Source organism: Ramlibacter aquaticus, from assembly GCF_015159745.1.
GTDB lineage: Bacteria > Pseudomonadota > Gammaproteobacteria > Burkholderiales > Burkholderiaceae_C > Ramlibacter > Ramlibacter aquaticus.
Genome location: NZ_JADDOJ010000013.1, coordinates 1 through 54686 on the forward strand (window position 1 = coordinate 1; position 54686 = coordinate 54686).

The window sequence follows — 54686 nt, forward strand, 5'->3', positions numbered from 1 at the left end:
GGGCCGGCCTGCGCAGTGTCGCGCGCCAGGTTGCGCTCGAGCTGGCGCTTGCCGGCGAGGTACTGCCGCGGCCAGGGCACGTCGCGAAAGCCGATGCGGGCCGCCTCGGCCAGCGTCCAGGCCGGGTTCGCCAGGTGCGGCCTGCCGATCGCGCACAGGTCGGCGCGGCCGGCGGCGATGATGCTGTTGACGTGGTCGGCCTCGGAGATGGCGCCCACGGCCAGGGTGGCGATGCCGGCCTCGTTGCGGATGCGGTCGGCGAAGGGGGTCTGGTACATGCGGCCGTACACCGGCTTCTGGCGCTGGCTGACCTGGCCGGAGGAGCAGTCGATCATGTCCGCGCCCGCGGCCTTGAAGGCCCGCGCCACCGCCACCGCGTCGTCGGGCGTGGTGCCACCGTCCACCCAGTCGTGGGCCGAGATGCGCACCGACATCGGCAGCTGCGGCGGCCAGGCCTCGCGCATGGCGCGGAACACCTCCAGGGGATAACGCAGCCGCATCTCCAGGGAGCCGCCGTAGCCATCCGTGCGCTGGTTGGTGAGCGGCGAGATGAAGGAGGACAGCAGGTAGCCGTGCGCGCAATGCAGCTCCAGCCAGTCGAAGCCGGCCTGCGCCGCCAGCCGCGTGCTGCGCACGAAATCGGCCAGCACCCGGTCCATGTCGTCGCGCGTCATGGCCCGCGCCCGGTCGCTCACGCCCGCCACGTACTGCTGCGGCGAAGCGGCGATCAGCGGCCAGTTGCCCGAGGCCAGCGGCCGGTCCTCGCCGTCCCAGGGCACGCAGGTCGACCCCTTGGGGCCGGCATGCCCCAGCTGCAGGGCGATCCTGGCGCCCGTGTTCGCATGCACGAACGCCACGATGCGCTGCCAGCCGGCCGCCTGCGCCTCGCACCACAGGCCCGGGCACCCGGGGGTGATGCGGGCGTCCGGCGAGGGGCAGGTCATCTCCGCGAAGACCAGCCCCGCTCCGCCCATCGCCCGCGCGCCCAGGTGCGCCAGATGGTAGTCGGCAGGCAGCCCGTCGACGCAGGAATACTGGGCCATGGGCGACACCACCACCCGGTTGGCGAGCGTGACCCCGCGCAGCGTGAAGGGGGTGAACATGGGCGGCACGGGCTGCTGCGAGGGCGAGCGCCGCAGGCCGGCGCGGGCCGCCAGCCAGTCCTCGTAGCGCTCCACGTAGCCGCGGTCGCGCAGGCGCAGGTTCTCGTGGCTGATGCGCTGGCTGCGCGTGAGCAGCGAGTAGGCGAACTGCGGGGCCGGCAGGTGCACGTAGCGAGCCACGTTCTCGAACCACTCGGTGGAATTGCGCGCGGCGTTCTGGATCTTCAGCACCTCCACGCTGCGCACCGCCTCGTAGGCCCGCAGGGCGCCGGCCAGGTCCCCGCCGGCGCGGCCTATGCAGCGGGCCAGCTCGATCGCGTCCTCCAGGGCCAGCTTGGTGCCCGAGCCGATGGAGAAATGCGCGGTGTGGGCCGCGTCGCCCATCAGCACCACGGGCGCGCGGCCGTTGTGGTGCACCCAGCGCCGGCACACCACGCGCGGGAAGCGTATCCACTGGGCCGAGCCGCGCAGGTGGGTGGCGTTGGAGATCAGCGGGTGGCCGTCCAGGTGGCGTGCGAACAGCGTCTCGCAGAACGCGATCGAGGCTTCTTTCTCCATGTCGGCGAGCCCGGCCGCCCGCCACACCGCCTCCGGCGCCTCGACGATGAAGGTCGAGGTGTCGCCGTCGAACTGGTAGGCGTGGGCCTGGAACCAGCCGTGCGGGGTCTCCTCGAACGCGAAGGTGAAGGCGTCGAAGCGCTTGTGCGTGCCCAGCCACACGAAGCGGCAGTCGCGCAGGTCGATGTCCGGCTCGAAGGCGGCCGCGTAGCGCGTGCGCACCCGGCTGTTCAGCCCGTCGCAGGCGATGATGAGGTCGCTGTCGGCGAAGGCCGTGTCGTCCTGCACCTCGGTCTCGAACTGCAGCCTCACGCCCAGCGCCTCGCAACGCGCCTGCAGGATGTTGAGCAGGCGCTTGCGGCCTATGCCGCAGAAGCCGTGTCCGCCCGAGCGGATGCGCTCGCCACGGATGTGCACCTCGATGTCGTCCCAGTGGTTGAAGGCCGAGAGGATGGCCTCGGCCGTGGGCGCGTCCGCCTCGCGCAGGTGGCCCAGGGTCTGGTCGGAGAAGACCACGCCCCAGCCGAAGGTGTCGTACGCCCGGTTGCGCTCGACCACGGTGATCTCGTGCGCCGGGTCCTGCTGCTTCATCAGGAGCGCGAAGTACAGGCCGGCCGGGCCGCCCCCGATGCAGGTGATCTTCATGGCGCACGCCCCCGTTCGCTCAAGCCTGGATATTTTAAGTTTAAAGCAATTGCACGCGGCGGGCCAGCGCGCGCCTCAGGGGCCGGGGGCGAGGGAGGCGGACCGGGACGCGGCGAAACGCCTTCCCGGCCCGGCCGTTCAGGCGGGCTGGACGTCCAGCGCGGGGCCCGCGAGGGCGGCGCGGGCGACGGCCCACACCTCGCGGGCGCTGCGGTCCTTCATGCGGTGGTCGCTCCAGGCCTGGCGCCAGCGCCTCGCCCCCGGCTGGCCATTGCGCAGGCCCAGCATGTGGCGGGCGATGCCATACCAGCCCGTGCCCAGCGCCTGCTGGCGTTCCATGTAGGCCACCATGGCCTCCTCGACCGCATCGCGGTCGGCGGCCGGGCCGGGCTCGCCGAAGAAGGCGGCGTCCCAGGCCGCGATGGACCAGGGGTTGTGGTACGCCTCGCGCCCGACCATCACGCCGTCGACATGGGCCAGCGCCTGGCGCACGGCATCCTCGTGCGTGAAGCCGCCGTTGATCGCGATGGTGAGCTGCGGAAACTCGCGCTTGAGCTGGTAGACCAGCTCGTAGCGCAGCGGCGGCACGTCGCGGTTTTCCTTGGGCGACAGGCCCTGCAGCCAGGCGTTGCGCGCGTGGACGATGAAGACGCGGCACCCGGCCTCGGCCACCGTGCCCACGAAATCACGCACGAACTCGTAGCGCTCGACCCGGTCGATGCCGATGCGGTGCTTGACCGTCACCGGGATGTCCACCGCATCGACCATGGCCTTCACGCAGTCGGCCACCAGCTGCGGCTCGGCCATGAGGCAGGCCCCGAAGGCGCCGCGTTGCACGCGCTCGCTGGGGCAGCCGCAGTTCAGGTTGATCTCGTCGTAGCCCCACTGCCGCCCCAGCCGCGCCGCGTGGGCCAGCTCGGCGGTGTCGCTGCCGCCCAGCTGCAGCGCGACCGGATGCTCGGCCGCGTCGAAGTCCAGGTGCCGCGGCACGTTGCCATGCAGCAGCGCGCCCGTGGTCACCATCTCGGTGTAGAGGCGGGCGTGGCGGCTGAGCAGGCGATGGAAGAACCGGCAGTGCCGGTCCGTCCAGTCCAGCATCGGGGCGATGCTGAGGCGCCAGGGGTTGGTTTCGGTGGTCAAGCGGCGCGGCGGGGAGGTCCAGCCCGGATTCTACGGAAGTGCTGCTGCCTGTTTGATGGGCAGCGCCCGCAAACCCAGTCCTGGCGCGGCTTTGCGGGCTTGTACCCAGGCCTGTCCACAGCCTCGCCCACAGGCGCCGTGGGTAACTCGGCCGCAGGCGTTCAGGCCGCCGGCTGGCCCAGGCCGCGCAGCAGGTCCGGCTGCAGGACCTCGATCCAGTAGCCGTCGGGGTCGCGGATGAAGGCGACGTTCTTCATCTTGCCCTGCTCGGGACGCTTGACGAAGGAGACCTTGTTCTCGTCGAACCAGCGCACGGCGGCGGCGAGGTCCGGGACCGAGAAGCAGATGTGGCCGAAGCCCTGCGGCTGGGCGTTGCCGTCGTGGTACTTGAAGTCGGGCTGGCTCTCGGTGCCCCAGTTGTGGGTGAGTTCCAGGATGCCTTCGCGCCCGAAGGTCCAGGCCATGCGTTCGCCCGCGTCGGCCGGTGCCTCGTCCTCGCGCTCCAGCCGGGCCAGGAAGTAGAGCGAGAACTTCATCTCCGCGAAGTCCAGCTTGCGCAGCACGCGCATGCCCAGCACATGGGTGTAGAAGGCCAGCGACACCGCCGGGTCCTTGACGCGCAGCATGCTGTGGTTGAAGCGGAATCCCCGGGTGGCTTCCGGCGGCTGGGCGGCGACGCCGGGATGCATTTCAGTCATGGCAGGTCCTCTGTCGTTCGGCAAAGGGGGCGATTGTGGCAAAGCCCTGCCCACTTCGCAGGGCGGCCGCCGCTCCGCAGGCCGCCCTTGTCAGCGCCCGAGCCCGAGCGCCTTCAGGCGGCGGTACAGGGTGCGCTCGCTCATCCCCAGCTCGGCCGCGAGCTGCGCCCGGCTGCCGTCGTGCGCCTGGGCCCGTCGCAGCAGCGCCAGGTCATCCGGCGCACGGCCCCGCCCGGCCGTCCCCGGCACCGCGGCAGCCAGCAGTTCTGCAGGCAGCTGCTCCAGCCTCACCGACGCGCCATCGGCCAGCAGCCGCGCCCTTTCCAGCACGTTGCGCAGTTCGCGGATATTGCCCGGCCAGTCGTAGGCCCGCAGGCGGTCCATGGCCGCGGGCTCGATGCGCAAGGGGGTGCCGCTGCGTCCCAGGATGGATTCCACCAGCATCGGCAGGTCATCCCGGCGCTCGCGCAGGGCCGGCAGGTGGATCGGAAACGCGCTGATACGGTAGTACAGGTCCTGGCGGAAGCTGCCATCGCGCAGCATCTCGCGCAGCGGCTTGTGGGTCGCGGCCACCAGCCTGAAATCGCTTCGCCGCGTCTCCAGCCCGCCGACTCGGCGGAAGCTGCCGCTCTCGATCAGCCGCAGCAGCTTGACCTGCATGGCCAGCGGCACATCACCGATCTCGTCGAGGAACAAGGTGCCCCCGGCCGCCGTTTCCACCAGGCCGGGCTTGCGCTGCTGGGCGCCCGTGAAGGCACCTTTCTCGTAGCCGAACAGCTCGCTCTCGAACAGGGATTCGGGCAGTCCCGAGCAATCCACGACCACGAAGGGGCCGCCAGCACGGCCGCTCCCCTCGTGCACGGCACGCGCGAACAGTTCCTTGCCGGTGCCCGACTCGCCCTGCAGCAGGACCGGCAGGTCCGACGGCGCCACCCGTTGCACCGCGGCCAGCGCGGCCACGAAAGCTGGGGACCGCCCGACCAGGCCGGAGGCGCTTGCCTGCGCAGAGGCGCTGCGGACCGTGGACAGGCGCTCCACGAATGCGACCACGTCGCTGCCTTCCAGCACAGGACGCAACTCCACGTCCACATGCTCCGGACCGCGGGGCGTGTGGTGGATGTGCAGCACGCGGTCGGGGCCCTTGAGCTCCTGCGCGCGGCGCATCGGGCAGTGCTCGCCCGACAGGTCGCAAGGCTGGTCGTAGCCGTGCGAGACCTGGTAGCACTTGCGGCCCAGCGCCGAGCCGGCCAGGGCCCCGAACTGCCGCCGGTAGGCGGTGTTCGCGCCCAGGATGGTGTAGCCGGTGTCCATGACGATCACCGGTTGCGTCTCCTGTTCCAGGTACGACAGCAGGGCGGCCAGCCGGCCTTCGGCCAGGGGGTGGGGATCGGACATGGCGCATTGTGCCGCCGGGCGCAGGTTCTGCCAATGTCTGCCAAGAAACTGCCATATGCGGCAGTCGAGCGCCCGAATCGCATCCAGCCGGGCCTGAAAAACATGATGAAAATCAAGCGGTTGCGTGATTCGACCCCGTGGGCACGGGACTTGATAGACCCTGCTGCACCGGCCTGCGTCCAGGGCCGCAAGGAGAACCGCATGAGCCCCACGTCCCGCCTGCAGGTCGAGGCCTTCTTCGATGAGGCCACGTCGACCTTGAGCTACATCGTCCTCGACCGCGAGAGCCTGCGCGCCGCCATCGTCGACAGCGTGCTCGACTACGACCCAAAGTCCGGCCGCACGGGAACGCAGGGCGCGAGCCGCCTGCTGGCGCGCGTGCGCGAACTCGGTGCCACGGTCGACTGGATCCTGGAGACCCACGTCCACGCCGACCACCTTTCCGCCGCGCCCTGGCTGAAGGAGCGCCTGGGCGGCCGCGTGGCCATCGGGGCCGGCATCACGACGGTGCAGGACGTGTTCGGCGACCTGTTCGACGCTGAGCCCGGCTTCGCGCGGGACGGCAGCCAGTTCGACCACCTGTTCGCCGACAACGAGGAATTCAGCATCGGTGGCCTGCAGTGCAAGGCCCTGCACACGCCGGGCCACACACCCGCCTGCATGGCCTACGTGGTGGCGGACGGCGAGGACATCGCCTGCTTCGTGGGCGACACGCTCTTCATGCCCGATTACGGCACGGCTCGCTGCGACTTCCCCGGCGGCGATGCCCGCACGCTCTACCGTTCCATCAATCGACTGCTGGCCCTGCCGCCGCAGGCCAGGCTCTACATGTGCCACGACTACCGCCCCGCCGGGCGCGCGCTGCGCTACGTGAGCACCGTGGCCGAGGAGCGTGAATCGAACATCCACGTGCGCGACGGCATCAGCGAGGAGCAGTTCGTGGCCTTGCGCGAGGCCCGCGACAAGTCGCTGGAGATGCCGGTGCTGATCTTGCCCTCGGTGCAGGTGAATATGCGCGCCGGTCACCTTCCCCCGCCGTCACCGAATGGCCGGCGCTACCTGAAGATCCCGCTGGACGTGCTGTAGCACTGCAGGGCCCGGAACCCAGACACAGCAGCAAGGAGACAGGCATGGACATCCGTCGCATCGACGAGCAACTTTCGATAGGACCGCAACTGAAGCCCGCGGACGTGGCCGAACTGGCCCGCCTGGGCTTCCGTGCGCTCATCTGCAACCGGCCCGATGGCGAAGGCGCCGACCAGGCGGGCCATGCCGAAATTGAAGAGGCCGCACGGGCGCTGGGCCTGGCGACGCGCTTCCTGCCGGCAGAGTCGGGCAAGGTGACCGACGCGCAGGGAACGCAGTTCGGCGCTCTCATGGCCGAACTGCCGAAGCCGGTGTTCGCGTACTGCCGCACCGGCATGCGTTCGATCACGATGTGGGCCTTGTGGCAGTCGGCCACGCTGCCGGTTCCGCAGGTGCTGGAACGCGCGGCGCAGGCGGGCTTCGACCTGCGCGGGCTGGCGCGGCGCATCGCCAATGGCGGCCGCACGCCGCTGGACGTGGCCGAAGCCAGCCACGAGGTCGTGATCATCGGGGGCGGCGCGGCCGGCATCTCGGTCGCCGCCAGCCTGCTGGCGCGCGAGCGGGACCTGGACGTCGCCATCATCGACCCCGCCGACATTCACTACTACCAGCCCGGCTGGACCCTGGTGGGCGCCGGCGTGTTCGAGCCGTCCGCCACGGCGCGCACCATGGCCTCCATCCTGCCCCGCGGTGTGAAGTGGATCAAATCGGCGGTGGCGGCCTTCGAACCCGAAAGCAACAGCGTGATCTTGGACGGCTGCCGGGTCGTGCGCTACCGGCAGCTGGTCGTCTGCCCCGGGCTGAAGCTGGACTGGCAGGCCGTGCAGGGCCTCCCGGAAACCCTGGGGCGCCACGGCGTCACGTCCAACTACCGCTATGACCTGGCGCCCTACACCTGGCAACTGGTCGAATCCCTGCGCGGCGGACGCGCCGTGTTCACCCAGCCGCCCATGCCCATCAAGTGCGCGGGCGCGCCGCAGAAAGCCATGTACCTCGCCGCCGACCATTGGCGGCGCGCGGGGCACTTGCAGTCGGTGGACATCCAGTTCTGCAACGCTGGCGCTGCGCTGTTCGGCGTGGCGGACTATGTGCCCGCCCTGATGGAGTACGTGAAGGCCTACGGGATCCACCTGCAGTTCGGCCAGAACCTGGTCGCGGTGGACGGGCCCGCCCGCACGGCCACCTTCAGCGTCGGCAGCGCCGACGGGTCGACTTCGCTGGTGAAGCGCGAATTCGACATGCTGCACGTGGTGCCGCCGCAAAAGGCGCCTGACTTCGTCCGCGTCAGCCCGCTGGCCGATGCGGCCGGCTGGGTCGACCTGGACCCGGTGACGCTGCGGCACCGCAAGTATGAGAACGTGTTCGGCCTAGGGGATGCGGGCAGCACCCCCAATGCCAAGACCGCGGCGGCCGCGCGCAAGCAGGCGCCCGTGGTGGCGCACAACCTGCTCGCCCAGCGCGGCCAGGCCAGCGGCGAAGCGCGCTACGACGGCTACGGCTCCTGCCCGCTCACGGTGGAGCGCGGGAAGATCGTGCTCGCCGAGTTCCTGTACGGTGGCAAGGTCGCCCCCACGTTCCCGCAATGGCTCATCGACGGCCGGCGCCCATCCCGCCTGGCGTGGTACCTGAAGGAGCGGCTGATGCCGCCCCTGTACTGGCAGGGCATGCTCAAGGGTCGGGAATGGCTGGTCCAGCCCGAGATGGCCGGCTGACCCGACCGCGTATCAAACCCCAAGGACATCCATGCATCCCCTCCCCCACCGCTACAGCGTCAGCGCCCGTTGCACCGACCAGGGCCTGGTGCCCGTCCGTTCGGAAGGCCTGCCCGAACTGCAGACCTCGGCCCCGCCCGAGTTCGACGGGCCGCCCGGCCACTGGTCGCCTGAAACCCTGCTGTCGGCCGCCGTGGCCGACTGCTTCGCCCTCACCTTCCGTGCGGTCGCCCGGGCCTCCAGGCTCGCCTGGCGCGACCTCGAGGTGGACGTGCAGGCCACGCTGGACCGGACCGACGGCGTGACGCGCTTCACGCACTTCGAGATCAGCGCCGCGCTCGAGGTCGAGGATGCGGCCTCGCAGGCCCTGGCCGAGGCCTCGCTGGCCAAGAGCAAGCGGGCCTGCCTGGTGACCCAGTCGCTGCTCGCGCCCTGCGAGCTGGAGGCCGTGGTGCGGGTGGCGCCGCCCGCCTGACGCCCAGGCCGCGGCTCAGCCCACCGCAAGCTGCTCGCGCAGCATCAGCACCAGGTCGGTCTTGGCCACGTGGCCCTGCAGCCGGCCGCGCCCGTCGACCACGGGCAGGCGCTCGCCCGGGTGGCGGGTGAAGGCGTCCAGCACCTCCCACAGGGGCATGTCCTCGCGCAGGCGGGGGAAGTCGGCGATCAGCAAGACGGCCGGCCAGGGCGCGGCGGCATCGTGCGGCGCCTTCAGGAAGGAGGTGAAGTCGTGCAGGGCGACCGCGCCCAGGAAGCGTCCCTGCGCGTCCAGCACGTAGGTGTGGCGCCAGCGGCCGGCCAGGAAGCGCGACTCCAGCTCGGCCACCGGCTGGCCCGGCTGGATGGTCATGCTCTCGCGGCGCATCAGGGCGCCCGCGGTGGCCAGGCGCGGCACCACCGCCGCCTCGCGCGCACGCGAAGTGGCATAGATGGACGCCGGGCGCAGCAGGCGCGACACCGAGAACGCCAGCACGCAGGCCAGCATCAGGGGCACGACCACGGCGTAGTCGGCCGTCATCTCGAAGATCATCAGCACCGACATCAGCGGCGCGTGCGTGCTGGCCGCCAGCAGGGCCCCCATGCCGATGGCGATCGCCGCCGGCAGCGGCAGCAGGCCCGGCGCCACGGCCTGCATGGCCAGGCCGAACAGCGCGCCGGCGACGGCCCCCATGAACAGCGTGGGCGTGAAGATGCCGCCCACCGCGCCGGAGCCCGTGGTCGCCGCCACGGCCAGCAGCTTGAACACGAGCACGGCCAGCAGCGCCTGCCAGGTCCAGGGGCTGACCAGCATGCTGCTGACGACCGAGAAACCGTTGCCCCAGACCTGCGGTGCGCGGATGGACAGCGCCCCCACCACCAGGCCGCCCGCCGCGAGCTGCAGGGGCAGGGGCGCGTGCCAGCGGGCGAACAGCGCCTTGGCCGCGTCCAGCAGCCCCAGGTAGACGGGTGCCGCCAGCCCCGCCAGCAGCCCCAGGACTGCGCAGGCCAGCGTGGCGCTCGCGCCCACGGTTGGCACGTCCCGCACCAGGTACAGCGGGGTGGCATGGCCGGCCACCGCCAGCGTCACTTCGGCCATCACCGCGGCGACCAGCAGGGGCGCCAGCGTGTCCGTGGCCAGCGACTGCAGCACGATCTCGGCGATGAACAGCGCGCCGGCGACCGGCGCGTTGTAGGCCGTGGTCAGGCCCGCAGCCGCGCCGCAGGCCACCAGCAGCCTGCGCCGCGGCAGGGGCAGGTCGCGCCAATGGCCGGCCCAGGAGCCGGCCAGCGCCGCCAGCTGCACCATGGGCCCCTCGCGGCCTATGGCGCCGCCGCTGACCACCGAGCAGGCCGAGGACAGCGCCCGCAGCAGCGAGTGCCGCGTGCCCAGGCGACCCCGCCCCAGCACCACCGCTTCCATGTAGTCGCCGTCGCGGCCCTCGCCCTGCGGCAGGCGCTGGGCCAGCAGGAGCACCCCACCGGCCAGCAGGCCACCGACGGCGGGCACCAGCAGGCGCTGCCACCAGACCAGGCCGATGGCCGCCTGCACCAGGCCCTCGCGGGTGCCGTACAGCCATCCCTCCAGGGCCACCAGGCCCTCCCGGAAGGCCAGGGTCGCCAGCGCCCCGCCCACGCCCACCAGCGCCGCCCACAGCAGCATGCGCTGGCCATCGCTGGGGCGGGTCCATTCCAGGGCCTGGGTCAGGATGTCGCGCAAGCGGGGCATGGGGGCCGAGTCTAGCCGCCCGCCCCCCCTGCCCGCGCTCAATGGCGGAACGGGTCGGCGAAGCGCGGGTCGGCCGAGAGCACCGGGTCCGACAGGGTCTTCAGGAAGGCCACCAGGGCGGCCTTGTCGTCGGGCGTGATGGTGCGCACCCGCGGCTTGCCGTCCGGCCCCTTCAGGCGGGGGTCCAGCGCGGGCCCGTCCTGCACGCCGCTGGCGTAGTGGTCCACCACCTCCTCCAGCGTGGTGAAGCGGCCGTCGTGCATGAAGTTGGTGGAGCGGCCCACGTTCTTCAGCGAGGGGGCCTTGAACACGGTGGTCTCGCCGGCGTCCAGGCCGTTGCCCAGCGAGTTGGCGGCGAGCGCGAAGGTCGGCGGCACGTGGCACACCGCGCAGGCCAGGCCACCGGCGCTGGGCAGGGCCATGAACAGGTGGCGGCCGCGGTCTTCCTGCGCGGTGAGCGTGGGCACGGGCTTGTCCAGGCCCTTGTCCGGCAGGCTGGGGTCGAAGGTCTGCGCGTAGCCATCGTCCCAGCGGCTGCCGGTGGAGACCATGGCGCGCATGTACTGCGCCAGCGCTTTCTGCACCCGGGCCTCGGTGATCTGCGGATCGCCAAACGCGAAGCTGAACAGCTCCGGGTAGTAGGGCTGGCGGGTCATCTTGTCGAGCACGATGGGCATGCCGCCGTGGGCGACGTCGAAACCCATCTCGACCGGGTTCTGCACCGGCAGGGTGGACTGGGCCTCCAGGGTGGGGGCGCGGCGGTCCCAGAACATGTTGCCGGGCTTCCAGTAGCGCAGGTTGGCCAGGCGGGGGGCATGGCGGGTGCCCACCGACCCGTCGAAGCCGACCGAGAAGCGCTTGCTGTCGGCGAAGTCGTTGGCCGCCTGGTGGCAGGTCGCGCAGGCCACGTTGTCCCCCACGCTGAGGCGGACGTCATGGAAGATGACCCGGCCCAGCGTGGCCACTTTGTTGTCCAGGGCGTTGTCGGCGGGCGTGTTGTCCAGGGCCGCGACGCCGGCATCGTAGAAGGGTGGCAGGTGCGGTGCATAGTCCAGCACCTGGGCGATGTCGAGGTTCAGGAACTGCGAGGCCGAGGAGGACAGTGCCACCTGCGGCGTCGCGGCCGCAGCGCCGGCACCGCCGGGAGCGGCAGCGCTCGGCGTGCCGTCGCCGCCCCCGCCGCCACAGGCGGCAAGGAAGACGGCAGCGGCACAGGCGGCGAATGACGCGCGGCGGCGGCGAAGGAATGGCTCGGCCATGGGCAGTGATCTCCAATGTGCGAAAGCCGCGCATTGTGGAAACCGACTGTGGAGGAATCGTGGAGGAAATCGGTAGGCGCATTCCCACCTGGGCGTGGGACGGCGGGCCGCCTCAGGACGCGTCCTGGGCCGACTGCGGATCGAAGCGGTAGCCCAGGCCGTACACCGACACGATGGCGCTGCCCTGCGGCCGCACCTGGGCGATCTTGCGGCGCAGGTTCTTCACATGGCTGTCCACCACCCGGTCGCCGGCCTGTCCTTCCTCGCTCTCGTTGAGGTCGGCGCGGCGGAACACCTGGCCCGGGCGCGAGATCAGCTTGCGCAGCAGCCGGTACTCGGCCGGGGTGAGCGGCAGCCAGCTGTCCTCCCAGGCGATGCGCTGCGCCGCCTCGTCGATGCGGAAGCCGTGCGTCGCGGTGGGCGTTCCCAGCCGCCCCTCGACGCGGCGCAGCAGCGCCTTGATGCGGGCCAGCAGTTCGCGCGGGCTGTAGGGTTTGGCGACGAAGTCGTCGGCGCCCATCTCCAGCGCGAGCAGGCGGTCGATCTCCTCGGTGCGCGCGCTGAGCACGATGATGGGCACGGAGGAGAAACGCCGCAGCTGCTGGCAGACCTCGATGCCGTCCATGCCGGGCATCAGCAGGTCCAGCAGGACCAGCGCGGGCTCGGCACGCCGCACCTCGGGCTCGACCTGCAGGCCGTTGCCCACGATGTCGGCGGTGAAGCCGTGTTCGCAGAGGAATCGGGAGAGCAGCGTGGCGAGGCGCGTGTCATCCTCGACGATGAGGATGTGGCGCGGCGCCGCGGCGGCGGGTTCTGCCATGGAAAGCGCATTGTTCCGGCAGCCTCCTCCGAGTTCGCGTCCGGATGTCAGTGGCGTTCCCGGCCTTCACATTCAGGGGCCGCAGGCACCCTCTTGTTGCGGGTGTTGCGGCTCGAAATGCTGGGGATGAGCTTGCAAGCGCGACGGTTGGGGCCGCCGGCTCAGCGGCAGGGCCAGGGTGCTGCTGCCTCGGCCCCAAACACGAAGGCCGGCCCCGGGGGGCCGGCCTTCGCCGTGGGTCGAGCGCATCGGGGGCCGGCCCGCCGGCTGGGCTGGCAGGGCCGAGCGTCGGTGCCCTGGGCCCTGCCGAAGCGGGGCCTCAGGGCGCCGTCTCAGCCCATGTGCAGCCCGCCGTTCACCGAGAAATCGGCGCCGGTGGAGTAGCCGCTCTCGTCCGAGGCGATCCAGGCGATGATGGAAGCGATCTCCGAGGGCTCGCCCAGGCGCTTGACCGGGATGGTGCCGACGATCTTGTCCAGCACGTCCTGGCGGATGGCCTTGACCATGTCCGTGCCGATGTAGCCCGGGCTCACGGTGTTCACGGTCACGCCCTTGTTGGCGAGTTCCTGGGCCAGCGCCATGGTGAAGCCGTGCATGCCGGCCTTGGCGGCCGAGTAGTTGGTCTGGCCGGCCTGGCCTTTCTCGCCGTTCACCGAGCTGATGTTGATGATGCGGCCCCAGCCCCGGTCCACCATGTCGCCCACCACCTGCTTGGTGACGTTGAACATGGAGTTGAGGTTGGTCTCGATCACCGCGTCCCAGTCTTCGCGCGTCATCTTGAGGAACATGCGGTCGCGCGTGATGCCGGCGTTGTTCACCAGCACGTCGATCGGCCCATGCTCGGCCTTGGCCTTGCCGAAGGCTTCCACCGTCGACTCCCAGTTGCCCACGTTGCCGACCGAGGCGTAGAAGGTGTAGCCCAGCGCCTTCTGCTCGTCCAGCCACTTGGTGAAGTCACGCGTGGGGCCGCAGCCCGCGATGACGGTGAAGCCTTCCTTGTGCAGGCGCTGGCAGATCGCGGTGCCTATGCCCCCCATGCCGCCGGTCACGTACGCTACTTTGGCCATGTTGTTCTCTCCTTGGTGTTCGGGTGTCTTCTTTGTAGCGCTTTCAGGCGCGTTCCACGGCAAGGGAAACCCCCATGCCGCCGCCGATACACAGGGCTGCGACACCCTTGCGGGCGCCGCTGCGCTTCATTTCGTGCAGCAAGGTGACGAGAATGCGGCAGCCCGAGGCGCCGATCGGGTGGCCGATGGCGATGGCGCCGCCGTTGACGTTGACCTTGGCCGGGTCGATGTCCAGCGCCTTGTTCACGGCGCAGGCCTGGGCGGCGAAGGCTTCGTTCAGCTCGAACAGGTCCACGTCGGAGGCCTTCCAGCCGGCGCGCTGCAGGGCCTTGCGGGTGGCGGGCACCGGGCCCATGCCCATGGTGGCCGGGTCCAGCCCGCTGGTGCCGAAGGACACGATGCGCGCCAGCGGCGCCAGCCCGAGGGCGGCGGCCTTCTTCGCGCTCATGACGACCACGGCGGCGGCGCCGTCGTTGATGCCCGAGGCATTGCCGGCGGTGACGGTGCCGTTCTTGTCGAAGGCGGGGCGCAGGCCGCCCAGCGCGTCCGCGTTCGTCTTGCGGTTGATGAACTCGTCCGCGTCGAACACGACCGGGTCGCCCTTCCTCTGCGGAATCGAGACGCCAACGATCTCGTCCTTGAACTTGCCGGCGTCCTGGGCCGCGGCGGCCTTCTGCTGGCTGGCCAGCGCGAGCGCGTCCTGGGCCGCGCGGTCGATCTGGTTCTCACGCGCGACGTTCTCCGCCGTGATGCCCATGTGGTACTGGTTGTAGACGTCCCACAGGCCGTCGACGATCATGGAATCGATCATCTTCCAGTCGCCCATGCGCTGGCCGTCGCGCGAACCCATCAGCACGTGCGGGGCGGCGCTCATGTTCTCCTGGCCGCCGGCGACCACGATCTCGGAGTCGCCCCAGGCCACGGCCTGGGCGGCCAGCATCACGGCCTTCAGGCCGGAGCCGCACACGGCATTGATCGTCAGGCCCGGGACTTCCTTGGGCAGGCCGGCCTTGAGCAGCGCCTGGCGCGCCGGGTTCTGGCCGCTGCCGGCCGCGAGCACCTGGCCCATGATGACCTCGCCGACCTGGTCCGGCGAAACGCCGGCGCGGGCCAGGGCCTCCCGGATCACGACGGCGCCCAGTTCAGGCGCCGGCACCTTGGCCAGGCTGCCGCCGAACTTGCCCACGGCGGTGCGCGCCGCCGATACGATGACGATCTCTTCCATGTCTCTGCTCCTTGGGTGATGGGGCCCCGGCCTGTGGCGCCGGGGCATTGTTCAGGTCATCCGCGTCAGGCCTTGGCCTTGACGTAGCGGCCCGGGGCGGGCTCGATGGCCTTGTACTTGCGGCTGCCGTACGACTTGGGCGCGGCCACCAGCTTGCCGCCGTGCGGCTTGAGCCAGGCCGACCAGTCGGTCCACCAGCTGCCAGGGTGCTCCTTCGCGCCCTGCAGCCACTCGGCGTGGGTCTTGGGCAGCTTGTCGTTGGTCCAGTAGGAGCGCTTGTTCTTCGCCGGCGGGTTGATCACGCCGGCGATGTGGCCGGAAGCGCCCATGACGAAGCGCTTCTTGCCCGTCAGCACCTGGGTGCTGCCGTAGGCACCGGCGATGGGCACGATGTGGTCCTCGCGCGAGCCGTAGATGTAGGCCGGCATGTCGAGCTTGCGCAGGTCCAGCTTCTCGCCGCAGACCGTGCACTTGCCGGGCTTGGCCAGGTTGTTCTCGAGGTAGGTGTTGCGCAGGTACCAGGCGTACATGGGGCCCGGCAGGTTGGTGGAATCGCTGTTCCAGTAGAGCAGGTCGAAGGGCGGCGGCGTCTCGCCCTTGAGGTAGTTGCCCACCACGTAGTTCCAGACCAGGTCGTTGGGCCGCAGGAAGCTGAAGGTGGACGCCAGGTCCTGGCCCTTGAGCATGCCGCGCTGGCCCATCTGCATCTCACGGAACTTGACGAAGGCCTCGTCGATGAACACGTCCAGAACGCCGGTGTCGGTGAAGTCGAGGAAGGTCGTGAGGAAGGTGGCCGAGGCGACGGGCTTCTCGCCGCGCGCCGCCAGCACCGCCAGCGACGTGCCCAGCAGGGTGCCGCCCACGCAGAAGCCGAGCGCGTTCACCTGCTGCGCCCCCGTGATCTCCTGCACCACGTCGATGGCGCGGATCGGGCCCTCGGCGATGTAGTCGTCCCAGGTCTTGTCCTCCAGGGTCGCGTCCGGGTTGCGCCAGCTGACCACGAAGGTGCGGTGGCCCTGGTCGACCAGGTACTTCACCAGGGAGTTCTCGGGCTGCAGGTCCAGGATGTAGAACTTGTTGATGCAGGGCGGCACCACCAGGTAGGGCCGCTCATAGACCTTGGCGGTGCTGGGCTTGTATTCGATCAGCTGGAACAGCTCGTTCTCGAACACCACGGCGCCCTCGGTGGTGGCGACGTTGCGGCCGACCTCGAACACGCTCTCGTCCGTCATCGAGACATGGCCCTGCTGCAGGTCCGCCAGCAGGTTCTGCACACCCTTGGCGATGCTTTCACCGCGCGTTTCGATGGCCTTGCGCTGGGCCTCCGCGTTCAGCGCCAGGAAGTTGCTGGGCGCCGAGGCGGCGAGCCACTGTTCGATGCCGAAGCGCAGGCGGGCCTTGGTCTTCTCGTCGGTCTCCGCGGCCTCGGCCAGCCCGAGCAGCGTGCGGGCGTTCAGCAGGTAGACGGCGGCGGTGAAGGCGGACACCGGGTTGGTGGCCCAGGCCTCGGCGGCGAAGCGCTTGTCCGGCAGCGGCGCCTTGGCGGTCAGGCCCTGGTTCCAGAGCTGGGAGGCTTCCTCCACATAGGCCTTCTGCAGCGCCTCCAGCCGGGCGGGATCGAAGGCCAGTTGCGGCAGGGCCTGGCCGGTGTTGCCGGCCAGGCCACCGAAGGATTGCAGGGCCTGTGCCCACCCTTGCGTGATGTTTTGCTGGAACTGCTGGGCGCCCTGCCCCCACTGCGGTACAGAATTCATCGTCTTGTCTCCTGGGCCCGGTTTGTTAAGAGTTCCGGGTTAACCCTGATTCTTCCATATCGAATGTTGCAGTGCAACATCCAACTGCGTGACGTCCATCGCATGTACATCCTGATCATCGCCTGGGCCTATGTCGCCCTGATGATGGCAGTTGCCGAAGCCACCAACCCCAGCGGAACCGTGCTCGGCGCCATCGTCACCTTTGTACTCTATGGCGTGCTGCCTGTGTCGATCGCCGCGTACCTGATGGCGACGCCGGCACGCAAGCGGCGCCGGCGCGAACGCGAAGAGGCCGAGCGCGCGGCCCATGCGGACTCAGCGCAGCCAGGTGCTGGCGGCGAAGCGGCCGCTGCGCCGGTCGCGCCGGTGCGAGAAGAAACGTGAGGCGTCGGAGACAGTGCACCAGCGCACGGTGCCATCGTTTCCCGACACCCGGCTGACACCGAGGGCGGCCAGGCGGCGCCGGGCCAGCGCCGGAAGGTCGGCCAGGAACTTGCCGTCGCCATGCGGCACGAAGGCGTGCCCGGCGCCGGGATCGGCGGCAAGAAAGGCCTCGCGCACCTCGGGGCCGACCTCGAACGCGGCCGGGCCTATGCAGGGGCCCAGCCAGGCCCGCAGCGCTCCCGGCGGCACGCCCGCCTCGCGCCCCAGGGTGTGCACCAGGGACTCGAGCACGCCCTGTCCCCCCTGCCCGGCCAGCCCGCGCCAGCCGGCATGGGCCGCGCCCACCGCCTCGCCGCCCTCGGCGCTGAACAGCACGGGCAGGCAATCGGCCACCATGATGGTGCAGGCCACGCCGCGCGCGGTGGTGAAGCAGGCGTCGGCCACGGTGCCGTCCGGGGTGCCGGCCTCCAGGCGCACCACGCCGGTGGCATGCACCTGCTGCAGGAACACCGGGCGCGCGCCCAGGGCTTGCGCGTAGCGGGCGCGGTTGCGCGCCACGGCGCCCGGGTCGTCGCCCACGTGATCGCCCAGGTTCAGGCTGTCCCAGGGCGGGGCCGAGTCGCCCCCCGTGCGCACGCTGCAGGCCGCGCCCACCGTGGCCGGCGCATCCCATTGCGGCAGCAGCCAGCCTGCGGGCAGCACGTCAGGCCTCGGCGTCGGGACAGGCCGAAGGCTGGGCCTTCTGGAAGGCGGCGAGCTTCATGCAGGCCTCGAAGGCGCCCATGGTGCGCGGCAGGCCGCTGAAGTCGACGTTGAAGCGCTGGCCGTTGAAGATCTGCGGCACCAGGACGCAGTCGGCCAGCGTGGGCGTGTCACCCCAGCAGTACGCACCGCCCGGCCCGCGCGCCAGCTCGCGCTCCAGCAGTTCCAGCCCGTCGCGCACCCAGTGGCGGTACCAGGTGTTCTTGGCCTCTTCGTCCACCTTCAGTTGCCGCGTGAGGTAGCGCAGCACGCGCAGGTTGTTGAGCGGGTGGATCTCGCACGCGATGAGCTGGGCCAGCGCCCGCACCCGCGCCCGGGCCAGCGCGTCGGCAGGCAGCAGGCGCGGCTCGGGATGGGTCTCGTCCAGGTATTCGATGATCGCCATGGACTGGCCCAGCGACTCGCCGTCGTCCAGCACCAGCGAGGGCACCAGGCGGCTGGCCGAGACCGCGCCGTAGCCCTCCTGCTGGTGCTCGTTCTTGACCAGGTGCACCGGCACGTAGTCGTAGGAAAGCCCCTTGAGCTCCAGCGCGATGCGCACGCGGAAGGACGCGGACGAGCGGTAGTAGTTGTAAAGCTTCATGCATCAAGCATAACGCCGGGCACGCGCCGCACCGCCACTGCGGGTCCCGCCCGATGGGCACGGGCGCGGGCCTCGCGCACACTGGGGCGAGGGTCACGCTGGAGGTCATCCGTGAAGGCAGAACAGAACGAGCTCATCACCCGCATCGGCCCCGGCACGGCCTGCGGCGCGCTCATGCGGCGCTACTGGCAGCCCGTGGCGCTGGTGGACGAATTCGACCCCGTGCTGGACCCGCGCATGGGCCCGCGCCCGCTCAAGGCCGTGCGCGTACTCGGCCAGGACCTGGTGCTGTTCCGCGACGAGGGCGGGCGCTGGGGCCTGCTGGACCGGGACTGCCCGCACCGGGGCGCCGACCTCGCCTTCGGCCGGCTCGAAGAGGGCGGGCTGCGCTGCCCCTTCCACGGCTGGAAGTTCGACGCCGCGGGGCGCTGCCTGGAAACGCCGGCCGAGCCGGCCGGCAGCCGCCTGTGCGAGCGCGTGCGCCAGCGCAGCTACCCGGTGCAGGCGCGCAGCGGCATCCTGTTCGCCTGGCTGGGCGACGAGGGGCTGGCGCCGCCGCCCCTGCCCGGCTTCGACTGCTTCACGGCGCCGGGCACGCACACCTTCGCCTTCAAGGGCTTGTGGCAGTGCAACTGGCTGCAGGCCTTCGAGGTCGGCATCGACCCCGCCCACCCGAGCTTCCTGCACCGCTTCCTGCAGGACGCGCCGCTGGAGGAGATCGGCGACAACCCGGCCGGCAAGCAGTTCCGCAGCGCCAGCGTGGGCGAATGGGACGGCCAGCGCTGGCCCATGACGCGCATCATGCGGGAGTTCTGCCAGCCCGAGATCAGCGCCGAGCCCACGCCCTGGGGCCTGCGCCTCACGGCCCTGCGGCCCATGACCGAGGCGCTGACGCACGTGCGCATCACCCAGGCGATCTTCCCGCACACCTTCGTCATCCCGCTGTCGGAGACCCTGACCATCACGCAGGTCCATGTGCCGGTGGATGACACCCACACCTACTGGTACAGCCTCTTCACCAGCTTCGCCGGGCCGGTGGACAAGGCGGCCATGCGCGAGCAGCGGCTGCAGTTCATCAGCCTGCCCGACTACATCCCCAAGGCCGGGCGGCACAACGGCTGGGGCTTCCGGCCCGAGGAGCAGCGCACCCGCACCTACCTCGGCATGGGCGAGGAGGACATCAACGTGCACGACCAGTGGGCGGTGGAGAGCATGGGCCCCATCCAGGACCGCACCCGCGAGCACCTGGGCACCAGCGACAAGGTCATCATGGCCAACCGCCGCATGCTGCTGCAGGCGATCGAGGCGGTGCAGCAGGGAGGCCCCGCGCCCGGGGTGGCCGACGCGGGCCTGGCGGCGCAGATGCAGGGCCCCGACACCGTGGACGGCATCGCGCCCGCCGGCGAATGGGCTGGCTGGTGGCGGGCGCAGGTGCAGGCCAAGCGCGAGGGTGCGCCCTGGACCGCCCGCCCGGGCGCCACGCAAGCCCTGGCCCCATGACGGGCTTCGCCGCGCGCTGCGGCGTGCACGACGACGCACGCGAGGCCTCGGCCGCGCGCGTGCTGCGGCTGGCCGAAGCGGGCGCGCTGGAACAGGTGCGCATCGTCTGGTGCGACCTGCACGGCGTCACGCGCGGCAAGGCCGTGACGCGCCGCGCCCTCGCCTCGGCGCTGCGCGAGGGCATCGGCATGGTCAGCACGCTGATGCTCAAGGACAGCGCCGACCGCACCGCCTTCCGCGTCTTCGAGCCCGGCGGCACCGCCGCCCTGCCCGGCTTCGGCTTCGCCAACAACCTGGTGCTGGTGCCCGACCCGGAGAGCTTCCGCCAGCTGCCCTGGTGCGAACGCACCGGCTGGATGCAGGCGCAGCCCTGGTTCCAGGACGCCACGCCGGTGCCGCTGGACACGCGCCGCGTGCTGCAGGCCGCACTGGCCCGACTGGCGGCGCACGGGCTGCGCATGCAGTGCGGGCTGGAGGTGGAGTTCCACATCTACCGCGTCCGCGAGCCCGGCCCGCAGTTGGACCCGGCCCAAGCCGCCTGGCCCGGCCAGCCGCCCGAGCTGGCGCTGGTGCACCCGGGCTACAACCTGCTGGCCGAGGGCTGGCAGGACATGGCCGACGAACCGCTGCGCATCGTGCAGCGCACCTGCGAGGCGCTGGGGCTGCCCCTGACCTCGCTGGAGATCGAGCTCGGCCCCAGCCAGGTGGAGGCCGTGTTCGCCGCCACCGATGCGCTCACCGCGGCCGACACCATGGTGCTGTTCCGCAGCGCCGTGCGGCAGGCACTGCAACGCGCGGGCTTCCACGCCAGCTTCACCTGCCGGCCGCCCTTCCCCAACATCATGTCCAGCGGCTGGCACCTGCACCAGTCCCTGCTGCACGAGGATGGGCGGCCCGCCTTCATGCGCGAGGCGCCCGCGCCGGGCAGCACGGCCGGGGACGCGCAGCACACCCTGAGCGAACTGGGCGCGCAGTTCCTGGCCGGGCTGCTGGCCCACGCCCGGGGCATGGCCGTGTTCTGCACGCCCACGGCCAACGGCTTCGGCCGCTTCCGGCCCAACGCGCTGGCGCCGCAGGCGGTGCTCTGGGGCCGGGACAACCGGGGCGCCATGCTGCGCGTGATCGGCGGCTGCAGCGACCCGGCGACACGCATCGAGAACCGCATCGGCGAGCCCGCGGCCAACCCATACCTCTACTTCGCCGCCCAGGTGCACGCCGGGCTGGACGGCGTGGCACGCGGCCTGGTGCCGCCCCACGCGACCGACGCGCCCTACGGCGCCGGCGCCCCCATGCTGCCCACCAGCCTGGGCGAGGCGCTGCAGGCCCTGGCCGGGGACGACGCGCTGGTGCAGGCCTTCGGCGGCCCGTTCTGCGACTACTTCAGCCGCATCAAGCAGGCCGAGCACCTGCGCTTCGAGGAGGCGCAGGACAAGGACGATTTCATGCGGCGCGAGTACTTCAGCCGCATCTAGGACAATCCGCCCATGGTCCGCGTCACCCTCCACCCCGCCGGCAGCGATGCCGCCATCCCGCTCGAGGCCCGGCCCGGGCGCAGCCTGATGCAGGCCGCCGTGGACGCCGGCGTGGAAGGCATCGCCGCCGACTGCGGCGGCTCGCTCACCTGCGCCACCTGCCACGTGCGGGTGCGCGAGCCCTTCGCCTCGCGCCTGCCCGCGCCCTCGGCCGACGAACTCGCCATGCTCGAATTCACCGCCGTGCCGCGCGGGCCCGGCAGCCGCCTGTCCTGCCAGCTGGTGCTGGACGACAGCCTGGACGGCCTGGTGGCCGACCTGCCCGAGCGCCAGTACTGAACCCCAACCCGGAAGAAACCATGATCCTCGAACTCGCCGACATCCGCGTCACCGCAGGCCAGGAGGCCGCCTTCGAACAAGCCTTCAACCACGCGGCCAGCACGGTGGTGGCCCAGGCCAAGGGCATGCGCGGCTACAAGCTGAACCGCTGCATCGAGACGCCGCAGCGCTATGTGCTGCAGATCTTCTGGGACACGCTGGAAGACCACACGGTGGGCTTCCGCCAGGGTCCGCTGTTCGCGCAGTGGCGCGGCATCGTGGGCCCGTTCTTCGCCCAGCCGCCCCACGTGGAGCATTTCGAGCTGGCGCTCAAGTCGCCGGACTGACCAGCTTGGCCAGCAGCGCGAGGAACTGCTCGCGCTCGCCGGCCTCCAGCGGCTCCAGGATGCGCTGCTGCGTGCGCGTGACGGCGCGCCGCATGGCCTGGGCCGCGGCCTCCCCCTCGGGGGTGACCCACAGCCGCTTGCGTCGCCGGTCGGCCGCGTCCGCCTCCCGCCGCACCCATCCGCGGGCTTCCAGCCGGCCGATCACCGAGCCGAAGGTGGCGGCGTCGAAGGCCACCTTGGCCGCCAGCGTGACCTGGTCCTCGCCGGGCCCGTCGATCAACGCGTTCAGGATGGCGTACTGCACCGGCGTCACGCCGAAGCCGGCGGTTTCCTCCATGAACAGCGCCACCGACACCTGGTGGGCGCGCCGGATCAGGTGGCCGGGCGCGTGCTGGAAATCGAAGCTCTTCGGCATGGGCGGAGTGTAGGTGCGCTTGCGCACGGCGGCCATCATAAGTATTCTTATCAATCGCCGCCCACGGGCCGGCTCCCGCAGTCAAGGAGACGAAATGAACGCCCCCCACCCGCTGCCCGCCGCGCGCCGGCAGCTCTACGACGAGATGGCCCCGCTGCACCTCACGCCGCTGTGGGAGGTGCTGCATGCGCTGGTGCCGCCCGCGCCCCGCAGCCCCTGCGTGCCCGTGCACTGGCAGTACGACGCGGTCCGCCCCTTCCTGATGCGTTCGGGCGAGCTGATCTCCGCCGAGGAAGCAGTGCGTCGGGTGCTGATCCTGGAGAACCCGGCCCTGCGCGGGCAGTCGGCGGCGACGCAGTCGCTCTATGCCGGCCTGCAGCTGATCCTGCCCGGCGAAGTCGCGCCGGCGCACCGCCACACGCAGAGCGCGCTGCGCTTCATCGTCGAGGGCTCCGGGGCCTACACCGCGGTCGATGGCGAGCGCACCACCATGCGGCCGGGCGACTTCATCATCACCCCGAGCTGGGCCTGGCACGACCACGGCAGCGATGCCGACGGCCCGGTGGTCTGGCTGGACGGGCTGGACATCCCCATGATCCGCTTCTTCGATGCCGGCTTCGCGGAGAACGGGGCCAGCCGCAGCCAGGCGGTGACGCAGCCGGAGGGCACCAGCTTCGCGCGCTACGGCCACAACATGGCGCCGGTGCGCCATGAGGCGCCCTTCGGCGCCACCTCGCCGATCTTCAGCTACCCCTACGACCGCAGCCGCGAGGCCCTGGACACGCTGGAGCGCAGCGCGCCCATCGACGCGTGGGACGGCGTGAAGCTGCGCTACGTCAATCCACAGACCGGCGGCTCGCCCATGCCGACCATGGCCACCTTCATGCAGCGCATCCCGCCCGGCTTCGCCGGCAAGCCCTGGCGCCAGACCGATGGCGCGGTCTACAGCGTGGTCGAAGGCACGGGAACGGCGGTGGTCGAAGGCCCCTCGGGCTCGCACAGTTTCACGCTCTCGCCCAGGGATCATTTCGTGGTGCCCTCGTGGCACACTGCGCGCTTCGCTTCCGAGGGCGGCTGCGTCCTCTTCAGCTATTCCGACCGCCCGGTGCAGCAGGCACTGGGCATCCACCGAGAAGAAAGGTTGTCATGAGCTACGTCTTCAACCCGGCGCCCGTCGTCTCCCTGCCGGTCGCCGGCCGGGCAGAGCGCTTTCCCGTGCACCGGGTCTACTGCGTGGGCCGCAACTACGAAGAGCACGCCAAGGAGATGGGCTTCACCGGCCGCGAGCCGCCCTTCTTCTTCCTCAAGCCGGCTGACGCCGTGGTCGCCGTGCCCCAGGGCGAGACCGGCAGCATCCCCTACCCCAGCCTGACCAAGAATTTCCACCACGAGATCGAACTCGTGGTGGCCATAGGCACGGGTGGGCGCAACATCCGGGCCGCCGACGCGAAGAAGCACATCTTCGGCTACGGCGTGGGCCTGGACATGACGCGCCGCGACCTGCAGGGCGAGATGAAAAAGCAGGGCCGTCCCTGGTCCATCGGCAAGGGCTTTGACCACTCGGCCCCGGCCGGCCCCATCACGCCCGCCGCGCAGGCCGGCGACGTGGAGAACGCCGAGATCTGGCTGCAGGTGAACGGCCAGGACCGCCAGCGCAGCACCATCGCCAAGCTGATCTGGAACATCGCCGAGACGATCGAGCACCTGTCCGCGGCCTGGGAGCTGCAGCCCGGCGACCTGATCTTCACCGGCACGCCCGAGGGCGTGAACGCGGTGGTGTCCGGCGACACGATGGTGGGCGGCGTCGCCGGCCTGGGCGAGCTGCGCGTGCGCGTCGCCTGAGAGCGGCGTTTTCCCCAAGCGGCAAGCCAGCCGTTTGCCCTAGCATCACCCAGGCCCGGCCCCTGCGCCGGGCCTTGTCGCATTCGCAGAAAGACAGCCACCGATGCTAGAACGCCTGGCCAAGCTGTGCGCCCTCCTCGCCGGGGCGCTGGTTTCCTTCATGGTGCTGCTCACGGTGGGCAGCATCCTGGGCCGCGAGACCGTGGGTCGCACCATCACCGGCGACTTCGAGCTGGTGGGCCTGGCCACGGGGGCGGCGGTCGGGCTGTTCATGCCCCTGTGCCAGCTGCACCGGGGCAACATCGTGGTCGACTTCTTCACCGCCAAGGCACCGCCCCGCTTCAACGCCGGCCTGGACCGCGTCGGCGCCCTGCTGCTGGCGCTCACCTGCGCGCTGCTGGCCTGGCGCGCCGCGCTGGGCGGCTGGAGCTCCTTCCAGTCCAGCTCCAGCACCATGCTGCTGGGCGTGCCCGAGTGGTGGGCCTACGCCCCCATGGTGCCGGGCTTCGCGCTCACGGCCGTGATCGGCTTCAGGCAGGCGCTGTTCGGCTTCGACAGGCCGGCGCACCACGGCGGGGAGCCCGCATGACGCTCAGCCTGGTGATGATCCTCGTCATGTTCGCGCTGATGGCGCTGCGCACGCCCATCGCCGTGTCCATGTTCATCTCTGGCTCCCTGGGCTACGTGCTGCAGGCGGGCTGGAGCCCGTACGCCAACTTCATGAACAGCATGGCCTTCGCGCGCTTCGCGAGCTATGACCTGTCGGTGATCCCGCTGTTCATCCTCATGGGCCAGTTCGCGACCCAGGGCGGGATCAGCAAGTCGCTGTTCGAGTTCACCGCCGCGGTGGTGGGGCGGCTGCGCGGCGGCCTGGCCATGGCCGCGGTGATGGCCAGCGCGGCCTTCGGCGCGATCTGCGGCAGCTCGGTGGCCACGGCGGCCACCATCACCGGCGTGGCCCTGCCCGAGATGAAGCGCCACGGCTACTCCGGCCGCCTGGCCACCGGCACGCTGGCCACGGCCGGCACGCTGGGCATCCTGATCCCGCCTTCGGTACCGCTGGTGATCTACGCCATCCTGACCGAGCAGAACATCGCCAAGCTGTTCCTGGCCGCCACCGTCCCGGGCGTGCTGGCCATGGTCGGCTACATGATCGTCATCGCGATCTACGTGCGCCTGGTGCCCGGCCACGCCCCCGAACTGGACGACGACCCGCCGCCCTTCGCCTGGGGCACGGTGCTGGGCCTGCTGCCCATCGCGCTGGTGTTCCTGGTGGTGTTCGGCGGCATCTACGGCGGCTTCTTCTCGCCCACCGAGGGCGCCGGCGTGGGCGCGGGCGCGGCACTGCTGGCCGCGCTCCTCAAGCGCGAGATGACCTGGGCGAAGTTCCTGCACAGCTTCTACGCGACGGCCGAGAGCACGGCCATGATCTTCCTGATCTTCATCGGCGCGGACGTGCTGAATTCGGCCATCGCCCTCACCCAGGTGCAGGCCCAGCTCGTGACCGTGGTGCAGGGCTGGCAGGTCTCGCCGATCTGGGTCATGGTGGGCATCGTCGTCCTGCACCTGCTGCTCGGCACGGTGACCGAGGAGCTCTCCATCATCCTGCTGACGATCCCGATCTTCTTCCCATTGGTCATGAGCCTGGACTTCGGCATGGCCAAGGAGCCGCTCGCGATCTGGTTCGGCATCCTGATCCTGATGGTCGTCTCCTTCGGGATGCTGGTGCCGCCCATGGGCCTGAACGTTTACGTGGTGAACGGCATGGCGCGCGGCGTGCCGCTCACGGAGACCTTCCGCGGCGTGCTGCCCTTCCTGGTCAGCGATTTCATCCGCATCGGCCTGATCCTCGCCTTCCCCGGCATCGCCCTCTGGCTGGTACGGTTCATGTCCTGACGGCAGAGGTGCCGGCTTGGGGATGACACGGAGGCGAGCCCGGGCCGATGGGGCTATGGTCCCTGCATTACCATTCCACCGGGACTCGCCATGATCCAACGCCGCACCCTGCTCAAGACCGCCGCCGCCGGCGCCGCCCTCGGCGCTCCGCTGGCCGCACTCGCCCAGCAGGCGGTGACCCTGAAGTTCCACACCTTCATGGCGCCGCAATCCAACGTCTGGCTGAACATGCACAAGGCGTGGATGAACAAGGTCGAGAAGGAGTCCAACGGCCGCATCAAGTTCGAGGGCTACCCGGCCATGCAGCTGGGTGGCACGCCGGTGCAGCTGTACGACCAGGCCCGCGACGGCGTGGTCGACGTGATCTGGACGCTGCCCGGCAACACCGCCGGCCGCTTCCCGCGGGTGGAGGTGTTCGAGCTGCCCTTCATGATGACGAATGCCGAGGCCACCTCGAAGGCGTACTGGGAGTACGTGCAGACCATGGCGCCGGACGAATTCAAGGAAACGCAGGTGCTGGCGCTGCAGGTGCACGGCCCGGGCGTGATCCACACCGCCGAAAAGCCGGTGAAGTCCATCAACGACCTGCGCGGCCTGAAGATGCGCGCCCCTACCCGCCAGGTCACCAAGCTGCTGGGCTCCCTGGGCGCCACGCCGGTGGGCATGCCGCTGCCGCAGATTCCCGACGCCTTGTCCAAGGGCACCATCCAGGGCTGCGTGATCCCCTGGGAGGTGGTGCCCTCGGTCAAGGTCCACGAGCTGACCAAGTACCACGCCGAGTTCGACCCGGCGGGCGGATCGCTCTACACCACCACCTTCGTGATGGCGATGAACAAGGCGAAGTACAACAGCCTGCCGCCCGACCTGAAGAAGGTGATCGACGCCAACTCCGGCCTGGCCACCTCGGGCTGGCTGGGCAAGACCCAGCAGGCCGGCGACGCCGCCGGCCGCAAGGCCGCGGTGGACCACGGCAACACCATCTTCACCGTGCCGGCCGCCGAGGCGCAGGAATTCCGCCGCCGCTCGCGCCAGATCGAGGTGGAATGGGTGGAGGACATGAACAAGCGCGGCTTCGACGGCCGCAAGCTGCTGGAGACGGCGCGCGCGCTGATCGACAAGCACACCAAGACGACGAAGGCCTGAAACTGCAGCTCCCGATCAAACACTGCCGCAACTGCGGCGCCGCGGTGGTCCTGCGGGTGCCGGACGACGGGGACACACGCCAGCGCGCGGTGTGCCCGGTCTGCAACACCATCCACTACCAGAACCCGCTGAACGTGGTGGGCACCGTGCCCTACCTCGGGGACCGCGTGCTGCTGTGCAAGCGCAACATCGAGCCGCGCTGGGGCAAGTGGACGCTGCCGGCCGGCTTCATGGAGCTGGGCGAGAGCACGGCCCAGGGCGCCGCGCGAGAGACCGACGAGGAGGCCGGCGCCCAGATCGTCATGGAAGGCCTGCAGTCCATGCTCAGCGTGCCCCGCGTGGGCCAGGTCCACATCTACTACCGCGCGCGCCTGCTCTCGGAGACCTTCAACCCCGGCCACGAAACGCTGGAGACGCGCATGTTCACGGAGGACGAGGTCCCCTGGGACGAGCTCGCCTTCCGCACGGTGCGCGAGACGCTGCGCTGCTACTTCGAGGACAGGCGCCGGGGCAGCTTCAGCGTGCACGAACTCGTCATCGACTGAAGCCCGGCCGCGCCGGGCTCAGTGGTCGACGCGCCGGCTGGCTTCCCGCACGCGAACTTCCTCGCGGTGCTGCACGCACAGCGGATGGGCCTGCGTGCCGGGCTTGCCACAGGCATCCACCAGGCACAGCTCACGCATCAGGAACACACGGTCGCGGCAGGCATCCACGGCGCTCCAGTTCGCCGGACGGGCCGCCTCGCGCGCAGGCTGCGACGGCGCCGCGGCCACGTTGGCCACGGGCGCCGGGGCCGTGCCGCTGGCCTGGGGCTGGGGCAACGGCTCGGACCGGGACGCGACCGCAGTCTCGCGCGTCTTGTGCGTGGCGGGCCGCGAGGCGTTGTGGGAGGGGGACGCGGCGGACGGCGCCGCCCCGGCATGCGACGCGCCACCGCCCGCCACGGCCACCGCGGGTGCCGACGAGGCGGCCACGGCACCGGCCGGTGAACGGCTTTCCGCCGTCAGCTCCTTCGTCACAGGCGGCTGCGAGGCGGCGCTGTGAGCGGCCGGTGCCGCAGCATCGGCCGAAGCGGAGGGCGCTGGCGACAGCGGCGCGCGCCACACCCACGCGGCAGTCCCCACCGCCAGCAGCAGGCCTGCGAGCGCGAGCACAGGCCCCCTGCGGCGCGCGGGCCGGGCTGCTGCGCCGGAGGCCGACGCGGCAGCCTGGGGCTGGGACGGGTCCGCGGCGGAGGTCGCCCCGGGCAGACCTTGTGCCGCCCGGGCGGAGGCAGGGGCGTCATCGCCCGGCCGCCCGGTGAGGGGCGCGCCAGCCGGCCACGTGTCCTGGGCCGGGTTGCCCGGCGCCACGGCGCCGCCCTCGGCGGCAGCGGCGAGCCCGCCGGCCGCCGAGCCTGGAGCATCCGCTGAACGCGGCGAACCCGCCACCGGCTCTTCGCCCGCCGACGCACCGGCGCCGGCGCCAGCCATGCCGGTCAGGATCGTCGTGTCGGTCCCGCTGGAGGCGTCGCGCAGCCGCGCGATCCGCTTGCGCGCCAGGTCGGCGTAGATGCCTTGAGGGAAACGGACCAGGAAGGACTCCAGTTCCTCGGGGTCCGCCGATTCGCGCACGTCCTTCCAGTAGACCAGCTCCAGCTCCTGGGTGATGCTGGAGCGCAGCCCCGGCGAGGACATCGGTGCCGACGCCGGCGTCGAGGGACTGCTGTCCTCCTCCCGCTGCGCGCCTTCGGCAGGAGTCCGGCGCTCGGGCGGGGGCGGCCGAAGTGCCCGGTCCGTCTGCGCCTGCATCGCATCCCGCAGGGCCTGGGCGAATTCATCGGCGGACTGGAAGCGCTGGTCGCGGTCCTTGGCGAGCGCGCGCGCCACCACCGCGTCCATCGCCTCGCCCAGCCCCGTGTTCAGCTGGCTGGGCCGCGGCGGCTCGCTGCTGATGATCTGCTGGATGATGGAGAAATCGTTGTCGGCATCGAAGGGCCGGCGGTTGGTGAGCAATTGGTAGAGCACCACCCCGGCCGAGAACAGGTCCGCGCGCGCGTCCACCTTCAGGCCCTGCACCTGCTCGGGGGCCATGTACTTCAGGGTGCCAATCATGCTGCCCTGCGTGCGCGTGAGGTCGCCGCTGTCCTGGATGCGCGCGACGCCGAAATCGGTCAGCTTGACCCGGCCGCTGGCATCCACCAGCAGGTTCGCGGGCTTCACGTCGCGGTGCACGACGCCGCGCTCGTGCGCATAGGCCAGCGCCGACAGCAGGTCCTCGATCACGGCCGTGGCGCTGCCCAGGTCCAGGCCGGGGCCCCGGTCCAGGTCGTGCTTGAGGTCGTGCCCCTGCACGAATTCCATGACCAGGAAGGCGATGTTGCCGTCCCGGTCCCAGTCGTGCACGGTGACGATGTGGGGGTGCGCGAGCCGTGCGGCGGAGCGCGCCTCGGTGCGGAAGCGGGCCTCGTAGTCGGCGGCCTCGCCCGCGGGCATTTCCTGCACCTTCACGGTCTTGATGGCGACGCGGCGATCCAGGTTGGGATCACGGCCCTCGTAGACGATGCCCATGGCGCCACGGCCCAGGACGCGGATCAGCTCATACCTGCCAAGCTTCTTTGAACTCACGTCGGGGGTGCGTCCTGTAAGGTTCGGGCCATTCTAGGCCCAAGAGCGTCCACCGCTTCAGGCGTGGACGACAAAGCGCACGGTCGGTGGGGCTTCGGCGCCGCGTTCGCAGCCCAGCGTGATGGTGCCCTGCCCGACCAGGTAGCACTCGGTGCGTCGCAGCACCAGCGGCTCCGCCTGGCTGCCCAGGTACACCCAGGTGCCGAAGCTCGAGGCATCCGTCAGCACGAAGTGGCCGCCCCGCCACTCCACCGTGGCATGCATGCGCGAGACCCGCCCGTCGTTCAGGGCCAGCGAGGAGGTGGGCGCGCGACCCAGGGTGATCGTCTCGCCGCGCGGTTCCAGCCGCAGCGAGCGGCCATTCGCATAGAGCTCGAGCGACGCCTCGTGCGCCGGCTCGCCCATGGTGATGCCCATGACGGTGGCCTCGGTGTCCAGGCCGATCTGCCAGTGCACGCGGAACACCTGCGTGGCCTTGCTCCTGCCGCGCAGGAACATGGGCCCCAGGGCGCGCAGCAGCTTGCGGTGTTCCTCGGGCAGCGCCTCGCGCACGCGCGCCGTGGTGAGGATCTGGTCGGCACCGGCCAGGTCGGCCAGGCGCGCCGCACTGTTCACGGCGTCGCCATAGCAGTCCCCGGCGATCTCCACCACGTCGCCCGACTCGATGCCGATCTGCATCTGCACCGGCCGGCCGCTGCCGCCGGCAAAGACCGGGCGCTCCTGCAGGCGCTTCTGGATGGCGATGCACGCGTTGATCGCGTCATGCTCGTGGGCGAACACCGCGAACACGCCGTCGCCCAGCAGCTTGACCACGCGGCCGTGGTGGTGCTCGAAGCTGTGCGCGAGAGAGGTGGTGAACTGCGTGACGAAGCGCCCGGCGGTCTGGTCGCCGAGCCGCTCGAAGATGCCGGTGCTGCCGACAAGGTCCGCGAATACGACGGTGGTCACGCTGCTCCTGGGGCTGGCGGGCATGGGCCCGCAGCCCAGCCATTCTATGCGTGCGGTCCGCAATGAAAACGGGCCGCAGCGTTGGCTGCGGCCCGTCTGGAAGAATGGTCGGCGTGGCGGGATTCGAACTCGCGACCCCTTGCACCCCATGCAAGTGCGCTACCAGGCTGCGCTACACGCCGACAAGCCTCAGATTATAGCCTGCCTTGGCGGGCTTTTCGGCCGGGCTTGAAAATCAATGTGCGGACGAGAGCAGGTCACGGATCTCGAACAGCTCGCGCCGCACCAGCAGGATCTGCTGCGAGTAGGCATCCGGCTCGGCAGCGACGCTGCCACCGGCTTCTTCGAACGCGGCTTCGTCCTCGACCTCGATGACCTCGACCCCCTCGAGCATCACCTCGCCGGCGCGCCGGCGGTCGCGCTCGACCTGCACGATCTCCTGCAGCTTGTTGCGCGCGCCGCTGATGGTGAAGCCCTGGTCGTAGAGCAGGTCACGGATGCGGCGGATCATCAGCACCTCGTGGTGCTGGTAGTACCGGCGGTTGCCGCGGCGCTTCATGGGACGCAGCTGCGTGAACTCCTGCTCCCAGTACCGCAGCACGTGCGGCTTGACGCCACACAGCTCGCTGACCTCACCGATGGTGAAGTAGCGCTTGGCGGGAATGGCCGGGAGGGCTTTCTCCATTGAAATCAATGCGGTACGGCGGAAAGCTTCGAGGTTACTCTAAGCCACACCGGGTGCAAAGGGGCAGCGCGCAAAAGATCGTGCAGCGGCGCGAAACCTTGTGGTGGAAATCACGGCGCGGCCAGCATCCTGCCGCGCCGTGTCACGTTCTGCCCCGCGATGCGCAGCGGCGTGCGACCGCTCAGGCCTTGTCGCCGGCCTGGATCTGTTCCTTGAGCTTGTGGCTCGCGTGGAAGGTGACGACGCGCCGCGCCTCGATCGGGATCGCCTCGCCCGTGCGCGGGTTGCGGCCCGGCCGCGGCGCCTTGGTGCGGATCTGGAAATTGCCGAAGCCCGAGATCTTCACGTCCTGGCCTTCGACCAGGCTGGCCGAGATCAGGTCGAAGAAGGCGTCGATCATGTCCTTGGACTCGCGCTTGTTCAGGCCGATCTGCTCGAACAGCAGCTCGGCGAGCTGGGCCTTCGTCAGCGCAGGCGTTTCCAGGCTCTCGACCGCAAATTCCATGATGTCCTGCGCCTTGTTGGCGTTGGTCAGCGAATCCAAGCTCATCCCCTCAGGCGGCCACCGAGGGCGGTGGCGATGCGCGCGACGACGGCGGCCACGGCCGCGTCGATCTGCTGGTCGGTCAGTGTCGCGTCCGCACTCGCCAGCGTCAAGCGCACGGCCAGGCTTTTTTCGCCCAGCGCGAGGCCCGCGCTGGCCTGCTTGGGCTTGTACACGTCGAACAGCTGCGCGTCGCGCAGCAGGCCGCCCGTCGGGGCGGAGCGGATCGCGCCCAGCACCGCATCGTGCGAGACCGCATCGGCCACGATCACGGCGATGTCACGCTGCACCGGCTGGAAGCGCGGCACCGGCTCGAAGGCGGGCACCTCGCGCTGCATCACGGCATCGAGATCGAGTTCGAACAGCACGGGGGCGTGGGCGAACTCCCAGGACTGGCGCCAGCGCGGGTGCAGTTCGCCCACCACGCCGACCTCGCGGCCGTCCAGCCACACCGAGGCGCAACGCCCCGGGTGCATGGCCGGATGCGCGGCGGCGCGGAATTCGGGCTTGCGCGGCGCGAGCAGTGCCTCGACGTCGCCCTTGGCGTCGTAGAAATCCACGGGCGTGGCCTTGCGGCCCCACTGCAGGCCGTCGGCGTCCCCGTAGGCCAGGCCGGCCACGCGCATCGGCTGGTGCACGCCGCGCACCGTGGTGTCGGTGGTCTGCACGCTGTCGTCGCGCAGGAAGACGCGGCCCAGTTCGAACACGCGCACGCGTTCGGCGCGGCGGTCCAGGTTGAAGCGCAGCACGCCCAGCAGCGAGCCGAGCAGCGTGGAGCGCATCACCGACATCGGGCTGGCAATCGGGTTGAGCAGGCGCACCGGCTTGGCATTGCCCGCCAGCTCCTGCTCCCAGCGCTCCTCGACGAAGCTGAAGTTGATGGTTTCCTGGTAGCCCAGGCCCGCCAGCAGGCGGCGCACGGCGAAGCGGCTGCGACGCGATTCGGGCGCGACGCGGGCCGTGGTCGGCGCGAGCGGCGGGGTCGTCGGCAGCTCGTTGTAGCCGATGATGCGCACCACCTCCTCGATCAGGTCTTCCTCGATGGCCAGGTCGAAGCGCCAGCTCGGCGGCGTGACGCGCAGCACGCCGCCCTCGCCTTCCACCGGGAACCCCAGGCGCGTGAGCGCCTCGCGGCAGCGGGCCTCGGTCAGCGGCATGCCGATCACCTGCGCAGCCCGCGCCACGCGCAGGGTCACCGGCTTGCGCTCGGGCAGCTGCAGCACCTGGTCGTCCATGGGGCCGGCCTCGCCGCCGCAGATCTCGAGGATCAGGCGGGTGATGTGCTCGATGTGCTCCACGGTCTGCGCCGGGTCCACGCCGCGCTCGAAGCGATGGCCGGCGTCGGTGGAGAAGTTGTAGCGGCGCGAGCGCCCCTGGATCGCCTCGGGCCACCAGAATGCGGCCTCGACGTAGACGTTGCGCGTGTCGTCGGACACGGCGGTCGCGTCGCCGCCCATGATGCCGGCCAGCGACTCCACGGCCTGGTCGTCGGCGATCACGCCGACCTTGCCGTCCACCGTCACCGTGTTGCCGTTGAGCAGCTTGAGGGCTTCACCCTCGCTGCCCCAGCGCACGTGCAGGCCGCCGTGGATCTTGTCCAGGTCGAAGATGTGCGAGGGCCGGCCGAACTCGAACATCACGTAGTTGGAGATGTCCACCAGCGCCGTCACGCTGCGCTGGCCGCAACGGGCCAGGCGGTCCACCATCCAGGCCGGCGTCTGCGCCTTCGTGTCGACGTTGCGGACCACGCGGCCGGAGAAGCGTCCGCACAGGTCGGGCGCAGAAACCTTCACCGGCAGGCGCGCATCGTTCGCGGGCGCCACCGGCGGAAACGACGGCGCCTTCAGAGGCGCCCCGGTGAGTGCGGACAGCTCGCGCGCCACGCCGTACACCGACAGCGCATGCGCCAGGTTGGGCGTGAGCTTGAGGGTGAAGATGTGGTCGTCGAGCTTCAGGACTTCGCGGATGTCCTGGCCCACCGGTGCGTCGGCGGCCAGCTCCAGCAGGCCGCCATGGTCTTCCGACAGCTGCAGTTCGCGCGCCGAGCACAGCATGCCCTGGCTCTCCACGCCGCGCAGCTTGCCCAGCTTGATCTGGAAGGGCTTGCCGTCTTCGCCGGGCGGCAGTTCGGCCCCCACCAGCGCGCAGGGCACGCGGATGCCAACGCGCGCGTTGGGCGCGCCGCACACGATGTTCAGCAGGCTGCCCTGCCCCACGTCCACCTGGCACACGCGCAGGCGGTCGGCGTTGGGATGCTGCACGGCGTCCTTGATCTCACCGACCACCACCTTGCTGAAAGGCGGCGCCGCAGGACGCAGTTCCTCCACCTCCAGCCCGCCCATGGTGAGCGTGTCGGCGATCTCTTGCGTGGTCAGCGGCGGGTTGCAGAACTCGCGCAGCCAGGACTCGGGAAATTGCATGATCTTTTTATCGGTTAAGTTGCGGCGCCCGTTCAAGGGCGCCGCGGAACCGGCTCCGCCGGGCCGCTGGTGCCGCCCCCTGGGGGGAGGCGCCGAAGGCGCATCGGGGGGTCATCTAAATTGCTTCAGGAAGCGGACATCGCCCTCGAAGAACAGGCGCAGGTCGTTGACGCCATAGCGCAGCATCGTCAAGCGGTCCGGGCCCATGCCGAAAGCAAAGCCGATGTAGCGCTCCGGGTCCAGCCCCATGTTGCGCACCACCGTCGGGTGCACCTGGCCGGAGCCGGCCACCTCCAGCCAGCGGCCGGCCAGCGGGCCGCTCTGGAACTGGATGTCGATCTCGGCGCTGGGCTCGGTGAACGGGAAGAAGCTGGGCCGGAAGCGCAGCGCCAGGTCGTCGCTCTCGAAGAAGGTGCGGCAGAAGTCGGTGAAGACGACCTTCAGGTCCTTGAAGCTCACGTTCTCGCCCAGCCACAGGCCTTCGCACTGGTGGAACATGGGCGAGTGGGTCGCATCGCTGTCCACGCGGTAGGTGCGGCCCGGCGCGATCACACGGATCTCGGGCATCGTGGCCTTGCCCGCGTGCTTCTTGATGTGCTGGTGGGCGTAGCGCACCTGCATCGGGCTGGTGTGCGGCCGCAGGTTGTACGGGATGCCATCGTCGCCCTGCAGGTCCACGTAGAAGGTGTCCTGCATGGAGCGCGCGGGGTGGTTGGGCGGGTTGTTCAGCGAGGTGAAGCTGTGCCAGTCGCTCTCGACTTCGGGGCCGTCGGCGACGTCGAAGCCCATGCTGGCGAAGATCTGCTCGATGCGCTCCAGCGTCAGGCTGACCGGGTGCAGGCCGCCGGGCTCGCGCAGGCGGCCGGGCAGCGAGACGTCCAGCGCCTCGGCCTGCAACTGGGCCTCCAGTTCGGCATCGGCCAGGGCCTGGCGGCGTGCGCCCAGGGCGGCCTCGATCGCCTGCTTGGCCGCGTTGATGGCGGCGCCACGCGTCTTCTTGTCTTCCACGCTGAGGGCGCCCATGCCCTTCATCAGCTCGGTGATGCGGCCGGACTTCCCGGTGAATTGCGCCTTGGCATTTTCCAGGTCCGCGGGCGTGCCGGCGCGGGCGAAGGCCTCGTGGGCGGCGGCGACGATGGAATCCAGCTCGTTCATGTCAAATTCCGGGCAGAGAAAAAGAAAGGGGCCAGCGCGCATGGCGGCCTGGCCCCTGTCCTGATGCGAGCGGCGCGCGAGGCGCCGCCGTGACTCAAGCGGCCAGCTTGGCCTTGACCTGCTCCACGATGCCGGCGAAAGCCGCCTTGTCGTGCACCGCGATGTCGGCGAGAACCTTGCGGTCGATCTCGATGCCGGCCTTGCGGATGCCGTTGGCGAACTGGCTGTACGTCATGCCGAGTTCACGGGCCGCCGCGTTGATACGGGCGATCCAGAGCTGGCGGAAGACGCGCTTCTTGGTGCGGCGGTCACGGTAGGCGTACTGGCCCGCCTTCATCACCGCCTGCTTGGCGATGCGGAAGACGTTGCCGCGGCGACCGCGGAAGCCCTTGGCGAGGGCGAGAACCTTCTTGTGGCGGGCGCGAGCCGTGACACCACGTTTGACGCGAGGCATGTGTTTTCTCCTTGTCCGTCAGTGATCAGAGGCCCGCGAACGGGAGCATCTGCGCCATGTGGCCCATGTTCGTCTCATGGACGTTCACGGCGCCGCGCAGGTGACGCTTGTTCTTGGTGGACTTCTTGGTCAGGATGTGGCGCTTGAACGCCTGGCCCCGCTTGACGGTGCCACCCGGACGGACGCGGAAACGCTTCTTCGCGCCGCTCTTGGTCTTCATCTTGGGCATGTAAATGCTCCACTTTCTCTACGTTGTGCTCGTGAGGCGTCGCGGGAGCGATCCCGCGCCTTGATGGCCCCGAGCCACTTGTCGGCGGTTGTTAGTGGAGCCGCCGCTCCGTTTCCAGTTTCAGGCCGACGCGGGTTGCGCGGATTCGGCCTGCGGCTTGGTCGCCTTCTGTTGCTGCTGCTTGCGGCTCGGCGCGATCATCATGATCATCTGCCGGCCTTCCAGCTTGGGGAACTGCTCGACCTGGATCAGGTCGGCCAGCTCGTCCCGGATACGGTTGAGCAGGGCCATGCCCAGCTCCTGGTGCGTGATCTCGCGGCCCCGGAAGCGCAGCGTGATCTTGCACTTGTCACCCTCCGCGAGGAAGCGGCGGATGTTGCGCATCTTGATGTTGTAGTCGCCTTCGTCGGTACCCGGACGGAACTTGACTTCCTTGATCTCGATGACCGTCTGCTTGGACTTCGCCTCGGCCGCCTTCTTCTGCTCCTGGTACTTGAACTTGCCGTAGTCCATGAGCCGGCAGACAGGGGGATTGGCGGTGGCGGCGATCTCGACGAGGTCGACGTCCAGCTCGCCCGCCATGCGCAGCGCCTCCTGAAGGCTCACGATGCCCAAGGGCTCGTTCTCGGGTCCGCTCAGGCGGACTTCGGGAGCCATGATCTCCCGGTTCAGGCGGTGCTTGCGTTCTTCGCGTTGGCGGCGGTCGCGGAAATCAGTAGCGATGGTCTCAGTTCCTGTTCAAAGGGCTGCCACACGGCAGCGAAACCGCCGCCGTGCGCGCTGGCAATAGCCTCGAACCCTCAGGGATTCAGCTTTTGTCCCGGATGTCCGCGGCGATGCGTTCGGAGAACGCCGCCAGGGGCATCACGCCGAGGTCCTGGTTGCCCCGGGCGCGCACTGCGACGGCACCAGCCGCCCGCTCCTTGTCGCCCACGACAAGGATGTAGGGCAGCTTTTGCATCGAGTGCTCCCGTATTTTATACGTAATTTTCTCGTTGCGCAGGTCAAGCTCAACCCTAAGCCCTTGATTTTGCAGCGAATTGGCCACGTCCCGGGCGTAATCCGCCTGGGAATCGGTGATGTTGAGCACCGCCACCTGCACCGGCGCGAGCCAGGCGGGCAGCGCGCCGGCGTGGTGTTCCACCAGCATGCCGATGAAGCGCTCCAGGCTGCCCACGATGGCGCGGTGGAGCATCACGGGATGGGCGCGGCCACTGGTCTCCGTGACGTATTCCGCCCCCAGGCGCTCGGCCGTGTTGAAGTCGACCTGCATGGTGCCGCATTGCCACTGGCGGCCGATCGCGTCCTTCAGCGTGTACTCGATCTTGGGGCCGTAGAAGGCGCCGTCGCCGGGCGAGATGACGAAGTCCACGCCCGAGCGGCGCAGCGCCTCCATGACGGCGTGCTCGGCCTTGTCCCAGAGCTCGTCCGAGCCCACGCGGTTCTCGGGCCGCGTCGCGACCTTGTAGAGGATGTCGGTGAAGCCGAAGTCCTTGTAGACCTGCTGCAGCTTGGTGGTGTAGGCCACGCATTCGTCCAGGATCTGGTCCTCGGTGACGAAGGCATGCCCGTCGTCCTGGGTGAAGCCGCGCACGCGCATGATGCCGTGCAGCGCGCCGGAGGGCTCGTTGCGGTGGCACTGGCCGAATTCACCGTAGCGCAACGGCAGGTCGCGGTAGCTGCGCAGGGACGACTTGAAGATCAGCACGTGGCCGGGGCAGTTCATCGGCTTGAGCGCGTAGTCCCGCTTCTCGCTCTCCGTCGTGAACATGTTCTCGCGGTAGTTCTGCCAGTGGCCGGTCTTCTCCCACAGGCTCTTGTCCAGGATCTGCGGGCCCTTGACCTCCTGGTAGCCGGTGTCCTTGTAGACCTGGCGCATGTACTGCTCCACCTGCTGCCAGATGGCCCAGCCCTTGGGGTGCCAGAACACCACGCCCGGCGCCACGTCGTCGATGTGGTACAGGTCCAGCTCGCGGCCGAGCTTGCGGTGGTCGCGCTTCTCGGCCTCCTCCAGCATCACCAGGTACTGCTGCAGCTCTTCCTTGCTGGCCCAGGCCGTGCCGTAGACCCGCTGCAGCATCTCGTTGCGGTGGTCGCCACGCCAGTAGGCGCCGGCCACCTTCATCAGCTTGAAGTGGCGCAGCTTGCCGGTGCTGGGCACGTGGGGGCCGCGGCACAGGTCCTCGAAGCCGCCCTCGCGGTACAGCGAGACGTCCTCGCCCTGCGGGATGCTGGCGATGATCTCGGCCTTGTACTGCTCGCCGATGGACTTGAAGTGGGCCACGGCCTCGTCGCGCGGCAGCACGCGGCGGGTCACGGGCTCGTCCTTCGCGGCCAGTTCGGCCATGCGCTTCTCGATGGCCTGCAGGTCCTCGGGCGTGAACGGGCGCTTGTAGGCGAAGTCGTAGTAGAAGCCGTTCTCGATCACCGGGCCGATGGTGACCTGGGCTTCGGGGAACAGTTCCTTGACCGCATAGGCCAGCAGGTGGGCCGTGGAGTGGCGGATCACCTCCAGGCCTTCCGGGTCCTTGGCGGTGACGATCGCGAGCTGCGCATCGCGCTCCATGCGGTAGGCGGTGTCCACCACCTTGCCGTCCACCTTGCCGGCGAGGGCGGCCTTGGCCAGGCCCGGGCCGATGGAGGCGGCCACCTCGGCGACGCTGACCGGGCCGGGGTACTGGCGCTGCGAGCCGTCGGGAAGCGTGACGTTGATCATGCGGGGAAATCCTGTGTCGGTGTTCTGGAAAAGAAAAAGCGCGGACCGCGGCCGCGCTTTCGTTCCAGGAAACCCTCGGGGATTCAGTGCACGCGCGACCGCCCGGCCCTTCAGGGGGCCGTCAACCCTTTGCTGGAAGTTCGCGGTGTCATAACCAACGTGCCTTTCTCGCCCTTGTTGATCGCCTGGGAAAGATCGATTCTAACCTTGGGCACCCAAGAAAAAAGGGCCGGGGATCGCCCGGCCCTTTCCCTGCATCGGCTGCTCCAGGGGCTGGGCCCCCGGGACAGCTTCAAGCCGCCTTCTTCTCGTCGAAGAACTGCGCATCTTCCGTGGAGCCCTTGAGCGCCGCGGTGGAGGCATTCGCCTCGATGGTCGTCGTCACGGCGTCGAAGTATCCGGTACCCACTTCGCGCTGGTGCTTGACCGCCGTAAAACCCTTGTCGGCAGCGGCGAATTCGGCCTGCTGCAGTTCAACGAAGGCGCTCATCTGGTTGCGTGCGTAGCCGTAGGCCAGGTTGAACATGGAGTAGTTCAGGCTGTGGAAGCCGGCCAGCGTGATGAACTGGAACTTGTAGCCCATGGCGCCCAGTTCCTTCTGGAACTTCGCGATGGTGGCGTCGTCCAGGTTCTTCTTCCAGTTGAACGAGGGCGAGCAGTTGTAGGCCAGCAGCTTGCCGGGGAACTTGGCATGGATCGCGTCGGCGAAGTCCTTGGCGAACTTCAGGTCGGGCGTGCCGGTCTCGCACCAGATCAGGTCGGCGTATTCGGCGTAGGCCAGGCCGCGGCTGATGGCCTGCTCGATGCCGTTGCGGCTGCGGTAGAAGCCCTCGACCGTGCGCTCGCCGGTGAAGAAGGCCTTGTCGTTCTCGTCCACGTCGGTGGTCACCAGGTCGGCGGCTTCCGCGTCGGTGCGGGCCAGCAGCACGGTGGGGGTGCCCATCACGTCGGCGGCCAGGCGGGCAGCCACGAGCTTGGACACGGCCTCACGGGTGGGCACCAGCACCTTGCCGCCCATGTGGCCGCACTTCTTGGCAGCCGCCAGCTGGTCTTCGAAGTGCACGCCCGCGGCGCCCGCTTCGATCATGGCCTTCATCAGCTCGAAGGCGTTCAGCACGCCGCCGAAGCCGGCTTCCGCGTCCGCCACGATGGGGGCGAAGTAGTCCACGTAGCCTTCGTCACCAGGGCCCTTGCCTTCGCTCCACTGGATCTGGTCGGCACGGGCGAACGTGCTGTTGATCTTCTTCACCACCTTCGGCACGGAGTCCACCGAGTACAGCGACTGGTCGGGGTACATCTCGCCGTTGCTGTTGGCATCGCCGGCCACCTGCCAGCCGGACAGGTAGATGGCCTTCAGGCCGGCCTTGACCTGCTGCATGGCCTGGTTGCCCGTCAGCGCGCCCAGGGAGTTGACGAAGGGCTCGGTGTTGATCAGGTTCCACAGCTTCTCGGCACCGCGCTTGGCCAGCGTGTGGTCGATGTGCAGCGAACCACGCAGGCGCACCACGTCGGCGGCGCTGTAGCCGCGCTTGATGCCCTTCCAGCGCGGGTTCTCCGCCCAGTCCTTCTCGAGTTGGGCGATCTGCTGTTCGCGGGTCAGGTGGGTCCAGTTGCTCATGGCGTTCACTCCGTTGAAGTTGGCAAGGGGGCGGAACCGGGTTTCAGGGCCGATGCCGATGGAATGAACTTTAAGTCTTCTACAAGAGTTGTGGAAGCTCTTATGTCTTATACAAGACAAAAAATATTTCGTTTTAAATCAATGATCTTCAGCCGTCTTTCCTCAATGTGGAATTTAATTTCTTGTATTGAGAAATTTTGGCGCGCCGCACCATTGTCGTGTTCCGTATAGTGAAAAGCATTTTTACAGCTGCGCACAGCGCATCCAGTCGCCATGCGCCACGGGCGCCCGCCCCTGCACGCGTGCCGCGTTGATCTCGTAGACCAGGCAGGTGAGGCTGCGGCCCTGCACCTGCACGAGAACCTCGCGCTTGAAGTACTCGCTGTGCTCGCCCTCCTCGATGCCCTCGATGCGGTCCAGCACCGCCTCCAGGGCGGGCGTGATCGCATAGACCTCACCCAGCACCGCCTGGGGCGCATCGCCGCCCAGCCGAAGCCCCGGGTAGGCGCCCAGGGTGTAGAGCGTGCCTTGCACCTGCGCCATGCCCACCGGCTGCGGCGCGGGCTGCAGCCGGTTGATGTCGTTGCTGCCGCCGCGGCGCAGCGTGCCGTAGACGAAGACGTGGCGGGCCTGGGGCATGATCTCGGCGTGCTGTTCCATGCCTCCCATTGTCGATGAGCCCCCGCCTGGCGCGCCCCCTGGCCTACGCTTGCCTGGCCTTGAGCATGTCCCTGGTGGGCAGCTACGTGGCCCTGTCCAAGCCGCTGGCCGCGGCCTTCCCCGTCTTCGTGCTGGCCTGGCTGCGCTTCGGCATCGGCGGACTCGCGATGCTGCACTGGCTGCGCAAGCCCTTCGGGGAAGCGCCCATGACGCCGCAGACCCGGCGCCTGCTGTTCCTCGAGTCCTTTCTCGGCAACTTCCTGTTCTCGCTGTGCATGCTGTTCGGCGTGAGCCTGACCAGCGCGGTCGCGGCGGGCGTGATCATGGCCGCCATCCCTGGCGCCGTCGCCGTGCTCAGCTGGGCCTTCCTGCGCGAGCGCGTGGCGCCCCGCACCTGGGTCGCCGTGGCCTGCGCGATCGGCGGCATCTCGCTGCTGGGTCTGGCGCGCGGCGGGCCCGGGCCCGCGCAGGGACATGCCTGGCTGGGCAACCTGCTGCTGGTCGGCGCCGTGCTCTGCGAGGCGTCCTACGCGGTCATCGGCAAGAAGCTCACGGGGGTGCTCTCGCCCCGACGCATCACGGCGCTCATCAACCTGTGGGGCTTCGCCCTGGTCACGCCCCTGGGCGTCTGGGGCGCGCTGCGCTTCGACTTCACGAGCGTGCGGCCGGGCCTGTGGCTGCTGCTCGTGTTCTACGCGCTGGCCGCCAGCGTGTGGACCGTGTGGTTGTGGATGACCGGGCTGAAGACGGTGCCGGCGTCCCAGGGCGGTGTGTTCACCGTGATGCTGCCGGTCTCGGCCGCGCTGGTCGGGGTGTTCGTGCTGGGCGAGCCGGTGGGCCCCCTGCAGCTGGCCGCCTTCGGCCTCGCACTGGCGAGCGTGCTGCTCGCCACGCTTCCCCTCAGGCGAGCTTCGCAGCGCTGAGCACGACGCCGTCCTCGTCGGCGTAGAGCCAGTCGCCGGTGCGCACCACCACGCCCTGGATCTCCACCGGTTCGCCGGCCTGGCCCTCGCCGCGCTTGGCGGTGCGCATGGGAACCAGGGCCATGGCCTTCACCGGGATGCCGGCGGCGCGCAGCTCGGCCAGGTCGCGCACGGCGCCGTGCACCACCAGCCCGGCCCAGCCGTTCTTCGCCGCCAGGCTGGCCAGGTTGCCGCCCACCAGGGCCCGGCGCAGCGAGCCGCCACCGTCCACCACCAGCACGCGGCCCAGGCCCGGCTGCGCCACGGCCTCGCGCACGCGGGAGTTGTCCTCGGGGCAGCGCAGGGTCAGCACCTCGCCGCAGAAGCGGGCCGAGCTGCCGAAATCGCTGAACACGGGCGGCAGCACGCGGAAGCTGCCGGAGCGGTCGTCCTCGTGCGAATCGCAGAGGTCGCAGGTGCTGAACTGGGTCATGGGATGGGCGTTTCTCGAGGGGAAATCGTGCTCGCGAGCATAGCGGGAAAGCCATTCGCGACAGCCGCTTGCGAGGCCCTGCTCGGGTGCCACCTGAGCTGCGCGGGTCACCGCGCGGCCCGCGCACCGGCCCTCGCCGCGCGTCTTCCCTGGGGCAGCCGCAGCGTCCGCACCCTGCTTCCCAGAGGGAAAAGCGCTCTTCTCCAGAGGGAAAAAAACGACATCCCCCAATGAAAAAGCGCTTCTTCCGCTTGGAAACGCGTTTTTTCTCCAGTAGCATCCGCCTTGCCAGAGGGGTGATCTCCCAATGGTGGTCAATCAACTTCTAGAAGAGGAAATCAATCATGGCAACTGCAAAGAAGGCTGCGAAGAAGGCCGCTCCCGCGAAGAAGGCCCCCGCCAAGAAGGCCGCCGCCCCGGCGAAGAAGGCCGCCGCGAAGAAGGCCCCGGCCAAGAAGGCCGCGCCGGCGAAGAAGGCCGCCGCCCCCGCGAAGAAGGCTGTCGCGAAGAAGGCAGCGCCGGCCAAGAAGGCCGCCGCGAAGAAGGCGCCCGCCAAGAAGCGCACCCCGAACGCCGCGTTCATGAAGGCGCTCACGCCCAGCGCGCAACTGGCGGCCGTGGTCGGCAACGCGCCCCTGCCCCGCACCGAAGTGGTCAGCAAGCTGTGGGCCTACATCAAGAAGAACAAGCTGCAGGACAGCGTCAACAAGCGCATGGTCAACGCCGACGCCAAGCTGAAGGAAATCTTCGGCAAGGCCCAGGTCTCCATGTTCGAGATGGCCGGCCTGATCGGCAAGCACGTCAAGTGATGCCGCGCGGCTCGCGCCGCGTTGCACAGGGAAGCCGGCGCAAGCCGGCTTTTTTCATGGTGGCGCTGCGATCCCGCCGGGGCCGGCTGCGCCTTCGTCAGCCGGTGCGGCCCTGCCCGAGCAGCGCGTCGCGCAGGCCGGGCTCGGAGGTGGCCGGGCCCAGCCAGATGCCAAAGAAGCGGCGGGCGAACTCGGCGTCGTCGATCTCGCCCACGCTGCGCCCGTTGACGAGGAAGCGCGCGCCCTTGCCCGGCAGGTACACCCCGGCGACGCGGTCGCCCGGCGCCACATCCGGCAGCAGCGTGCGCAGCTGGCCCTCCCAGCGTTCGGCCTGGGCCGGCGGCAGTTCCCCGGCGCGCTCGATCTCCTGCAGCGAGCGCCGCGCGATGTCGCCGGCACGGAAGGCACGCTGGTATTCCAGCTCGAGCGCGAAGGGCTGCTGGCTCCAGTCCTGCGCCGACAGCTTGCGCGACGACCACAGCCGGGCGTCGTAGATCAGCAGGCCGAACCAGCGCAGCTGGCCCTGCCCCACCAGCGAGGAGGGACCCAGCACGCTCGCGAGCGATGCAGGGGGCCGCAGCTGCTGCGCAGCGGCAGCGCAGGCCAGACAGAGCACGAGGGCGCCCAGGGCGCGTTGCAGGCCGTTGCGGTTCATCGGCCGGATTGTGGGCATGGCCCCGGTGCTGCGGCGCCGCACGGGCCGCAAGGCCCGCTACGCGCAGGGGTCAAGCCGCGCTGCCGGCCTTCTGCAGGGCGGCGTCGCGGATCGCACCCAGGGTGCCGCGGGTGCTGATGACCTCGGGGTCCAGCACGATCTCGATCAGGCTGCCGGTCTCGCAGCCCAGCGCCGCCAGCAGGGCGGCCTCGAAGTCCGCGATACGGCGCACCCGGCTGCCGACCCAGCCATAGGCCGCGGCCAGCGCGACGAAATCGGGGTTCTGCAGGCGCGTGCCGCTCACATGCTGCGGGTACTCGCGCTCCTGGTGCATGCGGATGGTGCCGTACATGCCGTTGTTCAGCAGCACCACGATGCTGCGCCCGCCGTGCTGCGCCGCGGTGGCCAACTCCTGCCCGTTCATCAGGAAGTCGCCATCGCCGGCCATGGTGAGCACGGTGCGGCCGGTCAAGAGGTTGGCCGCGATGCCCGCCGGCACGCCGTAGCCCATCGCGCCCCCGGTGGGCGCGAGCTGCGTCTTGTGGCCCTTGGCGAGACCGTGGTGGCGGAAGTAGCGGTGCGTCCAGCTGGCGAAGTTGCCGGCGCCGTTGGTCAGCACCGCGTCGGCCGGCAGGTGCTTCTGCAGGAGCGCCACCACCGCCGGCATGTCGACCAGGCCGCGCTCGCCATCGCCGGTGAGCCCCGGCAGCGCCTGCGGCTGCACGTTGGCCTCGTAGTCGGCGTGGGCGGCCTCGGTCCAGGCCGCCCAGAGCAGCTCGGGCGGGGCGGTCAGCACTTCCAGGGAGCGCGCCGCCGCGTTCATGGTGGCGCAGATCGCGAGGTCGGCCCGGTAGACGCGGTTCAGCTCCTCCGCGCTGGCGTGGATGTGCACCAGCTTCTGCACCGGCCGGGGCGGCGTGAGCAGGGTGTAGCCGCCGGTGGTCATCTCGCCCAGGCGCGGACCGATCGCCAGCACCAGGTCGCTCTCGCGGATGCGGGCGGCCAGCTTCGGGTTGATGCCGATGCCCACGTCGCCCGCGTACAGCGGGTGGTGGTTGTCGAAGGTGTCCTGGAAGCGGAAGGCGTTGCCCACGGGCAGCTTCCAGTTCTCGGCGAAGCGCTGCAGCGCCTGGGCGGCCTGGGGCGTCCAGCCGCCGCCACCCGCGATGACGAAGGGCTTGCGGGCGGCCAGCAGCATCTCGCGCAGTTCACGCAGCGCCCCCGGATCGCTCCAGGCCTGCACGGCCTCCACGCGCGGCAGGGGCCGGGCGCTGGTGGGCTTGACCAGCATGTCCTCGGGCAGCACCAGCACCACGGGGCCGGGGCGGCCGTTCATCGCCGTGGCAAACGCCCGCTGCACGTACTCGGGGATGCGGTCCGCGTCGTCGATGCGCTCCACGCGCTTGGCCATGCCCTTGGTGCTGGGGCCGAAGAAACTGCCGTAGTCGACCTCCTGGAAGGCCTCGCGGTCGCGCTGGTCGCTGGCGACGTCGCCGACGAACAGCACCATGGGCGTGGAGTCCTGGAAGGCCGTGTGCACGCCGATGGACGCGTTGGTGGCGCCGGGCCCGCGCGTGACGAAGCACACGCCGGGGCGGCCCGTGAGCTTGCCCGCGGCCTCGGCCATGAACGCGGCGCCGCCCTCCTGGCGGTTCACCACGAAGGCGATGCGGTCACGAAAGGCATGGAAGCCGTCGAGGACGGCCAGGTAGCTCTCGCCAGGGACCCCGAAGGCGTGGGTCACGCCCTGGGCGGCGAGGCATTCGACGATGAGGTGGCCGGCGGGCTGGGCGTGGTTCTGCGACATGGGCCGCATCTTAGCCAGCGCCACCACCCCACGGGGGGCGGTGCGCCGGGGCTCAGGCGCCGTTGGCGACGCGCAGGCCTGCGGCGCTGGTGCCGGCGGCGCGGGACGCGCTGATGCCGGCCTCGATGTCGCCGGAGAGCTGGCCGCCCTCCTCGATCACGATCTTGCCGTAGCGGACCTGGCCCGTCACCTTGCCGGTGGAGAAGATGGTCAGCTTCTGGCGCACGGTGAGGTTGCCGTCGAACACGCCATGGATCTCGGCGATGTCGATCTCGGCCGAGCCCTTGAAGGCGCCGCGCTCGGAAATCTGGATGACGCGGGAATCCATGGTGGCCTCGACCGAGCCCTCCACCACCAGCGTGTCGCAATCGGTGATTTCGACGCCCTTGAGCTTGATGTTCGGACCCACGGTCAGCTTGCTCTCACCTTCCTTGGCGGCGGATGCGGCCGTGGCGGCGGTGTTGGCGGCCGGGGCGACCGGCGCGGCCGTCGCGGCATAGCTCGTGGAGCCCGTGGACCCGGTGGCGCCGGGCGCGGCGCCGCGCTGCGGCGGGGTGTCTTCGCGCTTGTTGAAGAAGGGAGATTGCAGTGCCATGTGAACTTCCTGGATCGGGCGTTGTGGGAGCCACGGATGCTAAGGATGACCTTGCTCCACACCTAGTCCGCAAGCGAAAGATCGGTAACCGAATTCGTTGCCGCGTACCGACGGCGCGCCACGCGCGTGCGACAAATTTCTCGACTTGCGTAATGGCCTGTTGCCCCTTGTGCCGCGCGCGCGGACGATGCAGGGCAAAGGGGACTCGACATGCACATTCGCGCCAACCGCCGCCACGCCCTGGCCTGCCTGCTCGCGATGGGCGCCTCGTGCGCCGCACGGGCCGCGGGGGTGCACGCCAACGAGGCCGGCGCCCTGCTCGCGGTGCTGCGCGAGGCCGAGGGCCAGGACAAGCCCGACGAGGAGCTGCAGCCCTGGGGCTGGTTCGACGCCGTGCTGGCCGACGGCCGGCGCGTGCAGATCGCGCCCAGCTGGTACCGGTACCTGGGCGACATGCAGCTGCGGCTGGTGTTCGACGCGGGCGCGCAGTTGGAGAGCGCCGACCCCGCCGACCTGGAGCGCCTGCGCCTCACGCCCGAGGACGCGCTGGCCGTGGCCGTGGCCAACCTCAGGCGCCGCTACGGCGCGCCCGAAGTCACGGACTGGGGTGACGGGCTGCTGCAGGTGGAGGGCCAGGCGCCCGAGCTCGTGAGCAGCTATTTCCTGGACCGTGCGTTCTGGTCCGCGCTCGAGGCCAGCCACCCGCACGGCCTGGTCGCCGCGGTGCCGCGGCGCGCCGGGCTGGTGTTCGCCGATGCGGGCGATGCGCGCGCCCTGGCGAGCCTGCGCTTTGCCGCCGCGGCGCTGCACGCGGGTTCGGGCGGCACCCGGATCTCCTCGGCGCTCTACCTGTTCCGGGGCGGCCACTGGTCGGTCTGGCAGGCCCCCAGCCGCATCGCGGCCGTGCTTCAGTAGGCGACGGTGTAGCGGCCGCCGCGGAATTCCAGCACGGCGGTGCGGGGCTGGATCTGCACCAGGCGCACGCCGGCTGCGATCTCGCTGCCCTCGTTGAACACCTGGCCGTTGGCGATCAGCATGCGCTGCGAGGGGTCGGCGGAGTAGACGCCGCCGGACACCACCACGCGGGGCGCATCGGCCGGGAGAGGCACGGCCTGGGGCTGGGCCTGGGCTTGGGCCTGGGGCTGGCCCGCCGGCTGCGGCGAGGGCTGCGCCTGCGCCGTGCCCCGGGAAGGGCCGCGCGCGGGCCCAGGCTGCGCCATCACCGGCCCAGGGCTACCCTGCCCGCCCGCGGTTGCGGCGGACGCGGGAGCGGGCGCTGCGCCACGCTGTACGGGCGCCACGGCCGGTCGCGGCAGGGCGGGAATGGGCGGCACCGAGGCCGGCGCCTCGCCCGTCGGTGGGACGCGTGCGCCGGGCTGGGCCTGCACAGCGGGCGGCACCGCCTGCGCCACCGGGGGCGCCTGGACCGGTGCCTGCACCTGGGCGGCCGGGGGCGTGGGCGTGCTGGGCTGCGGCGGCTGCGCAGGCGCCTGGGCCACGGCGACGGTGCCCGCCGGGACGGGACGCGCACCCCGCGACGCCACCCACCACCCACCGGCCGCCAGCCCGAGGACCACCAGGCCGGCCACGGCCCAGACCCAGCGGCCTCCTGCGGGCGGGCGGCCACCTTCGCCCACCGCGGCCACTGCCTGGGCGTGGATGCCGCGCGCGGGGTCGCGCTCGCGCTGGGCGTCAGCCTTTCGCAGCGCATCGAGGATGTACGACATGGGCGGGTCTCAGGGTTGCACGCGCAGCGCGGGCTCGGCGACGCCCGTGGCACGGTTCAGTTGCATGTAGGTGAGCGGCCCGGGCTGGCCGTCGCCGGGCAGGCCGTGGGCCAGCTGGAAGGCACGCAGGCGCGTGCGCAGGGGCACGGCGTCATCCTCGGGCTCGGCATGGGCCTGCGCCAGCCGCTGCGCCACCCAGGCGTCCAGCGCCGCGGGGGTGCGCCCCTCGTAGCCGGCCGGGCTGCGCCACAGCGTCGCGAAGTCGCCGTGCCAACGCGCCGCGAAGGCGGCCAGCGGCACGGCATGCAGGGACCCCTGCACCTCCAACAGCGCCTCGCGCGGCGACAGCCCGGCCAGGATGGCATGGCCCGCACCGCCCGGGCCGTCGTCCAGCGTGACGATGCCGGGCCGGCCCAGCGACTGCAGTTGCGGCAAGGTCATGGGCTTCTGGAAACACTGCAGCGCCTGGCGCGCCAGCGCGGGGCACGCCGCTTCCCCTGCCGTCGGTTCGGCCTGCCAGGCCGTCGCCAGCTCGCGCCAGGCCGCGTCCATGCTGGCCTGCAGGTGGACGGGCCAGCCGCGGGCCACGGCGCCGCCGGGCGCGCCGAAGGACGCAGCGGAGGCCGCCGGGGCCGGGGCCGGGCCGGCGGCCGTGGCCGAGGCGGGCGAAGAGGCCCCGCTGGCGGCACGCGCTGCCGGGGCTGGCGCGCGCTGCGCGACGCTGGACGCCGCCACCCGGCCGTCCCGCACGTGGCTCACCGCCGCGTACAGGCCTGCCGCGGCCGCCAGCCCGACGGCGCCCAGGCCCAGGGCCACCCGGCCCGGCATGCGCTCACGCCGGGGCCGGCCGAAAACTTCCTGCGCGGCCTGGTCGACCGTGGCCGCGTCCACCCGATCGCGCGTGTGGGCGTAGGCGCCGAGCAGGGCCCGGTCGCACAGCAGGTTGATGCGTCGCGGGATGCCGCGCGAATGGGCGTGGATGCGGCGCACCGCGCGGCGGTCGAAGGGCAGCGCGCGCTGCAGTCCCGCCACCTCCAGCCGGTGCTGCACGTACTGCGCGGTCTCGGGCGCCGACAGCGGGCCCAGGTGGTAGCGCGCGATCACGCGCTGGGCCAGCTGCTCCAGCCCGTGCCCGGCCAGCATGTCCCGCAGCTCGGGCTGGCCCACCAGCACGATCTGCAGCAGCTTGCGCTCGGTGGTTTCCAGGTTGGTCAGCAGGCGCAGCTGCTCCAGCACCTCGGGCGACAGGTTCTGCGCTTCGTCGATCACCAGCACGCTGCTCTCGCCGGCGGCGTGCGCCTGCAGCAGGAACGCGTTCAGCGCATCGACGCGGTCCTTGACGGTGGCGTCGCGCCCGCTCGCGGCGGCGATGCCGAATTCCTCGCACACCGTCTGCAGCAGCTCGGCCACCGTCAGCTTGGGGTTGAAGATGTAGGCCACGTGACAACTGCGCGGCACCTGCTCGAGGAAGAGCCGGGTCAAGGTGGTCTTGCCGGTGCCGATCTCGCCCGTGAGCAGCACGAAACCGCCGCCGCCGCCCAGGCCGTACAGCAGGTGGGCCAGGGCTTCGCGGTGGCGCTCGCTCATGAAGAGGTAGCGCGGGTCCGGCGCGATCGAGAACGGCTCGCGTTCCAGGCCGAAGAAGGCTGCGTACATGGGCCGAGGATAGCGCGAGGGCCCGCCCGGCGGCGCGTCCGGCCTCAGGCCACGGCTGGGCTGGCGGTGCGGCGCACGCGGCGCACGTTGAAGGCGCTGGTGATGAGCACGGCCTGGGTGAGCACCAGGCCCAGCCACACGCCCTGGTACTGGCGGTGGTCCATGAGGGCGCCGAACACCAGCGGCGCGATGGCCTGGCCGATGTCCAGGCCCGAGTACACGACCCCGAACACGCGGCCGGTGGCGTTCTCCGGCGTGGACCGCTTGACGAGCAGGTCGCGCGAGGGGCCGGCGATGCCGGCGCAGAAGCCCATGGCGCCGAACAGCGCCGGCACCGCCAGCGCCGGCACCGGCGCGAGCCCGACCACCAGCGCGACCGTGGCCGCCATGCCCATCCCGGCGCCCACGATGCGCTCGCAGCGCTGCGGGTCCGACGCGAGGAAGCCGCCCAGCACCATGCCCCCCGCGCTGCACACCATGTACACCGTGAGGCAGGCCGCGGTGAGCGCCACCGGCACGTCGTGCAGCTGGCGTGCCGCTTCGGGCGCGAAGGCCTGCACCACGCTGAGCACGACGGCGTAGAGGAAGAAGAACCAGAAGCACATCCACACCGCCGGGATGCGCAGGAAGCCGAAGCTGCTGCCGGCCGCCTGCACGGACGCGCCCGGACGGTGCGAGGGCGCCAGCGCCAGCCGGCCGCGGTTGAACCACACCAGCACGAAGACGGCCAGGGCCAGCGTCCCGGCGGCCGCCAGCGCGTGCCGCCACGAGAAAGCCATGGCGACGGGCACCACCAGCGCGGGCGCGAGGGCCCAGCCCAGGTTGCCGGTGATGCCGTGCACGCTGTAGGCGTGGCCCAGGCGCGGCGCGCTGACCTTGCGGTTGAGCAGGGTGTAGTCCACCGGATGGAAGACACCGTTGCCCACCCCGGCCACCACGGCCCACAGCGCCATCACCTCGTAGCTGGGGCTGGTGGCGAAGCCGAAGGCGGCGGTGGCGATCAGCCCCAGGCCGCCCAGCAGGATGGGCCGCGGACCCCAGCGGTCGACCAGGAAGCCGGAGGATGCCTGCACCGCGCAGGAGACCACGAAGAAGACCGACATCAGCGCGCCCAGCTGGGTGTAGCCCACGTGGAAGGCGTCCTTCAGCCAGGGGAACAGCGGCGCCAGCAGCAGCTGGCTGAAGTGGCTCACCATGTGCGCGACGCCCACCAGGCCGATGACCTGTGCGTCCTCGCGCAGCGGGACGGGCGTGGCGAAACTCTGTGCGGTGCGGGTGCTCATGGCTGGAATTGTCGGGGCGCGCCCCATTTCCGAAAAGCGACAAAACGACAGCTTTCTGCGAAAATCGGCCAATGCGTGAACGTGCCTCCAAGAACACGCCCCTGGGCGACGCGGACGCCTTCCGTCCCAGCCGCGCCCGTCCGGTGCGCATCCGCGCCCGCAACATGCCGGCCGACACGCACCTCGAGCCGCACCGCCACGCCTGGTCGCAACTCGCCTACTGCGCCACCGGCATCGTGCAGGTCAGCACCGAACGGCAGGCCGAGGGCGGCGAGCAGGTGAGCTACATCGTGCCGCCCTCGCGCGCCGTCTGGATCGCGCCGGGGGCCCGGCATGCCATTCACGTGCTGGAGGACGCGCAGCTTCGCACCCTCTACATCCATCCCGACGCGACGCCCAGCGGCTGGCACGGCTGCCGCATGCTGGTGGTCTCGGCGCTGCTGCGCGAGCTGGTGCAGGCGCTGGACGCGCCCGGCCTGCCGCGGGTGCGCGAGCAGCACCTGTCGGCGCTGGTGCTGGACGAGGTCGCCCAGGCGGACGTGCAGGCCCTGGGCGTGCCCCTGCCCCATGCCGAGGCCAGCGACAAGCGCCTGCGCGCGCTGTGCGAGGCCGTGCTGCGCGATCCCTCGGTGCGTGGCACGCTGGCCAGCGCGGCCGCCGCCGCCGGGGCCAGCGAGCGCACCATGGCGCGCCTCTTCCGCGAGCAGCTGGGCACCAGCTACCAGCGCTGGCGCCAGCAGGCGGCACTGGCGCACGCGTTGCCGCTGCTGGCGCGCGGCCTGCCGGTCAGCGAGGTGGCTGCTGCCAGCGGCTATGCCAGCGACAGCGCCTTCACCGCCATGTTCAAGTCGGCCATGGGCCAGCCGCCCAGCCATTTCCAGGGCCAGGCCAGCCCATGAAGTCCAGCGCGGGCCTGCTCATGTTCCGGCGCGCCGCGGCGGGCCTGGAGGTGCTGCTCGCCCACCCCGGCGGCCCCTTCTGGCAGCGCAAGGACAGCGGCGCCTGGACCTTGCCCAAGGGGGAGATCGAAACCGGCGAGGACCCCTTGCAGGCGGCCCTGCGCGAGTGGCGCGAAGAGACGGGCTTCGCGGCGGGCGGCCCCTTCGCCGCGCTCGGCGAGGTGCGCCTGCGCAGTGGCAAGCGCGTGCTCGCCTGGGCCTTCGAGGGCGATGCCGACCCGCTGGCCCTGCGGAGCAACGGCTTCGAGATCGAGTGGCCGCCGCGCTCGGGGCGCATGCAATCCTTTCCCGAGATCGACCGCGTGGCCTGGTTCGACCTGGCCCAGGCCCGCGAGCGCATCGCGCCGGCCCAAACCCCCTTCCTGGACCGCCTGGCCCTGGCGCAGGGCCCCGGCTGAGCCTGCCCGGCTGTCGGGCGGGCGCCACACTCGGCGGGCCTGGACAGGCTGCAAGCCGCGCCGGACACGGGGCCGTCACTATACTTTCCGCAGCATGACCACCGGGGCCACGATCACCCACTACGAGCTGCTGCGCGTCTCGCGCCGCGAGCGGCCCGAAGGCGTGCGCGCGGCCTACCGCCGGCTGGCCCAGCAGTTCCACCCGGACAAGCAGCGCGGCAATGCCGACGCCGAGCGCGTGATGGCCGCCATCAACCAGGCCTACGCGGTGCTGTCCGATCCCGCCCAGCGCGCCGACTACGACCGTGCCCTGGATTCCGGCTTCAGCCACAGCCGGCCGGCCAGCCTGGACGAGGTGCGGGCCCACGACCGCGCCTGGCCCTGGTGGCTGCTGTTCGGCACCATCGCCTTCAGCGCGGCGGCGATAGGCACCGTGGTCTACAAGAGCTACATGCCGGGCGTTCGCGCCGCCGGCCAGGTGCTCACCAGCGCCACCCCCGCGCGCTGACCTGTCGCCTGCGTGGCTGGCCCGGCGGCCGGCGGCGTCGCATACTGCGGCGTCAAGGAGACAGCACACCATGGACATTCGAGGCAAGGTCGCCGTCGTCACCGGCGGCGCCAGCGGCATAGGCGCTGCACTGGCCCAAAAATTCGCGGCCGAGGGCGCGCAAGGCATCGTGGTCGCCGACCTGAACCTGGAGCGCGCGCAGGGCGTCGCGGCGGCGATCGGGCCGCAGGCCGTCGCCATCGCCTGCGACGTGAGCCGCGAGGCGGACATCCAGGCCCTGGCCGCGGCGGCACGGCAGCGCTTCGGCCGCATCGACATCTTCATGTCCAACGCGGGCATCCTGGGCCGCCCGGGCGGGCTGGAGCTGGACGACGCGCTCTGGCAGAAGATGTGGGAGGTGCACGGCATGGCCCACATCTGGGCCGCACGCGCCGTCCTGCCCGAGATGCTGGAGCGTGGCGAGGGCTACTTCGTGGTCACGGCGTCGGCGGCCGGCCTGCTCAACATCGTGGAATCGGCGCCCTATGGCGTCACCAAGCACGCGGCCGTGGCCGCGGCCGAATGGCTGCGCATCGCCTACGGCCGCCGCGGCATCCGCGTCTCCTGCCTGTGCCCGCAGTCGGTGCAGACCGACATGACGGCCGGCGGCGCCGGCTCGGCCGGCATCAACGGCGTGCTCTCGGCCGAGCAGGTTGCCCAGGACGTGGTGGACACCATGCGCGAGGAGCGCTTCCTGGTGCTGCCCCACCCCGTGGTGGCGCAGTACGCGCTGGCCAAGGCGACCGACTACGACCGCTGGCTGGGCGGCATGCAGAAGCTGTACGCCAGCTACGCCGGCAAGCTCAAGGGCTGATTCAGCGGCCGAACAGGCCGACCGCGCCGATCACGATCAGGTAGATCGCGACGATGTAGTTGAGCAGCCGCGGGATCAGGAGGATGAGCACGCCCGCCACGAGCGCGGCCACCGGGCCGATGTGGGGAAGGTCGAGGTTCATGGCGCGCCTTTCGTGGGGTGACGATCAGGCGCATCCTGGCCCAGCCGCGCGGGCCGGGCCGTAGTCGGCGGGCGACGCCGGGCGTCAGACGCCGGTGCGCACCACGATGCGGCCGCGCACCTGCCCGGCCATGAGGCGCTGGGCCGCGGCGATGGCGTCCGCGAGCGCCACTTCGCTGGTGATGGCCTCCAGCAGCGTGGGGTCCAGGTCGCGGGCCAGGCGGGTCCAGGCTTCCTCGCGGCGCGCCAGCGGGGCCATCACGCTGTCCACGCCCAGCAGGGCCACGCCGCGCAGGATGAAGGGCATCACCGTGGCCGGCAGGTCGAAGCCCTGCGCCAGCCCGCAGGCCGCCACCGCGCCGCCGTAGCGCACCTGGGCGCAGGCATTGGCCAGCGTGTGGCTGCCCACCGCGTCCACCACCGCGGCCCAGCGCTCCTTCTGCAGCGGCTTGCCCGGGGCCGCGAGCTCGGCGCGGTCGATCACCGCGGTCGCGCCCAGGGACTTGAGGTAGGCCTCCTCGCTCGCCTTGCCGGTCGC

The 54686-nt window shown here is 70.5% G+C and carries 55 protein-coding genes and 1 tRNA gene (1 of these 56 running past the window's edge); 21 read left to right on the forward strand and 35 right to left on the reverse strand.

Annotation, left to right across the window (positions count from 1 at the left end; all coding sequences use genetic code 11):
- The 4 genes from IM725_RS04890 to IM725_RS04905 all read right to left on the reverse strand — a co-directional run.
- The coding region (locus IM725_RS04890; protein ID WP_193779457.1) for a bifunctional salicylyl-CoA 5-hydroxylase/oxidoreductase at positions 1-2306 on the reverse strand (2306 nt) is incomplete at its 3' end.
- 138 nt (positions 2307-2444) lie between these two features.
- Entirely contained in the window at positions 2445-3446 is a 1002-nt protein-coding gene (dusA, locus tag IM725_RS04895) for a tRNA dihydrouridine(20/20a) synthase DusA (protein ID WP_227753592.1), read from the reverse strand.
- 161 nt (positions 3447-3607) lie between these two features.
- Positions 3608-4144 (reverse strand): lactoylglutathione lyase, encoded by a 537-nt coding sequence (gene gloA / locus IM725_RS04900; protein WP_193779458.1) that lies wholly within the window; start codon positions 4142-4144, stop codon positions 3608-3610.
- Positions 4145-4234: 90 nt separating this feature from the next.
- A complete protein-coding gene (locus tag IM725_RS04905) occupies positions 4235-5539 on the reverse strand; it encodes a sigma-54 interaction domain-containing protein (RefSeq protein ID WP_193779459.1) in 1305 nt (434 codons plus the stop codon).
- A 201-nt stretch (positions 5540-5740) separates the two neighbouring features.
- On the opposite strand from IM725_RS04905, the gene IM725_RS04910 reads away from it, so the two are divergent.
- From IM725_RS04910 to IM725_RS04920, 3 genes are read left to right on the forward strand one after another with little or no spacing between them, the layout of a single operon-like run.
- A complete protein-coding gene (locus tag IM725_RS04910; protein WP_193779460.1) occupies positions 5741-6625 on the forward strand; it encodes an MBL fold metallo-hydrolase in 885 nt (294 codons plus the stop codon).
- A gap of 44 nt (positions 6626-6669) precedes the next feature.
- The gene (locus IM725_RS04915) at positions 6670-8337 is read left to right on the forward strand and encodes a bifunctional protein tyrosine phosphatase family protein/NAD(P)/FAD-dependent oxidoreductase (RefSeq protein ID WP_193779461.1); all 1668 of its coding nucleotides are present in this window, start codon (positions 6670-6672) and stop codon (positions 8335-8337) included.
- 31 nt (positions 8338-8368) lie between these two features.
- Complete coding sequence (locus IM725_RS04920; protein ID WP_193779462.1) at positions 8369-8812, forward strand: OsmC family protein; 444 nt, start codon at positions 8369-8371, stop codon at positions 8810-8812.
- A gap of 15 nt (positions 8813-8827) precedes the next feature.
- Here IM725_RS04920 and IM725_RS04925 read toward each other — a convergent pair whose 3' ends face one another.
- From IM725_RS04925 to IM725_RS04950, 6 genes are all read right to left on the reverse strand, one after another.
- Positions 8828-10540 carry a ClcB-like voltage-gated chloride channel protein gene (locus IM725_RS04925; RefSeq protein WP_193779463.1) on the reverse strand — a complete coding sequence of 571 codons (1713 nt, stop codon included), beginning with the start codon at positions 10538-10540 and terminating at the stop codon, positions 8828-8830.
- Between the two features lie 38 nt (positions 10541-10578).
- On the reverse strand, positions 10579-11799 hold the full coding sequence (locus tag IM725_RS04930) for a cytochrome-c peroxidase (protein ID WP_193779464.1): 1221 nt from the start codon (positions 11797-11799) through the stop codon (positions 10579-10581).
- Between the two features lie 112 nt (positions 11800-11911).
- Positions 11912-12619: a response regulator gene (locus tag IM725_RS04935; RefSeq protein ID WP_193779465.1), complete on the reverse strand. Its 708-nt coding sequence runs from the start codon at positions 12617-12619 to the stop codon at positions 11912-11914.
- A gap of 332 nt (positions 12620-12951) precedes the next feature.
- Complete coding sequence (phbB, locus tag IM725_RS04940) at positions 12952-13686, reverse strand: acetoacetyl-CoA reductase (protein WP_193779466.1); 735 nt, start codon at positions 13684-13686, stop codon at positions 12952-12954.
- Positions 13687-13729: 43 nt separating this feature from the next.
- Positions 13730-14911: an acetyl-CoA C-acetyltransferase gene (locus IM725_RS04945; RefSeq protein WP_193779467.1), complete on the reverse strand. Its 1182-nt coding sequence runs from the start codon at positions 14909-14911 to the stop codon at positions 13730-13732.
- A 65-nt stretch (positions 14912-14976) separates the two neighbouring features.
- Positions 14977-16665, reverse strand: a complete 1689-nt coding sequence (locus IM725_RS04950) for a PHA/PHB synthase family protein (RefSeq protein WP_193779468.1) — start codon at positions 16663-16665, stop codon at positions 14977-14979.
- A gap of 102 nt (positions 16666-16767) precedes the next feature.
- On the opposite strand from IM725_RS04950, the gene IM725_RS04955 reads away from it, so the two are divergent.
- A complete protein-coding gene (locus IM725_RS04955) occupies positions 16768-17049 on the forward strand; it encodes a hypothetical protein (RefSeq protein WP_193779469.1) in 282 nt (93 codons plus the stop codon).
- Here the strand turns inward: IM725_RS04955 and pgeF are convergent.
- Positions 16981-17748, reverse strand: a complete 768-nt coding sequence (gene pgeF, locus IM725_RS04960; RefSeq protein ID WP_193779511.1) for a peptidoglycan editing factor PgeF — start codon at positions 17746-17748, stop codon at positions 16981-16983. The genes IM725_RS04955 and pgeF overlap by 69 nt on opposite strands.
- 4 nt (positions 17749-17752) lie before the next feature.
- Entirely contained in the window at positions 17753-18394 is a 642-nt protein-coding gene (maiA, locus tag IM725_RS04965; protein WP_193779470.1) for a maleylacetoacetate isomerase, read from the reverse strand.
- A 111-nt stretch (positions 18395-18505) separates the two neighbouring features.
- Here maiA and IM725_RS04970 point away from each other — a divergent pair, with 111 nt between their 5' ends.
- From IM725_RS04970 to IM725_RS04985, 4 genes are read left to right on the forward strand one after another with little or no spacing between them, the layout of a single operon-like run.
- Positions 18506-19894, forward strand: a complete 1389-nt coding sequence (locus IM725_RS04970; protein ID WP_193779471.1) for a Rieske 2Fe-2S domain-containing protein — start codon at positions 18506-18508, stop codon at positions 19892-19894.
- Positions 19891-21366, forward strand: a complete 1476-nt coding sequence (locus tag IM725_RS04975) for a type I glutamate--ammonia ligase (RefSeq protein WP_193779472.1) — start codon at positions 19891-19893, stop codon at positions 21364-21366. Before IM725_RS04970 ends, IM725_RS04975 begins: the two co-directional genes overlap by 4 nt.
- A gap of 12 nt (positions 21367-21378) precedes the next feature.
- Complete coding sequence (locus tag IM725_RS04980; RefSeq protein ID WP_193779473.1) at positions 21379-21705, forward strand: 2Fe-2S iron-sulfur cluster-binding protein; 327 nt, start codon at positions 21379-21381, stop codon at positions 21703-21705.
- Between the two features lie 20 nt (positions 21706-21725).
- On the forward strand, positions 21726-22031 hold the full coding sequence (locus IM725_RS04985; protein ID WP_193779474.1) for an antibiotic biosynthesis monooxygenase family protein: 306 nt from the start codon (positions 21726-21728) through the stop codon (positions 22029-22031).
- On the opposite strand, the gene IM725_RS04990 is transcribed toward IM725_RS04985, so the two are convergent.
- Complete coding sequence (locus IM725_RS04990; protein WP_193779475.1) at positions 22015-22446, reverse strand: MarR family winged helix-turn-helix transcriptional regulator; 432 nt, start codon at positions 22444-22446, stop codon at positions 22015-22017. The two genes, IM725_RS04985 and IM725_RS04990, sit on opposite strands and share 17 nt — an antisense overlap.
- 94 nt (positions 22447-22540) lie before the next feature.
- On the opposite strand from IM725_RS04990, the gene gtdA reads away from it, so the two are divergent.
- From gtdA to IM725_RS05020, 6 genes are all read left to right on the forward strand, one after another.
- On the forward strand, positions 22541-23596 hold the full coding sequence (gene gtdA / locus IM725_RS04995) for a gentisate 1,2-dioxygenase (RefSeq protein WP_193779476.1): 1056 nt from the start codon (positions 22541-22543) through the stop codon (positions 23594-23596).
- Entirely contained in the window at positions 23593-24288 is a 696-nt protein-coding gene (locus IM725_RS05000; RefSeq protein WP_193779477.1) for a fumarylacetoacetate hydrolase family protein, read from the forward strand. The genes gtdA and IM725_RS05000 overlap by 4 nt, the downstream gene beginning before the upstream one ends.
- Positions 24289-24391: 103 nt before the next feature.
- The gene (locus tag IM725_RS05005) at positions 24392-24877 is read left to right on the forward strand and encodes a TRAP transporter small permease (protein ID WP_193779478.1); all 486 of its coding nucleotides are present in this window, start codon (positions 24392-24394) and stop codon (positions 24875-24877) included.
- Complete coding sequence (locus IM725_RS05010; protein WP_193779479.1) at positions 24874-26184, forward strand: TRAP transporter large permease; 1311 nt, start codon at positions 24874-24876, stop codon at positions 26182-26184. The genes IM725_RS05005 and IM725_RS05010 overlap by 4 nt, the downstream gene beginning before the upstream one ends.
- Positions 26185-26274: 90 nt before the next feature.
- Positions 26275-27327 (forward strand): TRAP transporter substrate-binding protein, encoded by a 1053-nt coding sequence (locus IM725_RS05015; protein WP_193779480.1) that lies wholly within the window; start codon positions 26275-26277, stop codon positions 27325-27327.
- Entirely contained in the window at positions 27324-27872 is a 549-nt protein-coding gene (locus tag IM725_RS05020; RefSeq protein ID WP_193779512.1) for an NUDIX hydrolase, read from the forward strand. The genes IM725_RS05015 and IM725_RS05020 overlap by 4 nt, the downstream gene beginning before the upstream one ends.
- Positions 27873-27890: 18 nt before the next feature.
- Here the strand turns inward: IM725_RS05020 and IM725_RS05025 are convergent, their stop codons facing one another.
- The 13 genes from IM725_RS05025 to IM725_RS05085 all read right to left on the reverse strand — a co-directional run bounded on the left by IM725_RS05025 (position 27891) and on the right by IM725_RS05085 (position 41362).
- Positions 27891-29933 carry a serine/threonine-protein kinase gene (locus tag IM725_RS05025; RefSeq protein WP_193779481.1) on the reverse strand — a complete coding sequence of 681 codons (2043 nt, stop codon included), beginning with the start codon at positions 29931-29933 and terminating at the stop codon, positions 27891-27893.
- Positions 29934-29990: 57 nt separating this feature from the next.
- On the reverse strand, positions 29991-30881 hold the full coding sequence (locus IM725_RS05030) for an adenylate/guanylate cyclase domain-containing protein (RefSeq protein ID WP_193779482.1): 891 nt from the start codon (positions 30879-30881) through the stop codon (positions 29991-29993).
- A 105-nt stretch (positions 30882-30986) separates the two neighbouring features.
- Positions 30987-31063: transfer RNA gene (locus tag IM725_RS05035), tRNA-Pro, on the reverse strand.
- Positions 31064-31116: 53 nt separating this feature from the next.
- A complete protein-coding gene (locus IM725_RS05040; protein ID WP_193779483.1) occupies positions 31117-31566 on the reverse strand; it encodes a MerR family transcriptional regulator in 450 nt (149 codons plus the stop codon).
- A 181-nt stretch (positions 31567-31747) separates the two neighbouring features.
- Entirely contained in the window at positions 31748-32071 is a 324-nt protein-coding gene (locus IM725_RS05045) for an integration host factor subunit alpha (protein WP_193779513.1), read from the reverse strand.
- A 41-nt stretch (positions 32072-32112) separates the two neighbouring features.
- Positions 32113-34530: a phenylalanine--tRNA ligase subunit beta gene (gene pheT, locus IM725_RS05050; RefSeq protein ID WP_193779484.1), complete on the reverse strand. Its 2418-nt coding sequence runs from the start codon at positions 34528-34530 to the stop codon at positions 32113-32115.
- A 111-nt stretch (positions 34531-34641) separates the two neighbouring features.
- Positions 34642-35685, reverse strand: a complete 1044-nt coding sequence (gene pheS, locus IM725_RS05055; protein WP_193779485.1) for a phenylalanine--tRNA ligase subunit alpha — start codon at positions 35683-35685, stop codon at positions 34642-34644.
- A gap of 94 nt (positions 35686-35779) precedes the next feature.
- Entirely contained in the window at positions 35780-36139 is a 360-nt protein-coding gene (gene rplT, locus IM725_RS05060; RefSeq protein WP_193779486.1) for a 50S ribosomal protein L20, read from the reverse strand.
- A gap of 25 nt (positions 36140-36164) precedes the next feature.
- Positions 36165-36368, reverse strand: a complete 204-nt coding sequence (gene rpmI, locus IM725_RS05065; RefSeq protein ID WP_054021249.1) for a 50S ribosomal protein L35 — start codon at positions 36366-36368, stop codon at positions 36165-36167.
- A gap of 120 nt (positions 36369-36488) precedes the next feature.
- Positions 36489-37091: a translation initiation factor IF-3 gene (infC, locus tag IM725_RS05070; RefSeq protein ID WP_193779514.1), complete on the reverse strand. Its 603-nt coding sequence runs from the start codon at positions 37089-37091 to the stop codon at positions 36489-36491.
- 85 nt (positions 37092-37176) lie between these two features.
- Positions 37177-39084 (reverse strand): threonine--tRNA ligase, encoded by a 1908-nt coding sequence (thrS, locus tag IM725_RS05075; RefSeq protein WP_193779487.1) that lies wholly within the window; start codon positions 39082-39084, stop codon positions 37177-37179.
- A 292-nt stretch (positions 39085-39376) separates the two neighbouring features.
- Positions 39377-40684 (reverse strand): isocitrate lyase, encoded by a 1308-nt coding sequence (gene aceA / locus IM725_RS05080; protein WP_193779515.1) that lies wholly within the window; start codon positions 40682-40684, stop codon positions 39377-39379.
- 261 nt (positions 40685-40945) lie between these two features.
- Complete coding sequence (locus tag IM725_RS05085; protein WP_193779488.1) at positions 40946-41362, reverse strand: gamma-glutamylcyclotransferase family protein; 417 nt, start codon at positions 41360-41362, stop codon at positions 40946-40948.
- Positions 41363-41427: 65 nt separating this feature from the next.
- Here IM725_RS05085 and IM725_RS05090 point away from each other — a divergent pair, with 65 nt between their 5' ends.
- A complete protein-coding gene (locus IM725_RS05090) occupies positions 41428-42285 on the forward strand; it encodes a DMT family transporter (RefSeq protein ID WP_407692501.1) in 858 nt (285 codons plus the stop codon).
- Here the strand turns inward: IM725_RS05090 and rraA are convergent.
- Entirely contained in the window at positions 42263-42757 is a 495-nt protein-coding gene (rraA, locus tag IM725_RS05095) for a ribonuclease E activity regulator RraA (protein ID WP_193779490.1), read from the reverse strand. The two genes, IM725_RS05090 and rraA, sit on opposite strands and share 23 nt — an antisense overlap.
- A 344-nt stretch (positions 42758-43101) precedes the next feature.
- On the opposite strand from rraA, the gene IM725_RS05100 reads away from it, so the two are divergent.
- A complete protein-coding gene (locus tag IM725_RS05100; protein WP_193779491.1) occupies positions 43102-43566 on the forward strand; it encodes an SWIB/MDM2 domain-containing protein in 465 nt (154 codons plus the stop codon).
- 97 nt (positions 43567-43663) lie between these two features.
- Here the strand turns inward: IM725_RS05100 and IM725_RS05105 are convergent, their stop codons facing one another.
- The 3 genes from IM725_RS05105 to IM725_RS05115 all read right to left on the reverse strand — a co-directional run bounded on the left by IM725_RS05105 (position 43664) and on the right by IM725_RS05115 (position 46623).
- Complete coding sequence (locus tag IM725_RS05105) at positions 43664-44221, reverse strand: chalcone isomerase family protein (RefSeq protein WP_193779492.1); 558 nt, start codon at positions 44219-44221, stop codon at positions 43664-43666.
- 70 nt (positions 44222-44291) lie between these two features.
- Positions 44292-46028 (reverse strand): thiamine pyrophosphate-binding protein, encoded by a 1737-nt coding sequence (locus IM725_RS05110; RefSeq protein WP_227753594.1) that lies wholly within the window; start codon positions 46026-46028, stop codon positions 44292-44294.
- 52 nt (positions 46029-46080) lie between these two features.
- A complete protein-coding gene (locus tag IM725_RS05115; RefSeq protein WP_193779494.1) occupies positions 46081-46623 on the reverse strand; it encodes a bactofilin family protein in 543 nt (180 codons plus the stop codon).
- A gap of 210 nt (positions 46624-46833) precedes the next feature.
- Here IM725_RS05115 and IM725_RS05120 point away from each other — a divergent pair, with 210 nt between their 5' ends.
- On the forward strand, positions 46834-47538 hold the full coding sequence (locus IM725_RS05120) for a hypothetical protein (protein WP_193779495.1): 705 nt from the start codon (positions 46834-46836) through the stop codon (positions 47536-47538).
- Here IM725_RS05120 and IM725_RS05125 read toward each other — a convergent pair.
- From IM725_RS05125 to IM725_RS05135, 3 genes are read right to left on the reverse strand one after another with little or no spacing between them, the layout of a single operon-like run.
- Positions 47532-48350 carry a general secretion pathway protein GspB gene (locus tag IM725_RS05125; protein ID WP_193779496.1) on the reverse strand — a complete coding sequence of 273 codons (819 nt, stop codon included), beginning with the start codon at positions 48348-48350 and terminating at the stop codon, positions 47532-47534. The genes IM725_RS05120 and IM725_RS05125 overlap by 7 nt on opposite strands.
- A 9-nt stretch (positions 48351-48359) precedes the next feature.
- Complete coding sequence (locus tag IM725_RS05130; RefSeq protein WP_193779497.1) at positions 48360-50006, reverse strand: ExeA family protein; 1647 nt, start codon at positions 50004-50006, stop codon at positions 48360-48362.
- A gap of 44 nt (positions 50007-50050) precedes the next feature.
- Entirely contained in the window at positions 50051-51289 is a 1239-nt protein-coding gene (locus IM725_RS05135) for an MFS transporter (RefSeq protein WP_193779498.1), read from the reverse strand.
- A 71-nt stretch (positions 51290-51360) separates the two neighbouring features.
- Here IM725_RS05135 and IM725_RS05140 point away from each other — a divergent pair, with 71 nt between their 5' ends.
- The 4 genes from IM725_RS05140 to IM725_RS05155 all read left to right on the forward strand — a co-directional run bounded on the left by IM725_RS05140 (position 51361) and on the right by IM725_RS05155 (position 54007).
- Positions 51361-52188 carry an AraC family transcriptional regulator gene (locus IM725_RS05140; protein ID WP_193779499.1) on the forward strand — a complete coding sequence of 276 codons (828 nt, stop codon included), beginning with the start codon at positions 51361-51363 and terminating at the stop codon, positions 52186-52188.
- Complete coding sequence (locus IM725_RS05145) at positions 52185-52646, forward strand: NUDIX domain-containing protein (RefSeq protein ID WP_193779500.1); 462 nt, start codon at positions 52185-52187, stop codon at positions 52644-52646. Before IM725_RS05140 ends, IM725_RS05145 begins: the two co-directional genes overlap by 4 nt.
- 94 nt (positions 52647-52740) lie before the next feature.
- Positions 52741-53154, forward strand: a complete 414-nt coding sequence (locus tag IM725_RS05150; RefSeq protein ID WP_193779501.1) for a J domain-containing protein — start codon at positions 52741-52743, stop codon at positions 53152-53154.
- A 70-nt stretch (positions 53155-53224) separates the two neighbouring features.
- A complete protein-coding gene (locus IM725_RS05155) occupies positions 53225-54007 on the forward strand; it encodes an SDR family oxidoreductase (RefSeq protein ID WP_193779502.1) in 783 nt (260 codons plus the stop codon).
- Position 54008: 1 nt separating this feature from the next.
- Here IM725_RS05155 and IM725_RS05160 read toward each other — a convergent pair whose 3' ends face one another.
- Entirely contained in the window at positions 54009-54149 is a 141-nt protein-coding gene (locus tag IM725_RS05160) for a DUF3096 domain-containing protein (protein ID WP_193779503.1), read from the reverse strand.
- Between the two features lie 84 nt (positions 54150-54233).
- Positions 54234-54686, reverse strand: the 3' end of a protein-coding gene (acuI, locus tag IM725_RS05165; RefSeq protein WP_193779504.1) for an acrylyl-CoA reductase (NADPH). It continues 528 nt past the right edge of the window; the window shows 453 of its 981 coding nt (coding positions 529-981); its start codon lies beyond the right edge, outside the window — the gene reads right to left on this strand; it ends in the stop codon at positions 54234-54236.

What these genes read in the sequence shown, in the direction of transcription:
- IM725_RS05005 (WP_193779478.1), top strand. Translation starts at nt 24,392, where the DNA reads ATGCTAGAACGCCTGGCCAAGCTGTGCGCCCTCCTCGCCGGGGCGCTG.
- IM725_RS05115 (WP_193779494.1), bottom strand. Translation starts at nt 46,623, where the DNA reads ATGGCACTGCAATCTCCCTTCTTCAACAAGCGCGAAGACACCCCGCCG.
- maiA (WP_193779470.1), bottom strand. Translation starts at nt 18,394, where the DNA reads ATGAAGCTTTACAACTACTACCGCTCGTCCGCGTCCTTCCGCGTGCGC.
- IM725_RS05130 (WP_193779497.1), bottom strand. Translation starts at nt 50,006, where the DNA reads ATGTACGCAGCCTTCTTCGGCCTGGAACGCGAGCCGTTCTCGATCGCG.
- pheT (WP_193779484.1), bottom strand. Translation starts at nt 34,530, where the DNA reads ATGCAATTTCCCGAGTCCTGGCTGCGCGAGTTCTGCAACCCGCCGCTG.
- IM725_RS05010 (WP_193779479.1), top strand. Translation starts at nt 24,874, where the DNA reads ATGACGCTCAGCCTGGTGATGATCCTCGTCATGTTCGCGCTGATGGCG.
- IM725_RS04935 (WP_193779465.1), bottom strand. Translation starts at nt 12,619, where the DNA reads ATGGCAGAACCCGCCGCCGCGGCGCCGCGCCACATCCTCATCGTCGAG.
- IM725_RS05125 (WP_193779496.1), bottom strand. Translation starts at nt 48,350, where the DNA reads ATGTCGTACATCCTCGATGCGCTGCGAAAGGCTGACGCCCAGCGCGAG.
- phbB (WP_193779466.1), bottom strand. Translation starts at nt 13,686, where the DNA reads ATGGCCAAAGTAGCGTACGTGACCGGCGGCATGGGGGGCATAGGCACC.
- IM725_RS05155 (WP_193779502.1), top strand. Translation starts at nt 53,225, where the DNA reads ATGGACATTCGAGGCAAGGTCGCCGTCGTCACCGGCGGCGCCAGCGGC.
- IM725_RS04905 (WP_193779459.1), bottom strand. Translation starts at nt 5,539, where the DNA reads ATGTCCGATCCCCACCCCCTGGCCGAAGGCCGGCTGGCCGCCCTGCTG.
- IM725_RS04930 (WP_193779464.1), bottom strand. Translation starts at nt 11,799, where the DNA reads ATGGCCGAGCCATTCCTTCGCCGCCGCCGCGCGTCATTCGCCGCCTGT.
- rraA (WP_193779490.1), bottom strand. Translation starts at nt 42,757, where the DNA reads ATGACCCAGTTCAGCACCTGCGACCTCTGCGATTCGCACGAGGACGAC.
- IM725_RS04925 (WP_193779463.1), bottom strand. Translation starts at nt 10,540, where the DNA reads ATGCCCCGCTTGCGCGACATCCTGACCCAGGCCCTGGAATGGACCCGC.
- IM725_RS05140 (WP_193779499.1), top strand. Translation starts at nt 51,361, where the DNA reads ATGCGTGAACGTGCCTCCAAGAACACGCCCCTGGGCGACGCGGACGCC.
- IM725_RS05160 (WP_193779503.1), bottom strand. Translation starts at nt 54,149, where the DNA reads ATGAACCTCGACCTTCCCCACATCGGCCCGGTGGCCGCGCTCGTGGCG.
- gtdA (WP_193779476.1), top strand. Translation starts at nt 22,541, where the DNA reads ATGAACGCCCCCCACCCGCTGCCCGCCGCGCGCCGGCAGCTCTACGAC.
- IM725_RS05045 (WP_193779513.1), bottom strand. Translation starts at nt 32,071, where the DNA reads ATGGAATTTGCGGTCGAGAGCCTGGAAACGCCTGCGCTGACGAAGGCC.
- IM725_RS05015 (WP_193779480.1), top strand. Translation starts at nt 26,275, where the DNA reads ATGATCCAACGCCGCACCCTGCTCAAGACCGCCGCCGCCGGCGCCGCC.
- IM725_RS04950 (WP_193779468.1), bottom strand. Translation starts at nt 16,665, where the DNA reads ATGAATTCTGTACCGCAGTGGGGGCAGGGCGCCCAGCAGTTCCAGCAA.
- IM725_RS04920 (WP_193779462.1), top strand. Translation starts at nt 8,369, where the DNA reads ATGCATCCCCTCCCCCACCGCTACAGCGTCAGCGCCCGTTGCACCGAC.
- IM725_RS05145 (WP_193779500.1), top strand. Translation starts at nt 52,185, where the DNA reads ATGAAGTCCAGCGCGGGCCTGCTCATGTTCCGGCGCGCCGCGGCGGGC.
- pheS (WP_193779485.1), bottom strand. Translation starts at nt 35,685, where the DNA reads ATGAACGAGCTGGATTCCATCGTCGCCGCCGCCCACGAGGCCTTCGCC.
- IM725_RS05150 (WP_193779501.1), top strand. Translation starts at nt 52,741, where the DNA reads ATGACCACCGGGGCCACGATCACCCACTACGAGCTGCTGCGCGTCTCG.
- IM725_RS04985 (WP_193779474.1), top strand. Translation starts at nt 21,726, where the DNA reads ATGATCCTCGAACTCGCCGACATCCGCGTCACCGCAGGCCAGGAGGCC.
- thrS (WP_193779487.1), bottom strand. Translation starts at nt 39,084, where the DNA reads ATGATCAACGTCACGCTTCCCGACGGCTCGCAGCGCCAGTACCCCGGC.
- IM725_RS05105 (WP_193779492.1), bottom strand. Translation starts at nt 44,221, where the DNA reads ATGAACCGCAACGGCCTGCAACGCGCCCTGGGCGCCCTCGTGCTCTGT.
- rplT (WP_193779486.1), bottom strand. Translation starts at nt 36,139, where the DNA reads ATGCCTCGCGTCAAACGTGGTGTCACGGCTCGCGCCCGCCACAAGAAG.
- IM725_RS05100 (WP_193779491.1), top strand. Translation starts at nt 43,102, where the DNA reads ATGGCAACTGCAAAGAAGGCTGCGAAGAAGGCCGCTCCCGCGAAGAAG.
- IM725_RS04945 (WP_193779467.1), bottom strand. Translation starts at nt 14,911, where the DNA reads ATGGAAGAGATCGTCATCGTATCGGCGGCGCGCACCGCCGTGGGCAAG.
- IM725_RS05090 (WP_407692501.1), top strand. Translation starts at nt 41,428, where the DNA reads ATGTCCCTGGTGGGCAGCTACGTGGCCCTGTCCAAGCCGCTGGCCGCG.
- IM725_RS05085 (WP_193779488.1), bottom strand. Translation starts at nt 41,362, where the DNA reads ATGGAACAGCACGCCGAGATCATGCCCCAGGCCCGCCACGTCTTCGTC.
- IM725_RS04910 (WP_193779460.1), top strand. Translation starts at nt 5,741, where the DNA reads ATGAGCCCCACGTCCCGCCTGCAGGTCGAGGCCTTCTTCGATGAGGCC.
- gloA (WP_193779458.1), bottom strand. Translation starts at nt 4,144, where the DNA reads ATGACTGAAATGCATCCCGGCGTCGCCGCCCAGCCGCCGGAAGCCACC.
- IM725_RS05120 (WP_193779495.1), top strand. Translation starts at nt 46,834, where the DNA reads ATGCACATTCGCGCCAACCGCCGCCACGCCCTGGCCTGCCTGCTCGCG.
- IM725_RS04990 (WP_193779475.1), bottom strand. Translation starts at nt 22,446, where the DNA reads ATGCCGAAGAGCTTCGATTTCCAGCACGCGCCCGGCCACCTGATCCGG.
- IM725_RS05040 (WP_193779483.1), bottom strand. Translation starts at nt 31,566, where the DNA reads ATGGAGAAAGCCCTCCCGGCCATTCCCGCCAAGCGCTACTTCACCATC.
- IM725_RS04955 (WP_193779469.1), top strand. Translation starts at nt 16,768, where the DNA reads ATGTACATCCTGATCATCGCCTGGGCCTATGTCGCCCTGATGATGGCA.
- IM725_RS05110 (WP_227753594.1), bottom strand. Translation starts at nt 46,028, where the DNA reads ATGTCGCAGAACCACGCCCAGCCCGCCGGCCACCTCATCGTCGAATGC.
- rpmI (WP_054021249.1), bottom strand. Translation starts at nt 36,368, where the DNA reads ATGCCCAAGATGAAGACCAAGAGCGGCGCGAAGAAGCGTTTCCGCGTC.
- IM725_RS04980 (WP_193779473.1), top strand. Translation starts at nt 21,379, where the DNA reads ATGGTCCGCGTCACCCTCCACCCCGCCGGCAGCGATGCCGCCATCCCG.
- IM725_RS04915 (WP_193779461.1), top strand. Translation starts at nt 6,670, where the DNA reads ATGGACATCCGTCGCATCGACGAGCAACTTTCGATAGGACCGCAACTG.
- IM725_RS04975 (WP_193779472.1), top strand. Translation starts at nt 19,891, where the DNA reads ATGACGGGCTTCGCCGCGCGCTGCGGCGTGCACGACGACGCACGCGAG.
- IM725_RS05000 (WP_193779477.1), top strand. Translation starts at nt 23,593, where the DNA reads ATGAGCTACGTCTTCAACCCGGCGCCCGTCGTCTCCCTGCCGGTCGCC.
- IM725_RS05135 (WP_193779498.1), bottom strand. Translation starts at nt 51,289, where the DNA reads ATGAGCACCCGCACCGCACAGAGTTTCGCCACGCCCGTCCCGCTGCGC.